The sequence below is a fragment of the Clostridium sp. genome (genome assembly GCF_036639235.1).
In the GTDB taxonomy this organism is placed as follows: Bacteria; Bacillota; Clostridia; order Clostridiales; family Caloramatoraceae; genus Clostridium_AB.
Genome location: NZ_JAVWJB010000007.1, coordinates 1 through 57671, shown reverse-complemented (window position 1 = coordinate 57671; position 57671 = coordinate 1). Strand labels below are relative to the sequence as shown.

Below are 57671 nucleotides of genomic sequence, written 5' to 3'. Positions count from 1 at the left end.
TGATAAGAGAGTAATTAAGGTTGAAAAAAAGGATGAATTAATTATATATTATTCGTTATTTTAAACCCCTTATATAAGGGGTTTTTGACTATATATTAACATTTACGCGGAGGCTAAAGTTTATGTTTTTCAATTTATTCAAGAAAAATTCAGATATAAAAGTTGAAGATTTAGATATGAATAATATACCAAAGCACATAGCTATAATAATGGATGGAAATGGCAGATGGGCTAAAAGAAAAGGCCTTCCGAGAAGTATGGGACATAAAGCTGGTGTTGAAACAATAAGAGAAATTGTTAAAACCTCTTCAAATATAGGAATTAAATACTTAACTTTATATGCATTTTCAACTGAAAACTGGAAGAGACCTCCTGAGGAGGTTAATAGTTTGATGAAGCTTTTAGTAGAATACTTAAAAAAGGAAGTTAAGGAGCTTAATTCAAACAATGTTGTGGTTAATTTTATTGGTGATATAACAGCGCTACCTAAGGTATGTCAAGACGAGCTTGTTAATGCAAAGGCTATTACTGCTAATAACACTGGTCTTACACTTAATTTAGCACTTAATTATGGTTCAAGACATGAAATTCTATCTGCTGTTAATAGTATTATAGATGACTATAAGGATGGTAAGCTTTTATCTGACAAAATTACTGAAGAAGAGTTTTCAAGTAGGTTATACACAAAAAATATGGTAGACCCAGACATAATAATAAGACCAAGTGGGGAATATAGACTTAGTAATTTCCTATTATGGCAATCTGCATATAGTGAATTTTGGTTTTCTAATATATATTGGCCAGATTTTACATCTTCAGACCTATATCATGCTATTTATGACTACCAAAAAAGGGATAGAAGATTTGGCGGAATAAAAAAATAAAAGAGGGATACTATGAATACAAGATTAATTAGTGCGCTGTTAGCACTTCCTATACTGTTCTTTGTAGTAATAAGTGGAGGATATATTTTTGATATATCTATAGCTATTATTACTTGTATTGCAATTTATGAATATACAAGGGTATATAAACCATCTAATATACATGTTATGTGGCCAATTCTTGGAATTGGTTATGTTATAACATTTAGTTTAGTATTTTTAAATCTTATAGAATATAGTTATTTAGTAGTTTATCTAGTTGTGATTGCTTCAATGGCACTTCCTATTTTTCTCGAAAAGTATGATGTTATTTCATCAGCAGTTACAATAACAGGCTTTGTATATATTGTAAATTTCTTCGTTCTACTAATTCCTATAAGAGGCCATGAATATGGTAGTAGCCTTATTTGGCTAGTTCTTTTAATATCATTTTTCTGTGATACATTTGCCTATTATACAGGTAGATCATTTGGAAAACATAAGCTTTGTGAAAGAGTTAGTCCGAAGAAAACTATTGAGGGATCTATAGGTGGAATATTAGGAAGTATTGTAGGGGTTACACTTTGGGGATACTTTAGTCCTAATGTACCTTTTACATGGATAGGAATTATAATACTAGCAATTGTTGCATCTATTATATCTCAAATAGGAGATTTATCAGCATCACTTATAAAAAGATACTCATCTGTAAAGGATTACGGTAGAATTATGCCAGGTCATGGTGGAATTTTAGATAGATTTGATAGCATACTTTTTACTACACCAGTAGTATACTGTTATATAATATTTTTTATAGGATGATTTAGATGATAAGCATAAACAAGACATTTTTTAAGGGTATATTATTAACTATAATTGTAATATTAATACTTAAATTAAGTCTTGTTTTTTTGTGGCCTTTTTTATTTGCATTAATACTTACCCTTTCAATTGAACCAGTAATAGTGTACTTAATGCGGTTTAAGGTTGATAGGAAAACAGCTGTTATTTTAACTTTTGCATTAGGAGGTATATTAGTATTTGTATTTGGAGCATACATATGGCAGTATGTAGCTACAAAAATAGTGCAAGTTACAGATATAATGCCAAGACTTTTAGATACATATAAGGATTACCCCCTAATAAGCTCTTTTAACGATAATTATGAAAAAATTATACTTGAAGCAAAAAATATTATATTACAATATAAGGAGAAAATTTTACATACTGTAATGACAGCACTTGGAGGGTCTATTTATGTATTCATATTAGCCCTAGCGTCATTTTTAATGAGTCTAGACTTACCTTATTTAGCATTTAAGGTAAAAGGCATACTTGGGAATAGTATATATAGTGTTATAAGAAAGTCTGTATATAATATAAATACCCTAATAACTATAGAAATTCGTCTTGTAGCAATAACAATAGCAATTACCTCAATCTCTCTTATGATACTAGGCTTTCAAGACCCTTTATCAATAGGAATAATTTGTGGTATACTTGATTTACTACCTATTGTAGGACCTTTGTTTATTTTCTTACCGATAGTATTGTATACATTTATATCAAAGCAGTACTTTATCTGTTTTGGATTAGTAGTAACAATACTATTACTTATAATTGTAAGGCAAGTTGCAGAAATAAAACTTATGCAAGGAAATTTAGTCCTTAAGCCTATTTTTGTGTTATTTTCACTTTATATAGGAGTAACTTTATTCGGTACAATGGGAGTTTTATTTGGACCTTTAATTCTGGTAATGTTTAAAGAAATTTATAAGGGCATTGAGAAAGGAGACCTAACATACAGATGAAAAATATCGTAATTTTAGGGTCAACAGGTTCAATAGGAACTCAGGCGCTAGATATAATTAGAAATAAAAAAGAGGAATATAACCTTTTAGCTATATCGGCTAACTCAAATCTAGATGCTTTAATGGATCAGTACATGGAGTTTAGGCCGCCTTATATAGTTGTTAATAATAAGGATGCCTATGATGTTCTAAGGAAGAATCTAAAAAGTGAAAGTGTTAAGATTCTATATGGAGTAGAAGGTTTAGTTGAAGTATCAACACTTAAAGAGGCAGATATAGTTTTAACATCTATTATGGGTATGATTGGACTTGTTCCAACTATTGAAGCAATTAAAGCTTCAAAGGATATTGCTCTAGCTAACAAGGAAACACTTGTAGTTGGTGGAGAGATAATTACAGAGCTTATGAAATCATCAAGTTCTAAGATTATACCTGTTGACAGTGAGCACTGTGCTATTTTTCAATGTTTAAATGGTAATAAAGTAGAGGATATAGAGAAAATTATTCTAACAGCTTCAGGAGGTCCTTTTAGAGGACGTGACAAGGAATTTTTAAAGAGTGTAACTCTTAAGGATGCACTAAAACACCCTAACTGGAGTATGGGAAGAAAGATTACTATAGATTCATCAACCCTAATTAATAAGGCTTTAGAAGTTATTGAAGCACATTTTCTTTTTAATGTTTCATATGACAAAATAGATGTTGCAGTTCATCCACAAAGCATTATTCATTCAATGGTTGAATACAGAGATTCTTCAATTATTGCACAGCTTGGTGTTCCAAGTATGAAGCACCCTATACAGTATGCATTTGACTACCCAAATCGGAAACTTGCTTCATCTGAAAAGCTTGATTTATTTAAGTTGTCAGGGTTAACCTTTGAAAAGCCAGACACTAAGGTTTTTAGAGGATTAAAGCTTGGATATGAGGCAGGAATTGAAGGGGGAACCATGACAACTGTATTTAACTCAGCTAACGAAGAGGCTGTTCAACTATTTTTAGATGAGAAGATTTCATTTTTAAAGATAACTGAACTTGTTGAAAGGGCAATGATGAGTCATAAGACTATACATAAGTATACAGTTGAAGATATTCTTCAAATTGAAAAAGAAACTAGGGCATATGTAAATTCAATTAAATAATTTCTTAGGTGGTGGATATATTGACAACAATGATAGCAGCAATATTGGTATTTGGAATACTTATTGCAACCCATGAACTTGGACATTTTTTAACAGCTAAGTTATCAGGTGTTAAAGTTTTAGAATTTGCCATAGGTATGGGACCTAAACTTTTCTCATTTAGAAAAAAGGAAACAGACTATACATTAAGACTCCTTCCTATTGGAGGATATGTTAAAATGCTAGGGGAAGAAGAAGGGTCAGATGACCCAAGAGCATTTTGTAATCAAAATCCATGGAAGAGATTGTTAATTATAGTAGCTGGTGCTGCATTTAATATAGTAACTGCTATTGTATTATTTTCAATAGTATTTTTTAATCAAGGTACGGTTAAGCCGACAATCGAAAAAGTTGAAATATCATCTCCTGCATATGAAGCAGGAGTTAGAGAAAATGATAAGATAATCCAAATTAATGATAGAAAAATAAAAACATGGAATGAAGTTGTAGCTGAAATTAGTGAAAATAAGGGGAATCCTTTAGACCTAGTAGTATTAAGAGATGGAACTGAGAAAAAAATATCAGTTACTCCAAAATACGATGAAAAGGCAAAAAGGCATCTAATAGGTATAGCACCAACACTTGAAAAAGGTAATCTAATAGAGTCTATAAAGGATGGAACAGTTGAAACGTTTGCATCTATTAAGCAGATGATAGGATTCCTAGGAACTTTAGTTCAAGGGAATGCATCTATGGATTCATTTGGAGGGCCGGTTGCTATAGTTGACTTATCAGGTAAAGCAGCCCAGGCTGGAATATGGACTTTCCTTTCATTTATGGCCTTTTTAAGTATAAATCTTGGAGTACTTAATCTAATACCTTTCCCTGCATTAGATGGAGGCTGGGTTATAATATTACTGATTGAGGCACTTACAGGTAAGAAAATAGATCAAAACAAAATTGGTATATTAAATATCATAGGATTTGCACTCCTGATGACATTTATAGTTTTTGTAACCTACAACGATATAGTTAGATTCTTTAAATAGAAGGTGATAAAATTGAGAAGAAACTCACGTAGGATAAGAGTTGGTAATATATACATGGGGGCAGATGAAAGAATAACTGTCCAGTCAATGACTAATACTGATACTCGAGATGTTGAAGCTACAGTTAGTCAGATTTTAGAACTTGAAGATGCAGGTTGTGAAATTATTAGAGTTGCTGTTCCAGATGCTCAGGCAGCAGATGCTATTAAACTTATAAAACCAAGAATTCATATTCCACTTGTTGCTGATATTCATTTTGACTATAGACTTGCACTAAAATCTATAGAAAATGGAATTGACGCACTTAGAATAAACCCAGGTAATATTGGTTCAAAGACAAAAATTCAAGAAGTAGTAAGTAGTGCTAAGCATAGTAATCTACCTATAAGAATTGGAGTTAATGCAGGATCACTTGAGAAAGAAATTCTTGAAAAATATAAAAAACCTACTCCAGAAGGATTAGTTGAAAGCGCACTTAAAAATGCTGCGCTACTTGAAGAGGAAGGCTTTTATGATACGGTTATTTCTGTTAAGTCATCAAATGTAGTTGATAACATTAAAAGCTATGAGTTATTAGCAAGCAAAACTGATTATCCATTACACCTTGGGCTAACGGAGGCTGGAACTATTTTTTCAGGAACAATTAAGTCTTCAGTGGCACTTGGGCATTTGCTTTCACAGGGAATTGGAGATACTATACGTGTGTCTTTAACTGATAACCCGGTAGAAGAAATTAAAGTGGGAATAGAGATACTTAAATCATTAGGACTTAGAAAAAGAGGTCTTGAAATAGTATCTTGCCCAACATGTGGGAGAACCCAAATAGATCTTATAGGAATTGCTAAGGAAGCTGAAAAGTATTTAGCAGGTATAGATAAGGATATTAAGGTTGCAATTATGGGATGCGCAGTTAACGGACCTGGTGAGGCACGTGAAGCTGACATAGGAATTGCAGGAGGAAAGGGAGAGGGTTTATTATTCAAAAAAGGAAAGATAATTAAAAAGGTTCCTGAGAATAAGCTACTTGAAACCCTTATAGAAGAAATTAACCTTTTATAATCTGGAGGAGGATATGGAAAAGTCATTAAGTACTATAATTACTAAGGATTATAATTTTAATGATGCATCCTTAAAGGATATTATAGAAGATATTTTCATTAAAAAGATATATATAAGTAAATCAAACAAAGAGTGGAATGTTGTTCTTTCCACTCTTTGTAATCTTAATGAGGATATTTTACTGACTATTAAGGAAGCACTTAAGTATTCACTATCTATTAATGGTAACATTAACGTTCATATTGAAAGTAATGAAAAACCAAATGTTACACTTGAGGAAATAGTTAGTGATAATAATAGATTTAAACACTTTATACACGAAATATTTAAACAAAATCCAACCATATTATGTTTTCTTCAAGTATCTGAATTTAAGCTTAAGGATAAAAATATTACTATTTATGTAGAAAGTGAATTTGTAACTAAGCTTTTAAAGGATAGGGGAGTAGACAAACAAATTAAAGAGCATATTCAAAAAATATTTGGAGAGCTTACTTATATAGATTTTCAGGTTATTAACTCTGGCTTTAATTATGAAGAATTTAAAGCTATTGAAGATAGTAAAATAGAATCTATTAAGGCTCCAATTGTTAAAGAAGAAAAAACTTCTGATGAAAAGATTCAAAAGCCTAAAACTGTTAGGGTAGCTTCAGCTGCTAAGGTAGCTTCAGATAATATTATTTACGGTAGATCCCCGAAGGAATACTTTAAAACAAGTATTTCAGATGCATTAAATGAAGAGGATGTAGTAACTGTTCGCGGCGAAATTTTTGGAATTGATACTAAGGAACTGAAAAGTGGCAAGGTGCTACTTATGTTTAACGTAACAGATTATACAAGTTCAGTTAACATAAAAGCCTTCTTAAAACCAGAGGTTGCAAGTGATGTTATAAGTAATATTAAGGGAGCACAAATGGTACTTGTACATGGTAGAGTTACATTTGATACATTCTCTAAGGAAACTATTATTATGGCTAATTTTGTATCAAAGGAAGAAAAACCTAAGGTAGATGATGGAAGTGAAGAAAAAAGAGTGGAACTTCACGCTCATACACAAATGAGTTCTATGGATGGGGTATGTTCAGCATCTATGCTTATTAAAAGAGCTAAGGAATATGGTCATAAAGCAATTGCAATAACAGATCATGGCGTTGTTCAAGCATTCCCAGAGGCTATGGATGCATCAAGCTCTGGAGACATAAAGGTTATTTATGGTGTAGAGGCATATTTAGTTGATGATGGTGAACCATTAATATGTGGTCCAAGAGAATATTCTCTTAATGATGAGTATATAGTATTTGATATAGAAACAACTGGGCTTAACAAGGCAACAGAGGAGATTACTGAAATTGGAGCTGTTAAGATTAAAAATAAAGAGATTATAGATACCTTTTCAGCTTTGATTAATCCACTAAAGCCTATACCATTTGAAATAACAAAGCTAACAGGTATTACAAATGAAATGGTTAGGGATAAAGAAAGTATAGATAAGGTTATGCCAAGGTTTCTTGAATTTATAGGAAATAGTCCTGTAGTTGCACACAATGCGAAGTTTGATACAGGTTTTATTATAGAAAAGTGTAACAGACTTAATTTAGAATTTAAAAATACTGTTGTTGATACACTAACAATTTCAAGGTGGCTATTAAAAGACCTTAAAAAGCATAAGCTTAATATATTAGCAGAATACTTTAACATTAGTCTTGAAAATCATCATAGAGCAGTTGATGATGCAGTAGCTACTGCTGGTATTTTCTTTAAGTTTATAGATATGCTTAAAGAGATGAATATAAACACTATTGGTGAAGTAAACAATATATACTTAAGTGAGTTTGATATTAAAAAGGCAGAAACACACCATGCTATAATTCTTGTTAAGAATTATGAAGGACTTTATAACTTATATAAAATGGTTTCTGAAAGTCATCTGAAGTATTTCCATAAAAGACCCCGTATACCTAAAAGTCTTCTTATAGAAAATAGAAATGGCTTAATTATAGGATCAGCATGTGAAGCAGGTCAGGTATATAAGGCTGTTCTTAATAATACGCCTGAGGATATTGTTAAGAAAATTGCAGAGTTTTATGATTACCTTGAAATACAACCAGTTGGAAATAATCAGTTCCTTATTGAAAAAGGTATAGTACCAAATCAAAGGGGTCTGCAGGAATTAAACAAAAAAGTTGTAAGTATAGCAAAAAGTCTTAATAAGTTGGTTGTAGCAACAGGAGATGTACATTTCCTTAATAAACATGATGAGTATTATAGACGAATACTTATGGCAGGTAAGGGATTTAATGATGCAGATTCTCAGCCCCCACTGTACTATAAATCAACAGGGGAAATGCTTGATGAATTTAGTTATTTAGGTCATGAAACCTGTTATGATGTTGTTATAAAAAACCCTAATTTAATAGCAGATATGGTAGAGAGCATAAAGCCAATTCCAGATGGAACGTTTCCTCCTAAAATAGATGGGGCAGATGAAGAGATACGAGATATGACTTTAAATAAGGCATATAGCATTTATGGAAAACCTCTACCTGAAATAGTTCAAAAAAGGCTTGATAAGGAGCTTAACTCTATTATAAGTAATGGATATGCGGTTCTTTATCTTATATCTCATAAAATTGTTAAGAAATCACTTGATGATGGATACCTAGTTGGATCAAGAGGGTCGGTTGGATCATCATTAGTTGCAACAATGACAGATATTACAGAGGTTAACCCATTAGCACCACACTATGTATGTAGTAATTGTAAATGGTCTGAGTTCTATACTGATGGTTCTATAGGTTCAGGTGCTGACCTTAAGGATAGGGACTGTCCTAAATGTGGAACAGCACTTACTAAGGATGGATTTGAAATACCTTTTGAGGTTTTCCTTGGTTTTGAGGGTGATAAGGAACCTGATATAGACCTTAACTTTTCAGGTGAATACCAGCCAAATGCACATAAATACACTGAAGAATTATTTGGTGAAGGATATGTGTTTAGGGCAGGTACTATTGGAACAATAGCTGAAAAAACAGCATTTGGATATGTTAAGAATTACTTAGACGAAAGAGAAATTCCATCTACAGCAGCTGAAATTGAAAGGCTTGTTAAGGGATGTACTGGAGTTAAAAGAACATCCGGTCAGCATCCAGGAGGTGTAATGGTTGTTCCAAGGGATAATGATATATACAATTTCTGCCCAATACAAAGGCCTGCTGATGATGTTAATAGTGATATTATAACTACACATTTTGATTATCATTCTATAAGTGGTAGATTACTGAAGCTAGATATACTAGGACACGACGATCCTACTGTAATTAGAATGCTTCAAGATTTAACAGGACTTGACCCAACAAAGATTCCCCTTGGAGATGAGAAGGTACTTAGCTTATTTACTTCTCCAGAGGCTCTTAATGTTAACAAGGATAATTTTACATGTGAAGTTGGAACCTTAGGCCTACCTGAGTTTGGTACGAAGTTCGTTCGTCAGATGCTTGTTGATACACAGCCACATACCTTTGCAGAATTAGTTAGAATTTCAGGATTATCACATGGTACCGATGTTTGGCTAAATAATGCACAGGATCTTATTCGTGATGGGTATGCAACACTTAAAGAAGTAATTTGTACCAGAGATGATATTATGAACTATTTAATGCTTATGGGTGTTAAGCCTAAAAATGCATTTACCATAATGGAGAGAGTTAGAAAGGGAAAAGGACTTCGTGACGGGGATATAGAGGAAATGAAGGAGAATAATGTGCCTGAGTGGTATATTAATTCATGTAATACAATTAAGTATATGTTCCCTAAGGGACACGCAGTTGCCTACGTTATGATGGCTATAAGAATAGCCTATTTTAAAGTGTATTATCCACAGGCTTATTATGCTACATACTTTAGTGTACGTGGACTTGAAGACTTTGATGCAAGCATAGTATCTAAGGGACAGGATGCAGTACTTCAGGCTATTCGCGAAGTTGAAGCTAAGGGTAATAACCTAACCCAAAAAGAGAAGGGGTATTTAACTGTTATGGAAATTGCAAATGAAATGTTTGCAAGGGGAATTAAAATGCTTAAGGTAGATTTATATAAATCGGATAGTATTAGATTCAAAATAACTGATGAGGGAATACTACCACCATTTAGGGCTCTACAAGGAGTTGGAGAAACTGCTGCAAAGAGTATTGTAGAGGCTCGCGGTAATGGTGAATTTATTTCTAAAGAAGATTTAAGAGTTAGAACTAAGATATCTAAAACAGTTATAGAGATAATGAACGAGCATGGATGTCTTGAGGGACTTCCTGACACAAGCCAGCTATCTTTATTTTAACTTGTAAAAAAAAACACTTAATGTTATAATGTTATAAACAGCATATATACTTAATGAATAAAGAGTGGGGAAACCCACTCTTTCATTTATGTTTTCATGAATATAAGCTATGTGTTTATACAAATAATAAATATAAGATGGGAGGGCCAAAATGAGCAAGAAATCTTTAGAACTAACTATAGAAGAATTTACAGCACCATTAGTTGAATCACTTGGATATGAATTAGTTGATATAGAATATATTAAAGAAGATGGCGAATGGTATTTAAGATTTTATATAGATTCAGAAAACGGTATTCAAATTGAAGATTGTGCAGCTGTAAGTAGAGCAGTAGGCGATAAATTAGATGAAGTAGACCCAATTAAAGAGTCTTACTATCTTGAAGTTTCTTCACCAGGACTTGATAGACCACTTAAAAAAGAAAGCGACTTTATCAAATATAATGGTAAGAAAATTAAAATAAAATTCTACAAACCGTTTATGGATAAGAAGTTTGTTGACGGTATTCTAAATGGATACACTGACAATAATATAATAATTACAATCGATAATAATAACATCGAAATAGATAAAAGTTTAGTAGCTTCTGTACGACTAAATGATTTTTAAAATTTTGGGAGGAATTTAAAAATGATTAACAATGAGTTTATAGACTCACTACTTGAAATAGCAAGCCTTAAAGGAATTGAAAAGGATATAATATTCGAATCACTAGAATCATCACTAATCTCAGCATATAAGAAGAACTACGGAACTTCACAAAATGCTAAGGTTACAATTAACAAAGAAACTGGAGAAACACATGTTTACGCTCAAAAGAAGGTTGTTGAAGATGTTTATGATAACCTGCTTGAGATTAGTTTAGAGGACGCTAAGGCAATTAATCTTACATATGAACTAGATGATGTAGTTGATATAGAAGTTAATCCTAGAGAATTCGGAAGAGTTGCAGCCCAAAACGCTAGACAAAGAGTTATCCAAGAGATTAAAGAAGCTGAAAGAGACGTAATATACAAAGAGTTAGTTGAAAAGGAAAATGATATTATAACTGGTATAGTTCAAAAGAAAGAAAAGCAAAATATACTAGTTGATATAGGAAGACTTGAAACTTTCCTAACTCCAACTGAGCAAATGCCATCAGAGATATATAAACACGGAGATATTCTTAAGTTTTATGTTGTTGAAGTTAAGAAGACTTCAAAGGGACCTAATATAGTTATTTCAAGAACACATCCTGGAATAATTAAGAGACTATTTGAAATTGAAGTTCCAGAGATATTTGATGGAATAGTTGAAATCAAAAGCATAGCAAGAGAAGCTGGATCAAGAACTAAAATTGCAGTTTTCTCAAAGGATGAGAATGTTGATGCTACTGGTGCATGTGTTGGACCAAGTGGAATGAGAGTTCAAAACATAGTTTCAGAGCTTAAGGGTGAAAAAATCGATATTGTTAAGTGGAGCAAAGACCCTGCTGAATTTATTGCAAATGCACTTAGCCCATCAAAGGTTGTAAGTGTTAGTGTTAATGAGGAAGAGAAGAGTGCTAAGGTTATAGTACCTGATTACCAATTATCACTTGCTATAGGTAAAGAAGGACAAAATGCTAGACTATCAGCTAAGCTTACAGGTTGGAAGATTGATATTAAGAGTGAATCACAGGCAGCAGAATGTCAAAACTTTACTAATGATCAGGTTGTTTCTATGACTGAATCTCAAGAAGTTGAAGTTCCAGTTATTGAAGGAGAGGATATATAGTGAAGATAAAAAAGACTCCTACAAGAATGTGTCTTGGCTGTCAAGAAATGAAGGCTAAGAAGGATCTTATTAGAGTTGTTAAGAATAAAGAAAATGAAATTAAAATTGACCTAGTTGGGAAAGCTCCTGGTAGAGGGTCATATATATGTAAATGTACTGAGTGTTTTGATAAGGCTTTTAAAGCAAAAAAATTTGAAAGAGCACTTGGAATTAGTATATCACCTGAGATTTATGAACAATTAATGGGCGAGATTTCTAATGAATAAGATTTATAGCTTTTTAGGTCTTATGCAAAAATCAGGAAATCTTTGTTCAGGTGATGATACTGTAGAAATTGAGATCAAAAAAAATAACGTTGTTTTTCTGATTATTTCAGCGGATGCAAGTAATAACACTAAGAATAGGTTTACAGCACTTGCATCTAGAAAAAACCTTGAATATCTTATTATTGGTGATAAAGATGATCTAGGTTATGCTATAGGAAAGTCTCCAAGAAGTGTACTCGGTATAAAAAATGCTGGTTTTGCAAAAGCGTTTAAAGAGAAAGCTTCTCACATAAAAAATGGGGGTGAATGTATTGTCAAAAATTAGAATATATGAACTGGCAAAGCAAAGTGAAATGAGTAGTAAAGAACTTATCGAGCTTTTAAATAAAGAGTTTGGTATTGAAGTTAAGAATCATATGAGTGTTATCGAAGGCGATGAGGCTTCAATAGTTACTGAGTTCTTAGAGGAACTTCAAAAATCAAAAGATAAGGATTCAACTGACTCACAAGATTCAGCTGAACCAGCTAGTAAATTCGAAGAACATGAAAAATACGAACAGCATGAATTAGAAGAAAAATCATTTTCTAAAAAGAAAAACAAGGGAAAAAATAAGAGGGATGAATATCCCTCAAGTAAGGATGAGGATAAGATGGATATAGGAATAATTACCATTCCAGAAAGCATAAGAGTTAAGGATTTTTGTGAAAGAATCAACAAGCCAACAGCTGAAGTTATTAAGAAGCTTATGTTTATGGGCGTAATGGCAAATGTAAATAATGAAATTAGTTTTGAAGTTGCTGAAAAAATAGCAGAAGAATATGATTTATTATTAGAAATAGAAGAAGTCAAAGAAAAAGAAGAAATTCTTGTAAATGACTTTGAAGACGATGAGAAGGATCTTGTAAAAAGACCACCAGTAGTTACAGTAATGGGACACGTTGACCACGGTAAAACATCTCTACTTGACTATATTAGAAGTGCTAAGGTTACTTCAACAGAAGCAGGTGGAATCACTCAGCACATTGGTGCATATACAGTAGACGTTAATGGGGAAAAGGTAACATTCCTTGATACTCCAGGACACGCTGCGTTTACATCAATGAGAGCTAGAGGAGCTCAGGCTACTGACATCGCAATACTAGTTGTTGCTGCAGATGATGGTGTAATGCCACAAACTGCTGAGGCTATTAACCATGCTAAGGCGGCAGGAGTACCTATAATTGTTGCTATTAACAAAATGGATAAACCAGCTGCTAACCCAGAGAGAGTTAAACAAGAACTTACAGAGCATGAGCTTGTTTCAGAAGATTGGGGTGGAGATACTGTTTGTGTACCTGTTTCAGCTAAAACAGGAGATGGTATTGATAACCTACTTGAAATGATAGTTCTAATGTCAGAAATGCAGGACCTTAAGGCAAATCCTAACAGACTTGCTAAGGGTATTGTTGTTGAGGCTCAACTAGATAAGGGAAGAGGACCTGTTGCTACTATTCTTGTACAAAATGGAACTCTTAAGGTTGGAGACTCAATTGTTGTTGACTCAGCTTACGGTAAAGTTAGAGCTATGATTAACGACAAGGGTAAGAATGTTAAATCAGCAGGACCTTCAATGCCAGTTGAGGTACTAGGACTTTCACATGCTCCAAGCGGTGGAGATATTATTTATGCAGTTCAAGACGAAAAGACTGCTAGACAAGTAGCTACAATTGTTGAAAACAAGAACAAGGAAAAGTTCTATGCAAGCACTGCTAAGCTTTCACTTGAAGAGCTATTTAGCCAAATACAAGAGGGTAAAGTTAAGGATCTTAACATTATTATTAAGGCAGACGTTCAAGGTTCTGTTGAGGCAGTAAGACAATCACTTGTTAAGCTATCAAATGATGAGGTTAGAGTTAGAGTTATCCACGGTGGAGTGGGAGCTATTTCTGAAACAGACGTTACACTAGCTTCAGCATCAAATGCTATTATTATAGGATTTAATGTAAGACCTGATTCACTTGCTAGAGTACTCGCTGAAAAAGAAAAGGTTGAAATCAAAACGTATAGAGTTATCTACCATGCTATTGACGATGTAACTGCTGCTATGAAGGGGATGCTAGACCCTATATATAAGGAAGTTATTACAGCAAAACTTAACGTTAGAACTACATTTAAGGTATCAAGTGTTGGAACAATTGCTGGATGCTATGTAGAAGATGGTAAGATAAATAGAAATAACAGCGTTAGAGTTATTAGAGATGGTATTGTTATATTTGAAGGTAAGCTTTCATCACTTAAGAGATTTAAGGATGATGCGAAGGAAGTTGCTACTGGATTCGAATGTGGTATAACAATAGAAAAGTTTAATGACCTTAAGGAAGACGATGTTATTGAAGGATATACTATGGAAGAAATTGAAAGAAAATAAGAGGTGAAGTAGTATATGGCATTTAATAGAACAGTTAGACTTTCTGAGGAAATCAGAAAGATTCTAAGTGATATTATACAAAACAATATTAAGGATCCTAGAGTACCAATGCTTACAACAGTAACTAGGGTTGATGTAACAAAAGACTTACGATATGCTAAGGCATATATTAGTGTATTTGGTGATAAGGAAGCTAAGGTTAAGTGTATACAAGGCTTAAGAAGTGCTGCTGGATTCATTAGACGTGAAGTTGCAAGCAAGATTAAGGTTAGATATACACCTGAAATTCTGTTTGAAATAGACGAGTCTTTAGAACATGGTTTACACATTAATAAAATTCTTTCTGATATAAAGAAGAATGACTAGTGTAAAAACCATTATAGACCTTATTAAATTAAATAATAACTTTGCAATAGTATCCCATACGTCTCCAGATGGAGATTGTATGGGTTCTATGTTAGGTCTATATAACTGTCTTAAACTTCTTAACAAAAACGTTAATGTGTATTTAAATGATGTGGTTCCAAAAAGACTTAGCTTTTTAGAGGGTGCAAGTAATATTATTACAGAGGCTCCGAGTGTTAAGTATGATGTAGTTTTTGCACTTGATTGTGGAGACACTAAAAGACTTAGTTTTTCAGATATTTTACTTAAAGAAACAACTGTAATTAATATAGACCATCATAAGTCAAATGACTATTATGGAACACATAATTATGTGTGTCCTGAAATATCAAGTGTTGGTGAAATGCTTTTTAGTATTATGAAAGAGGGGGAACTTCCAATAGACAGAAACGTTGCAATATGTCTTTATACATCAATTGTTTCTGATACAGGGGGTTTTAAATATTCCAATACCTCTCCATCAACTTTAATTTCAGCAGCTAATCTTATGGAATTTAATATAGATCATTCAAAGATATATAATAGGCTTTTAGATGAGAAAACAAAGCAGCAGCTTAAGCTTACGGCACTAGCTACTAATGAGCTTAAGTTTTACTTTGATGATAAGCTAGCAATTATCTATTTATCTGATGAAATTATTAAAGAGTCAGGTGTGGATGAAAATGAAACTGGAGATATTGTTAATATAGGTAGAGATATTGATACTGTTGAAGTATCAGTCTTAATTAAGAAAAAGTCTGATAATCTATATAAAATAAGTATACGTTCAAAAAACTATGCTGATGTTAGATTTGTTGCGGAAAGCTTTAGTGGTGGTGGTCATATAAGAGCTGCCGGCTGTGCTATAAGTGGAGATATTGATTTTGTAATAGATAGTTTACTTTCTAAGATAAAGGAGATCATTTAAAGGATGAATGGAATACTTAACATATTAAAGCCACCTGGAATGACCTCACATGATGTTGTTTCATATGTCAGAAGAACTCTTAAAATGAAAAAGGTTGGACATACTGGTACACTTGATCCTGGAGCAGCTGGGGTTTTACCAATTTGTCTTGGTCAAGGAACTAAAATTGCCCAGTACCTAACAGACCAAAGTAAAGAGTATATTTGTGAACTTACACTTGGCAATGAAACAGATACCTATGATAAGTATGGTGAGTTTTTACATGAAGATTTTAGTGATTATTCACATGTAACATATGATATGTTTATGGATAAGCTTAATAACTTTAAAGGGGAAATTACTCAGATTCCCCCTAAGTATTCAGCTATTAAAATTAATGGTAAAAGAGCCTATGACTTAGCAAGAGAGGGTGAAGAGTTTGTTGTTCCAACTAGAAAGGTAATAATTCACTCTATTGAAGTTTTAGATTTTTCACTTCCTCGTATATCTCTTAAAATAAAATGCTCTAAGGGAACTTATATTAGAAGTATATGTAAGGATCTTGGTGATATGCTTGGATGCTACGGGTATATGAGTTTTTTACTTAGAAGTCAAACAGGACCTTTTACCATTGAAAGTGCAGTGAATCTTAAGGACATTTCTCTAGAGAATATAGAAAATATTTTATATCCTATAGAATATGGACTTGAAATGGACTCGGTTTTTATTGATAATAAACATAGGGATAAAGTTTTAAATGGAAATCCTGTTAAGATTACTTTAGATTCACCTATAAAAGAAGGTGAGAAGGTTAAAGGATTTTTAATGCCAAATACTTTTTTAGGTATTGGACATGTTAAAGGGAGTACATTTAAAATTGATAAACTAATGTTTTAGATCTGGGTAGGGTAATAAGATGAAGATAATTAACGGAGATTTTCAAAAATTAAGTTCTAGTGAACCAATATGTGTTGCACTTGGAACCTTTGATGGAGTACATAGAGGCCATCAAGCCATAATACGTGAAGCTGTTGATATAGCTAAGAAAAAAGGTATAAAAAGTGCAGTACTAACATTTAACAAACACCCAAGAAGTATACTGTTTGAGACAGGTGGACCTAAGATTATTACTGATAACAATTCGAAGGCATCTATAATTGAAACCTTAGGAGTAGATTATTTGTACTTTGTTAATTTTAATAGTGAATTTAGGGACCTTGAAGATAAGGACTTTTTAAAGGGGCTTGTTAATAATCTTAAGGCTAAGGTTATTGTTTGTGGTTATAACTATACTTTTGGAAAAGAAGGACGTGGTAATTCTCTACTTCTTCATCAATCAAAAGATGTGCTTGATTACGACCTTAATGTTGTTGAAAGGGTTTCATTTGTATCCCAAAAGATATCAAGTACAATTATTCGTGAAAAAATCAGTACTGGAAACATTAAAGAGGCTAATAGACTACTTGGGTATAATCTTTTCCAATCTGGAAAGGTTGTATGTGGAAAGGGTCTAGCACATACTATTGGTTTTCCTACTGCTAATGTTATAATAGATGATAAATTATCATTTAAAAATGGCGTTTACATAACCCTTGCACATGTAGATAATAGTATATATCCATCTATTACCAATATAGGTTATACACCTACTGTTGAAAGTAAGTTTAGGGTTATGGAAACAAATATATTTGATTTTAACAAAGATATTTATGGTAAAGAGATTAAAGTGGAGTTTTTAGAGTATCTACGTGATGAGACTAAATTCGCTTCTGTTGGAGACCTTATAGATAGAGTTACAATAGATATTGAAACTGCTAAGGAGTACTTTAAAAATAATATTTACAATAACTAATGTCTTTGGTATAATATTTTAGAACCTATGCTAAGTTATTCGACTCTCCAAACGAATTTCATGGCATAAGGGGATACTTTAAATTAATGGAGGTTACAACAATGGAAAAAGCAATTAAGCAAGAAATTATTCTTAAGCACCAAAGACACGAAGGAGACACTGGTTCACCAGAAGTTCAAATCGCTATTCTTACAAGAAGAATCAACGATTTAACTGGTCACCTTAAGGGTCATATGAAGGACCACCACTCAAGAAGAGGTCTTTTAAAGATGGTTGGAGCTAGAAGAGGTCTTCTTAACTACCTTAAGAAGATTGATATTGAAAGATATCGTGCTATCATAGCTGAACTAGGAATAAGAAAGTAATTAATAGGGCGGTTAATCCGCTCTATTATTTTATCTTTTTTTATTTCAGCAAAATATTTAGTCATTAGACAAAGATGATATGATATAATATTTTTATACATAGTGTTAAAATCTATAAAAAGTATTCATAATAATAATGATACTTTAATTCGTTAATGAAAGGAGGCTGCTTAATGCACCAAATATTCGAAACTAATTTTGTGAATAGAAAGCTTAAGGCTGAAGTTGGTAAGTATGCCCTGTTATCAAATGGTTCTGTACTTATAAGCTATGGTGAAACATATTTACTTGTAAATGCTAATTCTTCTGCAAAGCCAAAGGATGGAATAGACTTCTTTCCTTTAAGTGTTGACTACGAGGAAAGACTATACGCTGTTGGTAAGATCCCAGGAGGTTTTATAAAGCGTGAAGGTAGACCTTCAGAAAAGGCTATTCTATCAGCAAGAGCAATAGATAGACCTATTAGACCACTTTTCCCTAAGGGATATTTTAACGATGTACAGGTAGTTTGTACTGTTCTTTCAGTAGATTCAGACAACTCACCTGAAATTCTAGCTATTAATGGAGCATCACTTGCTCTATCAATATCAGACATTCCTTTTGAGGGACCACTTGGTGCCGTACTTGTAGGAAGAGTTGATGGGGAAATAGTTGTTAACCCAACACTTGAGCAAAGAGAAAAAAGTGACCTTCACTTAACTGTTTGTGCTACTAAAGAAAGAGTAATGATGATTGAAGCTAGCGGAGACGAAATCCCAGAGGATGTTATGTATGAAGCTATTATGATTGGATTTGAAGGATGTAAAGAATCAATTGCATTCCAAGAAGAAGTTATAGCTGCTGTTGGTAAGGAAAAGAACATACCAAATCTATACAAGGTTCCAGAGGAAATTGAAGAAGCTGTAATGAACTTTGCATATGATGAATTATTTGATGCAATGAGATGTTCAAATAAGGAAGAAAGACAAGAAAAGGTTGATGCTATTAAAGATAAGATCTTCACTAAGTTTGAAGAAATTTATCCAGATAACCTTAAAGATATAGATAACGTAATTTATAACATGCAGAAGAAGCAGGTTAGAACTATGGTTATTAAGGAAAAGACTAGACCAGATGGAAGAGAATTTGATCAAATAAGAGAACTTATAAGTGATGTTAGCATACTTCCAAGAACTCATGGGTCAGGTGTATTCCAAAGAGGTCAAACTCAAGTTATGACTGTTGCTACTCTTGGAGCATTAGGTGATGTACAGGTTATTGATGGACTTAGTGAAGAAGAATCAAAGAGATACATGCATCATTACAACTTCCCACCATATAGTGTTGGTGAAGTAAGATTTATGAGAGGACCTGGTAGACGTGAAATTGGTCACGGAGCACTTGCTGAAAAAGCGCTTGAGCCAGTTATCCCAAATGAATCAGAATTCCCATATACTATAAGACTTGTATCAGAGGTAATAAGCTCAAACGGTTCAACTTCACAGGCAAGTGTTTGTGCAAGTACTCTAGCACTTATGGATGCTGGTGTTCCTATTAAGAGACCAGTTGCTGGTATAGCAATGGGGCTTGTAACTAATGATGATGCTAGTGAATATGAAGTATTAACTGATATTCAAGGTATTGAAGATTTCTTTGGAGATATGGACTTTAAGGTAGCAGGAACTACTAAGGGTATTACTGCAATCCAAGTTGATACAAAGATTAAGGGAATTCCAGAAGATATTATTAAGGAAACTGTAGAGAAGGCAAGAATTGCTAGACTTACAATTCTTGATAACATGCTTGAGGCTATTCCGGTTCATAAGAGTGATCTTTCACCATACGCACCTAGAATTATCTCAATGAACATCCACCCAGATAAGATTAGAGATATTATAGGGCCAGGTGGTAAGACTATTAATAAGATAATAGCTGAAACAGGCGTTAAAATCGATATTGAAGATGACGGAAGATTATTTATCTGTGCTCCTAATACTGAAGCTGGAAACAGTGCTAAAGCAATTGTTGAAGGAATAGTTAAGGAAGTAGAAGCAGGTGAAATATACCTTGGAAAGGTAAACAGAATAACTGCATTTGGTGCTTTTGTTGAAGTTCTACCTGGTAAGGAAGGACTTGTTCATATATCTAAGCTTGCTCATGAAAGAGTAAATAAGGTTGAAGATGTTGTTAGCATTGGCGACGAAATACTTGTTAAGGTTACTGAAATTGATGGTCAAGGAAGAATTAACCTTTCAAGAAAAGATGCTATTAAGAAAGAAACAACAGAAGAAAAGGAAACTACGGAATAATCCTAAAAGGGCTTTTAAAAGCCTTTTTTTTATGTTCTTTTATAGGTAAGTTATTAATAAAATAACATGTATAGCATTTTAAATAAGGGTGTAAAATGATAAAAAAATGGATATTACAAAAGACTATGTTCCTAGCTTTAGGTATGGCTCTTATGCTATTTTTAGGGATTATATACGGAGATAGTAAAAGTGTTTTCAAAAGCACAATAACACCTATAGATAAGGTGGATACTGATAAGAAGGTTGTAGCCATTGCATGTAACGTATATGAGGGGGAAGACTTACTTCCATCAATGCTTGAAACTCTAAAAGAAAATAACATTAAGATAAGTTTTTTTATTGGTGGAGTATGGGCTAAGAAAAACATACCTGTAGTTAAAGAAATACTTGATAATGGACATGATATACAAAATCATGGTTATTATCACAAAAGGCCTACACAGCTTAGTCTAGAGGATAATATTAAGGAAATAAAACTAACTGAAGACCTTTTAAATAGGGAACTTGGTATTAAAACTACACTTTTTGAACCACCATTTGGTGATTTTGATGAAAATACTCAAAAGGTAATTCAAAAAGCGGACCATAAACTAGTAACATTTAATATTGATACTATTGACTGGAGGAAAGATGCATCAACAGACCTTATACTAAAAAGAGTTTCAAAAAAGCTTACTGAAGGCGGTATAATATTAATGCATCCAAAGGATATAACAGAAAAGTCTTTAGATTCTATTGTGAAATACATAAAATCACAGGGTTATGAGATAATAACAGTAACTGAATTGCTTAATATTAAGTAATAATAATTGTTGATTTAAGTAGGTACTTATTTTATAATCGATTTATGCAATATAACGCTTAGGAGGTACGTATGTACAAAAGACATATATTAAGCAACGGAATTAAGGTAATATTTGAACATATACCATATGTTAATTCAATTAGTATCGGAGTATGGATTAAAAGTGGTTCAAGATATGAAAATAAGGTTAATAACGGAATATCACATTTTATAGAACATATGCTTTTTAAAGGAAGTAAAAATAGATCCTCAAAACAAATATCTGAAGAAATAGAATTTTTAGGTGGACAGCTTAACGCTTTTACAGCTAAAGAGTCTACATGCTACTATGTTAAGTTATTAGATAATCACTTTAAAAATGGAATAGATGTTTTATCGGATATAGTTATAAATCCTTTATTTACAGAGGAAGATATTGAGAAAGAAAAATCTGTAGTTATTGAAGAAATAAGTATGTATGAAGATCTTGCAGAGGATGTTGTTTCAGATCTTCAGTCAAAGGGTATATGGGGAGAAAATCCACTTGCATATCCTATACTTGGTACATATGAAACAGTTTCAGGATTTACTCGTGAAAGTATACTTGATTATTATAATGAAAGATATACTACAGATAATACAATTATTTCAGTAGCTGGTAACTTTAAAGAAGATGAATTAATTAGTGAACTTGAAGAGAAATTTAATAATTTCAGAAAATCTAACAATGCATTACAATGTGATGATACACCTAGCTACTCAAATCACATTCTAGTTAAGAATAAGCCTATAGAGCAGGTACATGTTACATTAACACTTAAAGGGCTTAAATCAGGAGATGAGGGACTATATAGCCTACTTGCTGTTAATAGCTTCTTTGGAAGTGGAACTAGTTCTAAGTTATTCCAAATTATAAGAGAAGAAAAGGGATATGTGTATACTATTTATTCATACCCATCATCTTACAAAAACTGTGGAATATTTAGTATATACTTTGCATGTAATCCAGCTTATCTCGAAGATGCTATGAAACTTATTAGAGAAGAGATTAAGTCTTTACACAAAAACAAAATGAGTGAAGAAGAAATAAGCAAGATTAAAGAACAACTTAAGGGAAGTTATATATTAGGCCTTGAAGGAGTTTCAAATCTTATGTTTGGCATGGGTAAAGCAGAGCTTACACTTGGCAAAACAAAAACTCCTGCTGAAACTCTTGAGAAAATAGACAATATTACTAAGGAAGATGTAGATAAGGTTATTGACTATGTATTTGAAGATGGCATAATATCTGCTGCGGTAGTTGGGAAAGATATTACTACAGATGAATTTGAATCTTACATATTAAATTAACAAAGGAGGTAGCTATCTAATAGCTATATTACTATGAAGCTTTATATTAAGAAAATATCAAAGGATTTACCTACTCCAAAGTACATGACTGAAGGTGCTGCAGGAATGGACTTATATGCAGCAGTAGAAGGTGACACTATTATTAAAAAGGGTGAAATTAAACTAATTCCAACTGGAATAGCAATATCTATTGAAAGTGGATATGAAGCACAGGTAAGACCTAGAAGTGGTCTTGCAATTAAAAATGGACTTGGACTTGTTAATTCTCCTGGAACTATAGATAGTGATTATAGAGGTGAAATTAACCTTATAATGATTAACTTTGGAACAGAAGACTTTACCATTAAAAGAGGGGACAGAGTTGCCCAAATGGTTATTAATAAAATAAAGACTCCAGATATCATTGAAGTTGAAGAACTAGATGATACTGAAAGAGCAGCAGGTGGTTTTGGATCAACAGGTCTATAACCACCTGTTTTTTAATATACATAACTATATTTGTTTTTAGGAGGTATATTATGAGTAAAAGACTTTCAGAAATAACTAATCTTGAAATAATAAACATATATAACGGAGAAAAATATGGTTTTATAGGTGAATGCGATATGATATTCTCAAGAGATAATGGAGAATTAATTGGACTTGAAGCATATGAAAGTAAATCATCTTTTTTCTCATTTAAAGATTCGGGGAATATTTTCCTTCCATGGACAGCAAAAATGAAGGTTTGTGATAGAACATTAATTTTTGACCATAAAATATAAAATTTATTTTCACAATTTTACAATAAGAGGGTATAATATATTAGTATGTAGAAATATATGTAGCAATAAGGGGGATAAAAATGAATATATTAGTACAGAAATTCGGAGGTACGTCAGTAGCAACGGCTGAAACTAGAGAACTTGTTGCTTCTAAAATAGAAAAGGCTTCAAATGATGGATTTTTACCTGTGGTTGTAGTATCTGCAATTGGAAGGAAGGGAGATCCTTATGCAACTGACACTCTTTTATCTTTAGTAGATGTTAAAGAATCTACATCTGCTCAGGAAAAAGACCTTTTAATGTGCTGTGGTGAAATAATTTCTGCAGTTGTTCTATCAGATACTCTTAATAAAAAGGGTCTTAGAACACGCGTTCTAACTGGAGGGCAAGCAGGAATAATAACAGATAATAACTATGGTAACGCTGAAATCATTAAGGTAGACCCTGTAAAAGTATATGACTTATTACTTGCTGGAATCATACCTATTATAACTGGGTTCCAAGGGGCTACAATGAATAATGAACTTACTACTATTGGTCGTGGTGGAAGTGATACCTCTGCAACTGTTATAGGAGAGGCTTTAAAGGCTAAAGCAATAGAAATATATACAGATGTAGATGGAATCATGACAGCAGACCCTAGAATAGTTAATGATGCTAAAATAATTGATAGTATTAGCTACAGCGAAGTATTCCAGTTAGCAGATCATGGTGCTAAGGTTATTCACCCAAGGGCAGTTTCATATGCTATGAGGGGCAATATACCTGTTTACATTAAAAACACTATGTCCGATGCTAAGGGAACAATAATATCTTCGAAGGAAGAAATTAACTCAAGTCACATAATTACTGGTGTTACTCATATGCCTTGTAGAACACAGGTAAGTATAAGATTTGACAATGGAGCTGATAACTCAAACGAACTATTCTTTACCCTTGCAGAAATGGGAATAAGTATTGATCTTATTAATGTATTTCCAAACTATAAAGCATTTACTATAGATGATAATGATACGGAAAAAGTAAATAACCTTCTTAAAGAGAGAGGACTTAACTACAATATAATTAGAAACTGTAGTAAGGTATCAGTTATAGGCAGTGGTATGAAGGGAATTCCAGGTGTTATGTCTAGAATTCTTATGGCACTTAATAAAGGCGGAATTGAAGTTCTTCAAACAGCTGACTCACATATGACAATATGGTGTCTAGTTAAAGGTGAAGATACTCACCGTGCTATAAATAGTCTTCACAATGAATTTAATCTAGAAAAATAAAAATCAGGATAGGAAAATATTTTCCTATCCTTTTTAGCATATTATTTTATAAATTAAAGAAACTAATACTAAAAATAAAATGAGGTGTTTTACTTGGTATTAGATTCAAACAAAAATAATTATGAACAGGAAAAAAATCCTGTAGACAAACAGGCAGAAAACAACGAAAAGCTTGAAAATTTGAAGCAATTAGGAAATGCAGCTATACCAGATGGCTGTGATGATATATTTACAATTAATATTATTGGTCAAGTAGAAGGTCATAATGTTCTTCCACCACAAACTAAGGCTACAAGATATGAGCACGTTATACCTCAACTTATAGCTGCTGAACAAAACCCTAAGGTTAAAGGGGTATTAGTTGTTCTTAATACTGTAGGTGGTGATGTAGAGGCTGGGCTTGCTATATCTGAGATGATAAACTCATTAACAAAGCCAACAGTATCACTTGTTGTTGGAGGTAGTCATAGTATAGGGGTACCTCTTGCAGTATGTACAGATTATTCATATATTACGCCTACTGCCACAATGATTATACATCCAATAAGAATGAATGGGCTTGTAATAGGTGCCCCTCAAACATTTGAGTACTTTAATAAGATGCAGGATAGAATTATTAGCTTTATTACACGTAATTCAAATATATCTAAAGATAAGCTATATAACCTTATGATGCAAACAGATGAGCTTTTAAATGATGTTGGTACTATTATTATTGGAGAGAAGGCCACAGAACTTGGTATAATTAAAGAAGTTGGAGGAATAGGCAAGGCACTTAATAAGCTTCGTGAATTAATAGAGGAAAAAAAAGAGGTATAAACTTTACAAAAACTTTGTTAATATATAATATGTTAACAAAGTTTTTTATTTATGTTATTTATAAAATATTTAGCTATAAAAGGAGTTTTCAAGTTGACTAAAGAATTAAGCTAAGGGTGGTGTTGTTTTGCCAAGAAATAATAAACATAAAAAACAAAAGGATTCTATTACGGAAAGATATAAAACAGAAATATATGGACTTTTTCTGTTTGCATTTTCAATATTAGTAGGATTTAGTATATATATAAAGCCATCAGGGCTTATTGGTGTATGGATGAGAGATTTAATATTCAGCTTATTTGGTATAACTTCCTATTTAATACCTATTGTAATGCTAGGTACATCAATTTTATTTATACTAAAAAAAGGATATATGTTAATTGAAAAGAAATTTATATGTATAAGTTTGTTTGTAATAACAATTATTACAATGATACATGTTGGTTATTCCCTAGGGGAAAGTCAGGTAGGATTTATAGAAAAATTAACATATTCAGCTCAGCTTGGAATGGAAAAAATGGGGGGAGGTATAATATCTGAATTAATAGCTCTTCCACTAATTTTAATGTTTGGTAGTGTTGGAACATATATAATACTTATATGTATAGGAATTATTTTAACAATTATAATTACAGAGGTATCATTAGTAGATATTTTATACATAATCATAGATAAGATTAGAAACACATTTAATTATGGTGCAGAAGCAGCTAAAAAGGTTAAGGAAAAAGTTCCTAATAAAACTGAAGATAAGCCATCTAGTATTATAATTGATGAAGATGAAAAATCAGCCTCGATTGATGAGGATATTAAAATATTTGATTCATTTGAAAAGGATAAAAAGGAAGAGGATATAAGTAAGCCTTTCTATACTGTTATGGATTCAAATGTTTCAGCTAAGAAAGAAGTTAAAACTTCTAAAGTAGAAAAGGAATCAGCAGTAACAATAATAGATTCTATTGAGTCAATTAATACGGAAATAATAGAAAAGGAATATATTTTTCCTGATATTAAATTACTTGGTGAGATAAATTCAACTAATAATCAGGATGATAAGAAAAGTCTTCTTGAAAATGCTAAATTACTTGAGGATACTCTTCAAAGTTTTAATGTTGATGCAAAAGTTATGCAAGTTAGGCGTGGACCATCGGTTACAAGATATGAACTTCAACCAAGTCCTGGTGTTAAGGTTAGTAAAATAGTTAATCTTTCTGATGACTTAGCATTGTCACTTGCAACTTCATCAGTTAGAATTGAAGCCCCAATACCAGGTAAGGCAGCAGTTGGAATTGAGGTTCCAAACAAAAATGTATCACCGGTATCCCTTAGAGAAGTAATTGAATCACACGAATTTATTGAATTTGGTTCAAATCTTAGTTTTGCACTAGGAAAAGATATTACAGGTAAGTGTATGGTAACTGATATAGGAAAGATGCCTCATTTACTTATTGCAGGTGCTACAGGATCAGGTAAGAGTGTTTGTATAAATACTCTTATAACAAGTCTTATTTATAAATCATCTCCTGAGGATGTAAAAATGATAATGATTGATCCTAAGGTTGTTGAACTTTCTATTTATAATGGAATTCCACACCTACTAATTCCTGTTGTAACTGATCCTAAAAAAGCTGCATCAGCTTTATACTGGGCAGTAAATGAAATGAATGATAGATACAAAATATTTGCTGAAAATAGTGTTAGAAACATTGATGGATATAATAATTTAGTTAAAACAAAGGGCATAGGTAAGAAAATGCCTAAAATAGTTATAATAATTGATGAGCTTGCTGATCTTATGATGGCATCTCCATCAGATGTTGAAGACTCAATTTGTAGACTTTCACAGATGGCTAGAGCAGCAGGTCTGCATCTAATTATAGCTACGCAAAGACCATCTGTGGATGTTATTACAGGGGTTATTAAAGCTAATATACCAAGTAGAATATCATTTGCAGTATCAAGCCAGACAGATTCTAGAACAATCCTTGATATGGGCGGTGCAGAAAAACTTCTTGGACGAGGGGATATGCTATTTCTTCCGATAGGTGAAAATAAGCCAATTAGAGTACAGGGTGCATTTATATCTGAAGAGGATGTTGAGAATATAGTTAACTTCCTTAAAGAATCCTCAGATGAAGAATACTCAGAAGAAGCTATTGAAGAAATCGATAAGATTAAGCCTGAATCTAAGCATATAGATGAAGATGATGACGTGCTACTTAATGAAGCAATTCAAGTAGCTGTTGACTATGGTCAAGCATCAGCATCTATGCTGCAAAGAAGGCTCAGAATAGGATTTAACAGAGCATCTAGACTTATAGAGTCAATGGAGCAACGAGGAATAGTAGGTCCCCAGGAAGGAAGTAAGCCAAGACAGGTGCTTATTTCAAAGGATGACCTATCAAATTATGATGAATAGACTTCTAATAGTTGTAGTTAAATCGCAAATTTGATATTATTTATTAAGATGTACTGTCGCATAATATCATATACTGTTAGTATTTAAAATATTAAGCAAAAAGAAGAAAGAGCTTGTTATCTTATGGAAAAACAGAATATTTCCAAGGAAATAAGCATTAGGAGGATTTGACATGGGCTATAATATAGGTATGGTTTCATTAGGCTGTGATAAGAATAGAGTAGATGCAGAAATAATGCTTTCCATATTAGCAAAAGAAGGACACAAGTTAGTAACTGACCCTAAAACAGCAGATGTAATAATTGTTAATACTTGTGGGTTTATAGATTCTGCTAAGGAGGAATCTATAAATACTATACTTGAAATGTCTGAAAATAAGGATTCAGGACGTTGTAAATCTGTAATAGTTACAGGATGTATGGCGGAAAGATATAAAGATGATCTTATGTGTGAAATTCCTGAAATTGACGCTATTGTGGGAACAGGTACTTATCGTCAAATTGCTGAAATAGTTACCAAGACTCTAAATGGGGAAAGTGGAATTGTTTCAACAGGAAGCATTAATTATGATCTTGACTACGAGAAAAGAATTTTATCTACTCCTTCACACTATGGATATGTAAAGATAGCTGAGGGATGTAATAATAAGTGTAGTTACTGCATAATACCTAGACTACGTGGAAGATTTAGAAGTAGACAAATGGATGGTATTATTCAGGAAGTTCGTGATTTAACAGAGCAGGGCGTAAAAGAAATCATATTAGTTGCTCAAGATACAACAAAGTATGGTAAGGATATTTATGGAGAAAGAAAGTTACCAGAGCTTCTAAAAGAGCTTGAAAAAATAGAAGATCTTAAATGGGTACGTATACTATATAGTTATCCTGAAGATGTTACTGATGAGCTTATAGATACAATAGCAAACAGTTCAAAGGTTTGTAGATATTTTGATATTCCAATACAGCACATTAGTGATAATGTTCTAAAGGGAATGAGAAGAACTACCTCTAAGAACGAGATATTAACTCTTCTTAACAAAATAAAAACCAAGATGCCAGATGCTGTGGTTAGAACATCATTAATAGTTGGGTTCCCTGGGGAAACTCAAGAAGATTTTGAAGAGCTTAAGGAGCTTATTAAGATGAATCTTTTAGATAGAGTAGGTATATTTACTTATTCACCTGAAGATGGAACACATGCAGCTACACTTGATAATCAACTTGATGAAGAAACTAAAGAAAAGCGTAAAAATACACTTATGCAACTTCAATCAGTTAACTCTCTTGAAAACAACAAGAAGCTTGTTGGAACTGTTATGAAGGTATTAATTGAAGGAAAAAGTGATAATAATCAATATTATGGTAGAACATATCAGGATGCACCTTCAATAGATCAAAATGTTTATGTAAATTCATCTATTGAAATTAATCCTGGAGATATTGTAAGTGTAAAAATAGAAAAAGCATATACTTATGATTTAATAGGAGATGTTGATAATGAATCTAGCAAATAAAATTACAACTTTTAGAATAATATTAATACCATTATTCTTAGTTTTAATTTACTGTAACTTTAAATACCATACTTTAGTTGCTACATCTATATTTATATTCGCAGCGTTTACGGATTGGCTCGATGGATATATAGCAAGAAGTAGAAATCAGGTTACTAAGTTCGGAAAGTTTTTAGACCCACTAGCAGACAAGTTAATGGTTATAGCAGCCCTAATATCACTAGTAGAGCTTAATAGGGTTGATGGTTGGATTGTTATGGTTATTATAGCAAGAGAACTTATTATAACAGGGCTTCGTGCTGTTGCTGCAAGTGACGGTATAGTTATTGCAGCTAGCAAATGGGGAAAATTTAAAACAGTTACCCAAATGGTAGCGGTGGTAGCTTCACTAGTTAATATGCCTTATTACAATGTATTAGTTGTAATAGCATTAATAACTACCGTTATTTCTGGTGTAGACTATATCATTAAAAATAAGCAAGTACTAAATACTAAAAGTTAACCGTTACCCCCTATTTTATATAAAAATAGGGGGTAATGTATAAATAAATTTAATATGGCTATGATTTTAAATAGATTGGTAAAATTTTAAAAATAGTCTTTGACAGTTCTAGTAATACATATTATAATATAAAAAAAGAACTAGTGTTCGGTTGATAGGAAGGATTGATTAGATGAACGTAGAAAAACAAAAAGCACTTGAACTTGCCCTTGGACAGATAGAGAAACAATTCGGTAAAGGTTCTATTATGAAACTTGGACAGGATTCAAAACTAAATCTTGAATCTATTTCTACAGGATCTTTAGACCTTGATATTGCTCTTGGAATAGGGGGAGTACCTAAGGGAAGAATCGTTGAGATATACGGACCTGAAAGTTCAGGTAAGACAACTGTGGCCCTACATATTATAGCTGAGTCACAGAAGAACGGTGGAACAGCAGCCTTTGTTGACGCAGAACACGCTCTAGACCCACAATATGCAAGAAACCTTGGAGTTAATACTGAGGATCTTATAGTCTCACAGCCAGATACTGGAGAGCAAGCTCTAGAGATTGCTGAAGCACTTGTTAGAAGTGGAGCAGTTGATGTTATTGTTGTTGACTCAGTTGCAGCACTTGTTCCTAAAGCTGAAATTGAAGGAGAGATGGGTGACTCACACATTGGTCTTCAAGCTAGACTTATGTCACAAGCTCTTAGAAAGCTTGCTGGTGCTATTAATAAGTCAAACTGTGTTGCTATATTTATTAATCAGCTTCGTGAGAAGGTTGGAGTTATGTTTGGTAACCCTGAAACTACTACTGGAGGACGTGCGCTTAAGTTCTACTCATCAGTAAGACTTGATGTTAGAAGAATTGATTCTATTAAGCAAAGTGACGAAATTGTTGGTAATAGAACAAGAGTTAAGATAGTTAAAAACAAGGTAGCACCTCCATTTAAAATAGCAGAATTTGATATTATGTATGGTGAAGGTATTTCAAGAGTAGGTGGAATTCTTGATGCTGGTGTAGCTAATGAAATAATTCAAAAAAGCGGTGCATGGTTCTCATATAATGACCAGAAGATTGGTCAAGGTAGAGAAAATGCTAAGGTATTCCTTAAGGAAAATCCAGCTATTGCAATTGAAATAGATACTAAGATTAGACAAAAGCATAACCTACCAGTTTCAGATCAACAGGTAGCAGCTACAATAGATGTTAAATCAGAAACTAAGTAATATTTTTAATTAAGCATTCATTTTGAATGCTTAATTTTGTTTTAAGGAGTAATTATGATTATATTATCTATTAATAAGGATAAGTGGACCGACAAATATATACTTGAAATGGAAGATGGAAATAAATTAAAGGTTTCAATTGATATAATTGTAAAGAATAAGCTTAAAGCAGAGATGGATATTAATCCATCTGAGCTATTTAGTATAATTACGGAAGAATCTAAGATTGAAGCCTACAATAAGGCACTTGATATAGTTAGCTATCGAGATGTTACTTCTAAAGAAGTAAAAAATAAGCTTTCTAAAAAAGGGTATAGTGATGATGTTATTGAATATGTTATTGAAAAACTTCATAACTATAACTTTATTAATGACGAAAAATATGCAAAAAATCAAACTACATATCTTGAAAAATATAAAAAACAAGGGAAGAATAAGATTATATATTCACTTAAACAAAAAGGTATTTCAAAAAACATTATTGATAACTTAGACTTTGATGAAGAGATAGAATATAATTCAGCTAAGTCTCTATTAGAAAAAAAACTTAAGACCCTAGAAAATGATCCGAAGAAAAAGGAAAAAATATATAGATATTTGTGTTCAAGGGGATTTTCAAGTTCTATTATTCTAAATCTAATTAAAAACATTTAGAAATGTAAAAATTAGTTTAATACTGAATAAAGTTTCACTATTAACTACATACATATTCTTTATTTTAAAATAGAAAATAACAATAAAAAGAAAATTCTTACAAATTTTAAATCAATTGATATATCTAGGCTTTTAAAGATTTTGAATTAGTTAATAGAATATTTGTAAACTTGACATAAGATTAAAACTATAATAAAATAAATACAAATAATGGTTTAATTATGATTAAATTCATTATTTTATGCTTCTAAAGAATAAGAGACGAGTTTCTAGAGCCCAGGTATTTTCTGCTCAATTAAGGGAGGTGTTTTTTATTCCTAATGCAGCAACTTGGTTAATGATATCTGGTGGAGTTATTATAGGCCTTATTATTGGATACATAATCAGAAAGAATATCGCTGAAGGTAAGCTTAACAATGCAGAAGCAACTGCAAAGAGAATGGTTACTGATGCTGAGAAAGAAGCTGATTCTAAAAAGAAGGAAGCTATAATTGAAGCCAAGGAAGAAGTTCATAAACTTAGAGTCGAATACGAAAAAGAAGTTCGTGAAAGAAGAAACGAACTTCAAAGAATGGAACGAAGATTAATTCAACGTGAGGAAACTCTTGATAAGAAAGTTGAATCACTAGAACAAAGAGAAGAAAATTTATCAAAGAAACAGTTAGATGTACAGAAGCTTCAAGAAGAAGTTAATGGTGTATACAAAAAGCAAGTAGAAGAACTAGAGAAACTTGCTGGATTAACTGTTGATGAGGCAAAACAAATACTTTTAAGTAACGTTGAGAAAGAAGTAAGACACGAAGTAGCTATTATGATTAAAGATATTGAATCAAAGGCCCGTGAGGAAGCAGATAAGAAGGCACGTGAAGTTATTACTTGTGCTATTCAAAGATGTGCTGCTGATCACGTAGCTGAAACTACAGTATCTGTAGTAGCACTTCCAAACGACGAGATGAAGGGAAGAATCATTGGTCGTGAAGGAAGAAATATTCGTACACTTGAGACTTTAACAGGAATAGATCTTATTATAGATGATACTCCTGAAGCAGTAATTCTATCAGGATTCGATCCTATTAGAAGAGAAGTGGCTAGAATTGCTCTAGAAAAGCTTATCACTGATGGAAGAATACATCCTGCTAGAATTGAAGAAATGGTTGAAAAGGCAAGAAAAGAAGTAGAAAACGAAATCAGAGAACAAGGTGAACAAGCAACCTTTGAAACTGGTGTTCACGGACTTCATTCAGAACTTATAAGACTACTTGGAAGACTTAAGTATAGAACAAGTTACGGACAAAATGTTCTTAAGCACTCAATCGAAGTATCTAATTTAGCAGGTCTTATGGCAGCTGAAATTGGAGCTGACGTTACTCTAGCTAAAAGAGCTGGATTATTACATGATATTGGTAAAGCTGTTGATCATGAGGTGGAAGGACCACACGCACTTATTGGAAGTGATCTTGCTAAGAAGTTTGGTGAGTCATCTACAATAGTTCATGCAATTGCTGCACATCATGCTGATGTTGAACCTCAAACAATCGAAGCTGTTCTAGTTCAAGCAGCTGACGCTATTTCCGCAGCTAGACCTGGTGCGAGAAGAGAAACTCTTGAAGCATATATAAAGAGATTACAAAAGCTTGAAGAAATTGCCGATTCATTTGACGGTGTTGAAAAGTCTTATGCTATACAAGCAGGACGTGAAGTTAGAATAATGGTTAAGCCAGAACAGATAACTGATCTTGAAACTATGCAAATGGCAAGAGATATTGTAAAGAGAATCGAAAGTGAACTTGAATATCCAGGACAAATCAAGGTTAACCTAATTAGAGAAGTTAGGGCAATTGAATACGCAAAATAGATAACAAACGGGACTTATGTCCCGTTTTTATATTTGCCATTTTTTATAATAAAAAGAAGGAAAAAGTTATATTATGTCGAATATCTTCTAGGTGGCAGTATTTTTATAAACTAGGAGGTAATATACATGGAAATTTTAAAGGTATCATCAAAGTCAAATCCAAACTCAGTCGCAGGAGCATTAGCAGCCTCAATACGTGAACAAGGCAGCGCTGAAGTACAGGCAATAGGAGCTGCTGCTATTAATCAAGCAGTTAAGGCTATTGCAATTGCTAGGGGGTTTTTAGCACCTACGGGAAGTAACTTAGTATGTATTCCTGCATTTACTGAAATAATAATTGATAATGAACAAAAAACTGGTATCAAGTTTATTGTTGCAGAGAGATAGTTTTAAAAAGAGAAGGTTTATCCTTCTCTTTTTTAATAAAAAATAAAAGTTCATATTGACATACTAGGATTCATGGATGAAAATAGAATATAGTGGGAATGTTAGCACTTAAAATTAGTATATGATTATACTATGTGTTTTAAATATATAAAGAGGGTGATAATATGCCAAATTATGATTTACACATTCACTCTACTTATTCAGACGGTGTTTTAAGTGTTGGTGAAATAATTAATATAGCAAAACTTAATAATCTTACAGGAATTGCAATAACTGATCATGACACAGTTGCAGCTTTTAAAGATCCTGCTTTCTCAAAGGAAAATGAACTGAATATTATTCCAGGAATTGAGTTAAGTACTATTTATAATAAAGCCGAGATTCATATTTTAGGGTATTTTCTAGACTATGATAATATAGAACTTAACAAAACATTAGATGAAATTAAGCTATTTCGTCTAACCAGAGGAGAGAAAATGGTTCACCGCCTTAATGAAATGAACTATAATATATCTATTGAAGATGTTATGGAAGAGGTTAAAGAAAATGCTTCATTTGGAAGACCACATATTGCAAGATGTTTAGTTAAAAAGGGTTACTTTAAAGATACATATGCTGTATTTGAAAAGTTACTTGGTAATGGTAAACCAGCTTGTATTGATAGATTCAAACTTCATCCAAAGGATGGTATTGAGCTTATTAAAAAATCAGGTGGAATTCCAATACTTGCACACCCTTATGTATGTAAAACAGGATTATCTAATGAATCAGTTACTACAATGATCAAAGATATGATTTCATGGGGAATTGAAGGCATCGAGGTTTATCATACTCTTCACAGTAAAGTTCAAGAGGGCATACTACTTAACATAGCAATTAAGAATAATTTAGTAGTAACAGGTGGAAGTGACTGTCACGAATCAACAGACGATAAGGGACAGTTTATTATAGGTACTAAAGGAATTTCCTTAGTAGACTTTAAAAAACTTAATTTAAGGAGATAATTATGACAGGTAGAGATAGAAATAGGCCTCTTCCTAATAAGGTTAATACAACAACCTTAGTTAAGCTTTTTACATTGCACTTTTTATCTAAAAAATCATGCTACGGTAATGAACTTATAGATAATATAGAAGAAAGTTTGAACTATCAATGGAAACCGAGTCCTGGTATGATGTACCCCCTTCTTAGAAATATGGAAGAAGATATTTTAATAGAGGGTTGGTGGCTAGAACCAGATAAGAAGACTAAGAGGCTTTATAAGATTACAGAAAATGGACAAAAGCATTACGAAAAGCTTAAGTTAATATATAAGCCACAGCTTGAAGAGTCTCTTACAATAATACAGAACACATTAAATATAATATATAAATAATTTTATGGAGGTTTGGCTTTATTATGGAACTATCAAGAAGAGCAAAAGATATATCTGCATCTGTAACTCTAGCAATAACAGCAAAGGCTAAGAAGTTAAAATCTGAAGGTGTTGATATTGTAAGTTTTGGTGCGGGGGAACCTGACTTTAATACACCACCTAATATAATAGATGCGGCTCAAAAGGCACTTGATTCAGGATTAACAAGATATACACCTGCATCAGGTATAGGGGAGCTTAAAGCAGCAATTTGCCAAAAGCTAAAAGAGGACAACAACTTATCATACAAAGAGGATGAAATAGTTGTTTCAAATGGAGCTAAACACTCACTGTATAATGCATTATTTGCAATATGTAATGAAGGTGATGAAGTAATTATCCCTGTTCCTTACTGGGTAAGCTATCCTGAGCTTGTAAAGCTTGTTGGTGCAGTACCAGTATATATTGAAACACCAGAAGAAAATGAATTTAAGTACAAAATAGAAGACTTAAAGAAGTCTATTACATCTAAAACTAAGGCTATTATACTTAATAGTCCAAACAACCCTACAGGTTCAGTATATTCACTTGAAGAGCTTCAAGAAATTGCTGCACTTGCTATTGAAAATGATATAATTGTAATATCAGATGAAATATACGAAAAGCTAGTATATGAAGATGTAGTACATGTAAGCATTGCATCATTATCAGATGAAATTAAGGATAGAACTATTGTTGTAAATGGGGTATCAAAATCCTATGCTATGACTGGTTGGAGAATTGGCTATACTGCTTGTAATAGTACCATAGCAAAGATAATGTCTAACTTCCAATCACATGCAACATCAAACCCTAATTCAATTGCACAGTATGCTAGTGTTGAGGCTATTTCAGGTAGCCAAGATGAAGTTAATAGAATGAAGGGTGAATTCGAAAAGAGAAGAGACTTTATGGTAGATAAGGTTAATTCAATTGAAGGATTATCATGTAGAAAGCCAAAGGGTGCATTCTACGTTATGATTAATATTACTGGAATTAAGGGAAGAGTAATTAATGGCGTTGAAATCAAAACATCTGTTGATTTCTGTGATGCATTACTTGACGGTGCTAAGGTAGCAGCCATTCCAGGAGCTGGATTTGGTAGTGATGATTATATTAGACTTTCATATGCAACATCAATGGATAACATAAAAGAAGGCCTTAATAGAATAGAAAACTTTATAAAATAGAATACTAAAGGTAGTGAACTTTCACTGCCTTTTTTTATTTCTATTTGAAGGGAGATTTTTATGTACAATAGATATGAAAGCCCATTAATATCAAGGTATTCAAGCCCTGAAATGTCTTACATATTTTCAGAAGAATATAAAATTATTAACTGGAGAAAGCTGTGGACTGCACTTGCTAAGGCAGAAGCAAGGCTAGGTCTTAATATTACTCCAGAACAAATTAAAGAACTAGAAGATAATATAAGTAATATTAATTTTGAAGCTGCAAAGCAAAGAGAAAAAGAAACAAGACATGATGTTATGTCCCATGTATATGCATATTCTCTTGAATGCCCTAGTGCAGCAGGAATTATCCATCTTGGAGCTACAAGCTGCTATGTAGGTGATAATGCAGAAGTTATAGCTATGAAGGAAGCTTTAATAATCATTAAGAACAAGCTAGTTCAAGTAATGAAGAACCTTTCCCACTTTGCACTTAAATATAAATCACTGCCTACACTTGGCTTTACACACTTTCAAGCTGCCCAGCTAACCACAGTAGGTAAAAGGGCAACACTTTGGCTTCAGGACCTTCTAATTGATTATGAAACTTTATGCTTTACTATAGATAATCTAAAGATGCTTGGAGTAAAAGGAACAACAGGAACCCAGGCAAGTTTTCTTACACTTTTTGATGGAGATATTAACAAGGTTATGGAACTTGACAGTATTATATGCGAAGAAATGGGCTTTAAAGATAAGTACTTTAGAGTTACAGGTCAAACATACCCTAGAAAACAGGATTACAACGTATTGTCTGCATTAAGTAGTATTGCTCAAAGTGCATATAAGTTTAGCAATGACATTAGACTTCTTCAAAGCCTTAAGGAAGTAGAAGAGCCATTTGAGAAAAATCAAATAGGATCATCTGCTATGGCATATAAGAGAAATCCAATGAGATGTGAGAGAATAGGTGCACTTTCAAGACTTGTTATAGTTAATACCCTTAATCCTGCTATAACTGCTTCTACCCAGTGGTTTGAGAGAACTCTTGATGATTCTGCTAACAAGAGAATTTCAACCTCTGAAAGCTTTTTAACACTTGATGGAATACTAAATCTATATATAAATGTATCCTCATCACTAGTTGTTTACGAAAAAGTTATTTTAGATCATATAATGAAAGAAATTCCCTTTATGGCTACCGAGGACATATTAATGCATGCAGTTAAAAAAGGGGGTGATAGACAGTATCTTCACGAAAAAATAAGAATCCATTCTATGGAAGCTGCTAAGGTAGTTAAAGTTGATGGTCTTGAGAATGATTTAATCGATAGGATATGTATGGATAAGGAATTTAATTTAACTAAGAGTGAGTTGCTTGAAGTTCTAAAGCCTGAAAGTTATATAGGACTTTCGCCTTATCAGGTAGAAAGATTTATTGAAGAATGCATTAACCCTATTATAAATTCTAACGATGTTGAAATAAATGTAAATATAGAGGTTTAAATACTAGGTGTAGAAGGGAAATCTTATAATATTCTCTGCTACACCTTTTTTCTATGTTTCACACACTTTTTGAAAAAATTAATATGACTTATTAATTTGATTTTACAAAATATTTATAATTTTAATATTATTCTACAAAATTAAACTATAATATATAAATTATTATTCTTATTTTATGATTATCATTATCATATGAAAGTAGAAAAATGTTTGGAGTATTATCCCAATTTTTAAGGTTAATTGTATATTATACCTATAAAAGGTCAATTAATACTATGTAAATTTCATTTAATATACTATAATTAATATAAATAGACTTTAGGAGGTTTTACTATGATAGGCTTTATTGGGGCGGGAAATATGGGTTTTTCCATGATTCAAGGTATGATAAACAATAATATTTCCCAAGAATCTATACATATTTTTGATAAAAATCCATCTACAAAAGATAGATTTAATGGTACAAATATTATAATTAAGGACTCGGCAATAGAGGTTGCAAAGAGCTGTAAATACATAATTATTGGAGTTAAACCTAATGTGTACGATATAGTACTTGAAGAGATTAAAAATTATATAACACCAGACACAGTAATTATCACAATTGCAGCAGGATATAGGGTTGAAAATGTAGAAAATATACTAGGTAAATGTAAAATTGTTAGAACTATGCCTAACACTCCAGCCCTTTGTACAGAAGGATTTACCGCTGTTTACTTCAATGAATGTATAAGCTCAGAAGAAAAGGAGTTTACCCTAAGTATTCTTAATAGCTTTGGTAGATGTAGTGTAGTGGAAAAAGAGGATACTATTAATGCTTATTCCGCTATTTCAGGAAGTGGCCCAGCCTTTGTTTCTATGATGATAGAATCACTTGCAGATGCAGCTGTACTACTAGGAATCCCTAGGTCTGAAGCATATTTAATAGCTTCTCAAACAGTACTTGGTAGTGGTAAGCTTTGTAGAGATACTTCTATGCACCCAGGAACCCTAAAGGATATGGTGTGTTCACCTGGTGGGACTACTATTGAAGGGGTAAGAACCTTAGAGGAAAAAGGATTCAGATCCGCTGTAATAGAAGGTGTTATTAATACATACAAGAAAAATCTTGATATTTCTAACATAAGATAAGGACGGTAATTTATATGATTGTAAGGTTTATTTTCTTTTTAATATTTATAGTATTATTTCTTTTGGGATTATTATTACTTGTTAAAAACATAGGTAAAGACAACGTGCGTAATAATAAGAAAAAGTAATTGATTTTGGGAAATAATCATAACAGAATTTTCTAAAATATTTCCCAGAATCTATTGAAGCATTGGTTATTATTTTTTAATTAACCTTATAATATTAACCTTTAAAAACATATAAACCTTAATATTATTTAAGTTGATATAATGTATTGAGTAATTACACCTTAATGTAAGTAAAAAGCTTATATTTAAGGTGTATTCTATATTTACCTATTATACATACAAATACATTAAAACATAAATATATTCGTTAAAAAGCCTATAAAACATTTCGCTAAATTGATATTTAGCGAAATGTTTGGTAAAATTACTATGAAGGAGGGATAATTTTCATGGAAAACAATGATCCAAATGAAATTCCATATATACTTAATGAGTATTTAGGATATTTGTCTACTATTAAAGGTAAGTCTCCAAATACTGTTGAAGGTTATAAAACCGATTTAAGACTTTTTATTAAGTATGTATATAAATTTAGAAATTCTCTAGAAACTCCACTTGAAAATGTGTGTGTAAAAAATGTTGATGATAACTTTATAAAAAGCATTACATTATCAGACATATACTCCTTTATAGGGTATGTTAATAATACCCGTCATAATTCTGCTGCTGCAAGAGCTAGAAAAACAGCTTCTATTAGGGGGTTCTTTAATTATTTAGAAAACAAAAGAAGGCTTATAGTAGACAATCCTGCTAAGGATTTAGAGTCTCCCAAAAGTGTGAAAAGACATCCAATTTATCTTACTTTAGATGAAAGTAAGGACCTACTTGAATCTGTTTTTGGTACTGTTGTAGGTAGAAATAAGGAACGTGACTTTTGCATTTTAGCCCTATTTCTAAACTGCGGTTTAAGACTTTCAGAGCTTGTAGGTATTAATATTAGCAGCATAAAAGGTGATATACTTACGGTAATTGGAAAGGGTAATAAGGAACGTACAGTATACCTATCCCCTATATGTCTAAACTCGATTTCAGCATATCTATCTATACGTTTAAAGCCACTTCCAGGCTTTGAGGATGCTCTTTTTTTAAGTGAGCAAAGAAAGAGAATTAACAAAAGAACAGTGGAACTATTAGTTAAAAAATATGCTGAGTACGCAGGACTTGATTCAAATAAATATACGCCACATAAGCTTCGCCATACTGCTGCAACTCTTATGTATAAACATGGAGGGGTTGATATACGGGCGCTTCAACAGATACTTGGTCACGAAAGTGTTGCTACAACCCAAATATATACCCATATTGACGATGATCAATTACGTACAGCAGTTAAATCTAATCCACTAGCTAATCTTAATATAAATATAGAAAAAAAGTAGTTTACTTAATATATATTATGTAAACTACATAGCATAAAAATAACCAGGTATGCCAAATTAAGCATCCTGGTTATTTGAATTTTCTTCATTTTCCTCGTAAAGTATATCGCGAATTTCCTCAATATCCTCTATAAATTCATATTCATTTGTTGCATCAGTATCTTCTTCTTCCACTTCTTCAAGGTTAAAAATATTATACTCATCAAACTCGTTAAGGCTTGCTGTATCTTCATCTACAACCCCATCAATTCTAATTTCTCTATAGTCTTTAGTGTCTATTCCAAGACATTTTTCGCAGCTATCACAGATTTTAGATGGATCTAAGTCGCAAATATCTAACTCATTATTAAATTCCATAGTACACACTCCCCTTAAATAATCAATACATCTATTTTAATAAAGGTTAAGTATATTGTCTACTAGTTTTATTTTTCCAAATAATATTTATTTTATTAATTTACATAATATTTATTATGTAAATATTATTCACAATATTAAAATTATTAGAAATATATTAATAATATTTGAATATTATTAATATTCTAATAAAACATACTGATTGGTCATTGCTATACTTTGAAAATGTGTGTGTAAATACTTTTTCTAAACTATTTATACTACACTAAAAAAGAACGTAAGTTTTGATTTAGAATTATATCTATGATATAATTACTTAAATAATTGAATGTACATAGTTTAAAATAAAGAAAGGAGATCTTCTATGTCTAATGTAGGTCTAAGCGAAAAGGAACAAATAGTTCTAGATTATATAAGAGATTCAATACAGGATAGGGGTTACCCACCTTCAGTTAGAGAGATCTGTGCTGCCTGCGGATTTAAGAGTACATCTTCTGCTCATGGAGTTATACATTCCCTTGAGAAAAAGGGTGTTGTTCGTAAAGACCCTGTAAAGACTCGTGCACTTGAAATTGTTGAAGATGCAAGGCTTCGTAAAGAAATGGTACATGTTCCTATAGTTGGCGAAGTTGCTGCTGGTGAACCTATTCTTGCTGTTGAGAATATAGTAGATACATTCCCATTACCTATGGAGTATATTAAGAGCAATAAGCAAACCTTCATGCTTCAAGTTAAAGGCTCTAGTATGATAGAAGCTGGTATTAATGATGGGGACCTTTTAATTGTTGAGTCCACTTCTACTGCTAATAACGGAGAAATTGTTGTTGCTTTAATTGAAGATAGTGCAACAGTTAAGCGCTTCTACAAAGAAAAGGATCATATTGTATTAAAGCCTGAGAACTCAGCTATGGATAACATTATAGTTAAAGACTGTGCTATTTTAGGTAAGGCAATTGGACTTTTTAGAACCATGAATTAATAAGATCTACAATATATAAGTTTTCCTACAAAAAACAACCAGCATAAGCTGGTTGTTATTTTTTATTTGCAAAAGGTAACATACATACAATATTAATTAAAAAGTCCCTTATAGCTTGAAGTGACTCTATATGCATTCTCATTTGAATAAATATTGGTTCATATTGTAATTTAAGCTCTGTATGAACTGGAAGTGTAAACTTTTTAATGCTTTTATGCCCTGCGCGGAGCTTATTAACCGTGTACTCTATACTATCATCTAATATCTTGTATTCAAGATTAACATGATTTAAAAGGTTTATATATAGTTCATCTACTTCATCAAAATACTTACATACCTTATTATAGGCATATATTTGCTTATATATATCAAGAAATTTATAACTATTGTCTAAAACTATCTTTTCAAGTTCTAAAAAGATGTTGTAGTATCTAAGTCTTATTGTTTCAAGATATTGTTCTTTTAAGTACCCCCATCCTTCATTTAAGGTCATGTATACACTGTCCTTAATACATTTTCCAACTGAAGGTGCAAATTCATTATTTTCTAGATAGTATGCATTACAGTACGGTTCTATATATTCTCTTGAACTCGCCTGCTCCATTTTCTCCATTTCCTGTTGGAATTCCTTAATTAATATTTCATAGTCTTTATAATAGTTTTTTATGCTATTATAGTACTCTTCAATAGTATCTAAAAACTCTTGATTCTTTGAAGTGATCTGTTTTATAGCTCTTATTTGCTCATCATTCATTTTTCCCACAACCTTATCTAAATATTATCATACTATCTAATATTGGTTATCGTACATAAATATGAATAATATATAGAAAAAGTCCCAGTTTGCACTGGAACTATTGGAAAAATTTATTTAATTTCATTTTTAAGGTTCTTTTTCTTCTCTTGAGCTGAAACAACTACACATGCAACAAGATCTCCTGTAACATTAACTGGTGTTGTTATCATATCTAAAATTCTATCTACACCTGCAATTAATGCTATAGCTTCTAGTGGAAGACCTACAGCTGATAGAACCATTGTCATCATAACAATAACAGTACCAGGTATTGCTGCTGCACCAATTGATGCAAGACCTGCTGTAATCATAACTATTATAAGCTGTGGAAAGCTTAACTCTACACCATAAATTTGTGATATAAAAATAGCACAAGTTGCTTGATATATTGCTCCTCCGTTCATATTAACTGTTGAACCTAAATTAAGTACAAAGTTAGAAACTGTCTTACTTATACCAATTCCCTCTTGAATACACTTCATTGAAATTGGAAGTGTTGCTGCACTACTTGCAGTTGAGAAAGAAAAAATCTGTGCTGGAAGTATCTCTTTAAAGAACTTAACAGGACTCATCTTTCCAACGGTTCTAATTGCTATTGAGAATACTACTATTACCTGAATTAAACATCCAAGTAGTATTACCATTACAAGTTTAAATAGTGTAAAAATGATAGCAGACCCATTAGTTGCTACTACTTCTGTAATTAATGCAAAAACAGCAATAGGTGCAACCCTCATTATAATACCAACTATTCTATACATGATTTCTGCAAATGAAACAAATAGCTGCTTTACGTTATCTACCTTAGTACCTATTATATTAATAGCTATTCCTATGAAAGCACCAAAAACAATAATTTGAAGTGTATTACCTTCAGCTAGTGCCTTAATAGGGTTAGATGGGACTATGTCTACTATAAGTTTAGCAATAGATGATGCCTCAGTAACTTGCCCCTGTGGTATAGGCATATTAATACCAACACCTGGCTTAATAAGCATAGCAAGTGTAATAGCTATAGAAGCTGCTATTAACGTTGACCCTATATAGTATGTAAGAGCCTTTCGTCCAAGGAATCCAAGTCTATTCATATCCCCTACACCTGTAATACTATTAATTAGTGTAGCAAGAATCAGTGGAACTATAACCATCTTCATTAAGTTAAGGAATATGGCTCCTATTGGTGATATAACACTTCTTAAAAATCCATCGAAGTGGAATGTATTAATTACTAACCCTAGAACAACACCAAGAATAAGTCCTGTGAAAATTCTAGCTGAAAAACTCATTTTCTTCATTTGTGTACCTCCTAAACCTAATCTAGTTATTTAAATGTGTATTTGAACATACACATATATTTTAGAACCCATGTATACAATTATTATTGGCCACTCGAACATTTTACTACATAATTCGACAATGTTCAAACCATATTATTACTTTTAAGAAATATATAATTACTTAACTATATATAGGTTATCCAAAATTCTAAAAAAAATAAACGATAGTAAAAAATTACTATCGTTTATTTTTATTTTATAAAGCCTAGGGCTTTAAGTACCTTTTCTGCGATTTTTCTCTCTACTCCCTTATATGGGAATGAATGAATATGAATAGCAGGATTAAAATTAAGCTCAATAATTGCATAATTTGAGTTTTCGTCTTTAAAATCCTCTATCATAAGATCTACTCCACATATAGTAGCATCAACTGCCTTAGATGCTTTAACTGCTATATCTTTAAACCTTTGAGGCATTTCATCTGTATAGTCAATACTATCTCCACCTGTACTTATATTAGAGTTTTCTCGTAAATAAACAACCTCATCCATAGCTGGTACATAGTTCGGTGTTTTGCCAAACTGGGCTAAAAATAATTCAACATGCTTATCTATTTCAATTTTCTCAAGTGGAGTTTTATATCCCTTTGAGCGAAGATAACTCTTATTCTTCTCCTCTACAAGGGTAGTAATACTATCTACTCCATTTCCTATTACATTAGCAGGAACCCTATTAAGTACCCCTATTGCCTCATCTTCAACAACTAGGAATCTAAATTCTTTCCCTTTAATGAACTCCTCTACAAGAACAGTATTATCCTTACTAAAAGCAATTTCAAAAGCCTTTTTAATGTCATCTTTATTAGCACCATCTGGGAAAATACTTATTCCTATTCCAAAATTAGTTCCCTTTGGCTTTATAACTATAGGCTTTCTAGTAAACTTATAAATAGACCCTAATGCATCATCAATTGATGTATATTCAAATCCATCTGGAACCCTAATATTATGCTTACGAAGAACCTTTTTAGTTACAACCTTATTCTCCATCATAAGAATTGTTGCAAAGCTATCAAGTGATGTTTCTGTAGCCTGCTTTACATATTCTATTTTATTCTTATCTGAAAGTGTAATAAAATTCTCAGTTCTATCTATAATATCAACCTTAATTCCCCTTTTTATAGCTTCCTTCATAAGAATTTGAGTTGAAAGTTCTAAGTCCTCATATCCAACCATTTTAAAACGGTTCTTATAACTACTTTCTTTATAGTCCTTAGCAAGTGATATATTAGAATGTAAATACCCTTTATTTATACTTTCTTCAATAACCTTAACAGAAGGCAATGTAGATGGATTAATAATTTTGTTCTTAGCCTCATCTATAACAAGGTCCTCTTTAAGTTCAAGATATTGATTCATCTCTTCAATTTCACTTATTACCTCAAGTAGATAATCCTTAGCTAAGATTTTTTCTCCGTCCTTTTTAAGGAATACATCACTACATCCATGTCTTGCTATTAACCTTTGGTTGTATAGAGCCTCTTCCTGCCACATCTTGTAGCTTTTTTCTTCTTTGACTGTAGTATATAGAATAAATAAATGTATAAGTCTTAAGTCATTATAGCTTATACCTGTTTTTTCAAATGGGTTAATATCGATGCTTCTAACCTCAAGATAATCTATTCCATCCTCAAGAAGAGATTCAAATAACCTAGTATTATCCTTTGCCTTAAGTCTTATCTGACTATAAAGCTCCTTGCTATTATCTATATAATCCTTCTCAATAAAGCTAATAACGCTTTTAATGTGTGATTCTACACTTTTATAGCTTGGATAAAGATCTACTTTATTTTCGTAGCCACATTCAGTATTCCTAAAAGAAATTGCTCCCTTTGTTGAATAATCTTCACTGTTAATTAGCTTTAAGTCATTACTACATACGCTTTTATAGCTTTCATGTATAACAGGAGCTGCACCAAGTAGATAAATTAAAAACCATCTATATCTTAAATAATTTCTTGTTATCTTAAGATAAAAATTATTCTTAAATACTTTAAAGCTCTCTCCTGTATTTAAATGGTTATAAATCTTTCTTATAAACTCATCTTTAAATGAGAAATTATAATGTATACCAGAAATAAGCTGCTTTTTGCCGCCGTATCTTTTTAGTAGTGATGCCCTATAGTTATATCTTTCAGTCCCATCAATACTATCTCCAAAATCAGCAATTGGAATTGCTCCCTCATCTTTAATATAACATGGCATTGACTGTGGCCATAAATACTCACCTTCAAGCGAATTAGCTACTATATCATATAGTACTTCAAGAAAATCGTGGGTATCCTTTAATGATGAAAATATAGGAGTTACCATCTCTACTTGACTCTCGGAAAAATCAGTTGTAATATAAGGATTTTCTATTTTCTCCCCAAAATCCTTTGGATGCTTAGTTAGTGCTAAGTATCCATTACCATCAACCCTAAGTGCTTCCCTTTCTATTCCAAAGTTTCCCTCTAATAATTCTTCCTTGTTAAATAGACTTTTATATATATTTAACATCCGTCACCTTCCACACTTTAAATTTCTAGTTTACTTAATATTAGTTATGATTTCATATCTAATATTCAATACTAATTATTCTAATACATATTTGGTAAATTTACCATAGTTACATAGAAAAAAGCCTAAATAGAATTATTCCACTTAGGCTTTAGATTTACTTATTATTAAGTACGTTACTAAGACCTATCATAACACCTGTTTTACCATGGTCAAATGTAAGTCCACCCTGCATATATGCTATATAAGGCTCTCTTATAGGTCCATCTGCACTAAGTTCTATTGAAGAACCTTGATTAAAGGCACCTGCTGCCATTATAACCTCACTTGTATAACCTGGCATCTCCCATGGTTCACATTCAACAAATGAATCTACTGGGGAACCTTTTTGGATTCCCTTACAGAAGTTAATTAAATCCTTTGGATTACCAAACTTTATAGCCTGGATAATGTCACTTCTCTTGTCAAACGCACCAGGACATACTTCATAGCCACATATCTCCATAACTCTTCCACAGAATATTGCTGTTTTAAGAGCCTCTGCTGTTACATGTGGAGCATGGAATAATCCCTGAATCATATATCTTATAGCACCAAGAGTTGCCCCTGCTTCCTTCCCAATTCCTGGAGAAGTTAGTCTATAAGAAGCCTGCTCTACATACTTACTCTTACCTACAATATATCCACCTGTTGGTGCAATTCCGCCACCTATGTTTTTTATAAGTGAACCTGCAATCATGTCTACCCCAACATCAGTTGGCTCTAGAACATCTAGGAATTCTCCATAGCAGTTGTCAACAAACACTATAACATCTTCACGAACAGCCTTTATAGCCTCAGTTGCTTGTTTAATTTCTTCAATAGTAAATGAAGGTCTATATCCATAGCCTGTTGATCTTTGCATACCTACAATTTTAATTGAAGGGTCATTTTTAAGCATTTCAACGCTTTTTTCAATATCTATCTTATTATTAACAAGTGCAACCTCTTCATATCCAATACCGAATTCCTTAAGTGAACCACAATTCTCACCTTCAACTCCAATTACTTGAAGTAGTGTGTCATATGGAGTACCTGTTATGTACATAAGTTTATCATTAGGTCTTAAATTACCTGTTAGAGCAAGTGTTATAGCATGTGTTCCTGATATAACATTTGGTCTAACTAATGCATCCTCTGCATTAAAAACCTTAGCATAAATAGCCTCAAGTGCTTCACGTCCTATATCACCATATCCATATCCTGTTGAATGGGTAAAGTGGTTATCACTTAGACGTACACTTTGCATTGCCTTTAACACCTTATTTTGGTTGTATTCTCTTATTTCATCTATATCCTTAAATACAGGCTCTATATCATTAAGAGCTTTCTCTGAAATATTTAGTACTTCATCGCTTATATTAAAATTAGTCTTTAAAAAGTCCTTAGTTACTGATAACATTTTATCCTCCTAGTAATACGCTTTATCTAAATAATTTTAGCATAAAAGCTAAAACCCTTCTACACTCAATAAATGTAGAAGGGAATATTTATTAATACTAAAGTTTATAACTCTCTATTAATATCTATTGGTTATTGTAAAGAACAGGCTTAGCCGGTGTAATAGTTGAAATAGCATGCTTATAAACCATAGTTTGCTTTTCATCTACTTCAAGAATAACTGTAAAGTTATCAAACCCCTTTACATAACCTTTTAGTTGAAATCCATTTACAATATGTACCGTTACCTGAATTTTGTTTTTTCTAGCTTGGTTTAAGAATACATCTTGTAAGTTATTTGAAGTTTTGTTCATGGGTATCATCCTCCAGAATATAGTACTTTTATACATTATTCTATATTTGTTTGAAATCTCCTTCAATACAAGACAGAATATTTTTAATTAGGTCATTTTTTTCTATTTGTTCATCTGTATTAATCCATTTAATACGTTTGTCTTTTCTAAACCATGTTAACTGCCTTTTTGCATATCTTCTACTGCTTTGCTTAATATAATCTATAACCTCATTTAGCGACATCTTCCCATTAAGGTAATCTATAACTTCCTTATAGCCTATTGCCTGCATAGAAATCATATCCTCTGTATAACCCATGTTAAGAAGTTTTTGAACCTCCTCAACAAGTCCCTTATTAAACATTATGTCCACTCTTTGGTTAATTCTATCATAAAGCTTTTCACGGTCCATATTAAGTGCAAAGTATGATAAATTATAATCAATATCCCTCTCCTTAGATTCTTTTTGGATTTCAGATATTGTTTTTCCTTTAATTTTATATACCTCAAGTGCTCTTATAACCCTCTTAATATCATTTGGGTATAATCTTTTATAAGACTCTTCATCAACATCCTTTAGCATACTGTGAAGATATTCATTTCCCTTTTCTTCAGCTATAGCTTCAAGCTGCTTTCTGTACTCTGCATCCTCTTCTCGTCCTGAAAAGTCTAGTGCATATGTTAAAGAATTAATATAAAGGCCTGTTCCCCCAACAACAATTGGGGTTTTACCTCTTGATATAATATCATCTATATAATTTCCTGCTCTTTCACGGAACAATGCAACACTAAATTCAACATCAGGAGTAACCTCATCTATCATATAGTGTTTAATTCCATCCATTTCTTCCTCTGAAATCTTAGCAGTACCTATATCCATATACTTATAAACCTGCATAGAGTCAGCAGATATTATCTCCCCATTAATTCTTTTAGCAATTTCTATAGATAAGGAAGTTTTCCCCGAAGCAGTTGGTCCTGCTATAATTACTAAATTCTTTTTCATATATCTCACCTATTGAATTCTTTTAAATTTTTTCTCAAGTTCTGTTAATCCCATTTTAATAATAGTAGGTCTTCCATGTGGACATGTATATGGGCTATTACATTTAGATAGATTATTAAGTAATACTTCTATCTCCACTTCCTTAAGAGAATCTCCTGCCTTAACAGCTGACCTACATGCCATTGAATATATTATCTTATCTATACAGGAGCTTTTTTTGTCACTAAGCATAGAAACATCATCTAATATCTCATTAAATAATTCCTTAGAACTAGGATTACCATATAGAAGAGGAACTTCCCTGATTGAAATAGCATTTCCTCCAAAGTCCTCAATAGTAAATCCTATTCTTGAAAACATTTCGATATTAGCCATAACTATCTGCTTCTCACTAATTGAAAGGGTTTCAACAAGTGGAACAAGTAAGGGCTGTGACTTAATTGAGAACTTTTCAAATTCACTTTGATACTTCTCATAGAAGATCCTCTCATGTGCAGCATGTTGATCTATTATATACATTCCATCATTTCCCTCAGCAATAATAAAGGTAAGCCCTATTTGACCAACTATTCTAAGCTTTGGAAGTCTATTATTTTCTTCAGGACTTGGAACCTGTTCATATACATATATAGGCTCATTAGTAGAGGTTTTAGCTTGTTCGAACATTTGTTCTGACTCCTTAAAAACCCCACTTAAGCCTTTGTTTTCAGTGTTATTATTTATAACCTCAGTTTTTTGAAGAGGCTTTTCCTCATATTCTAAGGTTTTAACATATATATTATTAGATATATTCTCTACACTGCTAATAGGCTTTATATATTCTTCTTCTATTTTCCTATATTCAGCCCTATTTATATAATCATTAGTAGATATTGAGGATCTTTTAGCTTCCTCTACTGTAGCAATTGGCTCCGCATCTGGCACAGCCTCTATTACAGCATTGTAGTTAATACTTCCTTGAACATAATTAACATTATCCTTATAGGTTTCTGTTTTATATACGTCCTCTATATCTATTTCATCCTGAAGAACAACCTTAATAACCTTAAATAGCTTCTTATAAAGTAGCTGTTCATCCTCAAACTTAATCTCAGCCTTAGTTGGGTGAACATTAACATCAATAAATCTAGGGTCTACACTAATATTAAGTACGAAAAACGGAAACTTATTAATAGGTAGCATAGACTTATATGCCCTCTCTACTGCAGAGGATATAAGGTGACTTTTTATTATTCTTCCATTAACAAATATAATTTCATTTGTTCTATTACCCTTAGTAATAGCAGAATTACCTATATAACCTTCAACCTTAACATCCTCATCAAAGTAATTAACCTCCATAAGGTTTTCGTAGGTTTTCTTTCCAAATAATGTTCTTATTGTTCCCTTAAGATCTCCTCTTCCAGTTGTAATGAAAATTATTTTGTCATCTATTTTGTATCTTATAGATACCATTTTATTAGATAATGCTATTTTTTCAGCTAAATCTGTTATAGCTGAAAGTTCCCTAGATGTAGACTTTAAAAACTTAAGTCTTGCAGGTGTATTATAGAATATATCCCTAACAGTTATACTTGTGCCATTAATGCTCCCAGCACTATGGGATTCTATTACCTTGCCACCTTCTATATATATTCTAGTACCTACTTGAGAATCTTTTTGTTTAGTAATCATCTCAACCTTACTTATAGCAGCTATACTAGATAATGCCTCTCCTCTGAAACCAAGGCTATTAATACACTCTATATCACTAATAGAAGTAATCTTACTTGTAGCATGTCTTAAAAAGGCTACCTTAGTATCCTCTTCACTAAGACCACATCCATTATCAGTTATTCTAATAAATGAAAGTGGGTCCTTTTTAACCTCTATAGTAATTTCAGTAGCACCTGAGTCTATAGAATTCTCTACAAGTTCTTTAACTATTGAAAGAGGACGCTCTACAACCTCACCTGCTGCTATTTTATTTATTGTTTTTTCATCTAGGACATTAATAATTTTCATAACATCACCTATCTATTTTTTAAGTTTTTCCTTTAGTTTATAAATATAATTCATAGCATCTAGTGGAGTCATATTTATAATATCAAGATTCTCGATTTCCTTAAGTACTTGCTTTTCTTTTTTAGTTATAACATCATCAACATCTATAGCAGTTTCTATGTCTGTTTCACTATCCATTTCAAATAATGATATTTGTCTTTTATCCTTTGGCTTATCCTCTTCCCTAGCTGATGGTCTACATCCAATATGATTCTCCTCAAGCTTTATAAGAAGCGCCTTAGAAAGTTCTATAACTTCTTCTGGAAGTCCTGCAAGCTTTGCAACCTGAACTCCATAACTCTTATCTGCACCACCTTCAACGATTTTGCGAAGGAAGATAATATCTTCTCCATGTTCCTTAACAGATATAGAGTAGTTCTTAACTCCTGAGATAATATTCTCAAGTTCTGTAAGTTCATGATAATGGGTTGCAAACAATGTTTTAGCCCCTATTTTACGGGATATATAGTCTACAACTGCCCAGGCAATGCTAAGACCGTCATAGGTACTAGTTCCACGTCCTACCTCATCTAATATAACAAGGCTCTTCTTAGTTGCATTACCTAATATATTAGATACCTCAGACATTTCAACCATAAAGGTACTTTGACCTAGTGATAAATCATCTGATGCACCTATTCTTGTAAATATTCTATCTACAATACCTATAATAGCACTTTCTGCTGGAACAAAGCATCCTATCTGTGCCATAAGGGTAATTAATGCTACTTGCCTCATATAGGTAGACTTACCTGCCATATTAGGTCCTGTAATTATAGATATATTGTCTGACTGATTATTAAGTAGAGTTGAATTAGGTACAAATAAAGAATCTATAACCCTTTCAACTACTGGGTGACGCCCTTCCTTAATATCTATAACATCTTCTTCATTAACAATAGGTTTAATATACCCATTTTCAAATGAAACATCCGAAAATGATAATAATGCATCTATTGTTGCTATAGTCTTAGCTGTTTTAAGAATTCTCTCTATATGACCTGATAAGGTTTCCCTAATCTCAGTATATATATCGTATTCAATTACCTTTATCTTCTCTTCAGCACCTAGAACCTTCTCTTCGATTGTTTTAAGTTCCTCAGTAATATATCTTTCACAGTTTGCTAGGGTTTGCTTTCTTATATATCTATTTTCAGGTACAAGTGATAAATTCGACTTTGTAACCTCAATATAATAACCAAAGACCTTATTAAAGCTAACCTTAAGTGATTTGATTCCTGTTTCTTCCTTCTCACGGGACTCTATATCCATAATCCACTGCTTACCCATATCCATTGCCTCTCTTAAAGAGTCAACTTCTTCTGAGTAACCTGTTTTAATTATATTTCCATCCTTTATTTGAATAGATGGACTATCCATAATAGAATCATCTATAATCCTATGAATATCACTTAAATCATCAAATGAATCATGCATTTCAAGTAGAGCCATTGATTTACACTTAGATAGGGACTCCTTAATAAGTGGAAGCATTTCAAGTGAGCCCTTAAGTGACACAAGATCCTTTGGCATAACTGAGCCTGAGGATATTTTACTTGTAATTCTCTCAATATCATAAACTCCACCTAAAAACTCTTTAAAGTCTCCTGCTGCATTAAGATTATCAATAAACTCCTCAACAACCTCAAGTCTTAGGTTAATCTCATCTATTTTTATTAATGGTTCCTCTATCCACTTTCGAAGTAGTCTTCCACCCATTGGAGTTTTAGTTCTATCAAGAACCCCAATTAATGAACCTTTTTTAGAGCCTCCTCTAATAGTTTCAGTAAGCTCTAAATTTCTTCTTGAAGAGGAATCTAGCATCATATAGTTTTCAATAGAGTATCTATTAACTAATAAAATGTGGTTTAAGCTACTCTTTTGAGTTCTTTGAATATAACTATATAAATATGAAGAGGCTACTGTCTCATCCTCATTTAAAGAATTGAATAAAGTATTATCCGCATTCTCTAAACTACCCTCTTCAATATTATTAACAAGTGTCTTAAATCTATTTTTAATTGTTTTCTCAAGTAAAACCTTATTAGAATACTTAGTATTTATAAGAATAAGCTCTGATGGTGTAAACTTAGACATTTCATCAAGTGCCTTAAAATATGTTCCGAATCCACTAGTAGATAAAAACTCACCTGTTGAAATATCACAAAATGCAAGTGAAAATCTATCCTCTAGTACATAAATTGAGGCTATATAATTATTCTTTCTATCCTCTAGTAAATTACTATCTATTAAAGTTCCTGGAGTTACAATTTTTATAACATCTCTTTTAACTATTCCCTTAGCCTTAGACGGGTCCTCAACCTGTTCACATATAGCAACCTTGTAGCCCTTTTCAACTAACCTTGCAATATACCCTTCAGCTGAATGAAATGGAATACCACACATAGGAGCTCTTTTTTCAAGACCACAGTCCCTACCTGTTAAAACAAGTTCTAATTCCCTTGAAGCAGTTTCAGCATCTTCAAAGAACATTTCATAAAAATCCCCTAATCTAAAAAACAATATACAATCTGTATAGTTTTCTTTTATGTCAAAGTATTGCTGCATCATAGGGGTTAGTGCCATAGTTATCACTCCTTTTAGAAAAATCAAGTGCCTTTGAGTATTTTTCAAAGGCACTTATACTTTTTATCTTACTACTTCTATAAATTCTCCAACTAAACTCCACTTTTGAGGCTTAGTTACTTTAACTAGTACAAGCTTTCCAACCATAGACTTGTCCCCATTGTCAAAGTTAACAAGCTTTCCACCTCTAGTTCTTCCAGAAAGCTTAGTAGGATCATTCTTACTTTCACCTTCAACAAGAACCTCTACAATCTTATCCTTATAAGTATTGTTTATTTTAACCGTTGTTCTATTCATTGACTCTACTAATCTATTAAATCTCTCGTGTTTAACCGCATCTTCTACCTGATTATCATACTTAGCTGCAGGAGTACCTTCTCTAATTGAATAGATATAAGTAAATGCTGAATCAAACTCAACTGTTTCAACAAGATCTATTGTTTCGTTAAAGTCCTCTTCAGTTTCCCCAGGGAACCCTACAATAATATCAGTTGTAAAGCTAACACCAGGAATAATCTCTCTTATTTTATTAGCAAGTGATATAAAGTCTTCCTTAGTATATCTTCTATTCATTTGCTTTAATATCTTACTACTTCCTGACTGTACTGGCAGGTGAACCTGTTCACATAGCTTGTCACAGTCCTTAATAGCCTCAATAACATCCAGTGTTAAATCCTTTGGATGTGAAGTCATAAACCTAACTCTTTCAAGACCTTCAACCTCATTAACTCTTCTTAAAAGCTTTGAGAATGTCATATCCTCAAGGTCTTTACCATATGAGTTAACATTTTGGCCAAGTAGAGTAATCTCCTTATAACCTTCACTAACAAGCCCTTCAATCTCACCAATAATAGCCTCTACAGACCTACTTCTCTCACGGCCTCTAGTATATGGAACTATACAATAAGTACAGAAATTGTTACATCCATGCATAATAGTAACAAAAGCCTTCAGTTCACTTTCCCTCTTTATAGGAATATCTTCCCTAATCTCTCCAGCCTCATCCCAAACTTCAATAATACTATGTCCTTGAATAGCATTAGTTAAAAGCTCTGGGAACCTATGAAGATTATGAGTTCCAAATATAATATCAACAAATCGGTATTTTCTCTTAATCTCTTCAGGAACACCCTTTTGCTGCATCATACAACCTGCTATAGCAATAATAATATCCGGTCTTTTACTTTTTAAATGCTTAAGCTCACCTAAGTTACCATAAACCTTAAGCTCTGCATTCTCTCTAACGCAGCAAGTATTAAATATAATAACATCAGCCTCGTCACGGGTATCAGTCTTAGAATAACCCATCCCCTCAAGCATACCAGCCATCTTCTCTGAGTCTTCCTCATTCATCTGGCATCCCCAAGTCTCTATAAAATAAAGCTTACTACATGAATTACATAGCTTATCACTGCTATGTGACTTTCTTTTATCTATTTGAATCAAGTTAATCCACCTTTCTTAAATCTAAATACACCTATATTTCACTCATTATATTATATACTTAACAGCTAAAGAAAAAAAGAGGAGAATTAATCTTGATATTAGCGAAATCTAATAGGGAAGTATATCTTTTTATTACAAGTATTTACTTTTATACATAATATAGTACAATTAATATTGTAGATAAATTAAACTTAAGTAAAACTTATCACAAAATACAAACTATTAAGTTTTTATGTTTGTTTTATTTAATAAAGGACTATATTTAGGAGGATTAATATGTTATTTGACTTTATAACTATTGATTTTGAAATTGCTAATAACAATTATGATAGTGCATGTTCAGTAGGGATAGTTGGCGTTCGTGACTTGAAAATAGTAGATGAATTCTACTCTCTTATAAAACCACCTACTATGGAATTTTCAAAAGAGAATATGGAAATAAATCACATTACTCCTGCTGATATCATAGATTCCCCATCTTTTCCAGAAGTGTGGGAGAATATAAAGCAGTATTTTAGCGGTAATATTATTATCGCTCATAATGCTTCATTTGATATGAGTGTATTAAAAAATTGTCTTAAAAGATACAACATATCAATACCTAATTTTACTTATATCTGTAGCATACCTATTTCTACTAAAGCATGTCGTGGACAAAATATTGGTCGATCTCTTGAATCAAGATGTAAACATTTTGATATTGATATTATTAATCACCATAATGCACTAGATGATTCAAAGTCTTGTGCTAGCTTAGTACTCGCTTCTATATCTAAAACTAACAGAAAGTCGTTTGAATCATTTTGCAGAACATATGCTAGTTTACCTTTTAAGAACTTTATTGACCTTGAAGAAAGAACCACCTTTCCTAATAAAACTAAGGGAAAAAGTAAATTTAATAACGTTAATATATCGGAGGTAGTTGCTACAGTAGAAAATATAGACTCTTCCCATGAATTTTATAATAAAAACATTGTTTTTACTGGGAACTTAAAAGCTATATCAAGAAAAGATGCAATGAGTGCTGTTGTTAATCTTGGAGGTATTTTAAAAAGTACTGTAAGTAAAAAGACTGATTATCTAATTGTGGGTAAACAAGATGAATCTATAGTTGGATACAAAGGTCGTAGTACTAAAGAGATAAAAGCATCTCAATTAATTAAAGAAGGGTGTAATATTAATATCCTTAAAGAAAATCATTTCTTGGAAGCTTTAAAAAAATAAGACTTTAATTTTTTATAAAAAACAAATATTAAACGAATATGTAAAGGAGTAAATTATGAGAGATTATGATTCTTTAGAATTCAAAAAATTCACTACTAAAGCTGAACTACATAAAGCACTAAACTCTCTTGAAGGAATTATTAATGGAATACTTTTCGATAAAATTAACTCTACCGAAATTGCTGCCCTTAAGCTATGGGTAAATGATTACTCCAATATATTATCTAAAAAACCATATAATGAGCTTTTAGAAATAATTACATCTGCTCTTGATGATAGTATTCTTACTCCAGATGAAGCTGAGGATATTCTATGGGTAGTTAATAATATTAAAAATAGCAAACCATACTTTGACCTTATAACTTCTGATATTCAAATCCTTCAGGGTATTATGCATGGTATTATTTCTGATGGGAAAATATCAGATGATGAGGTGATTTCTCTGAAAGATTGGCTTAATGAAAATGATCATCTAACTGGTATATATCCTTATGATGAATTGTATTCTATAATTCTATCAATAGTTGATGATGGTATTATAACAGATGCCGAAAAAAATCTTCTAAAGGTGTTTTTTAGTGAATTTGTAGATATAGATTCACTTGTAGCTGTTGATCAAGACGAGTTAGCTATGATTAGGGATGAGTTTAATATTGGAGGAATATGTGCAGTATGTCCAGAAGTGAATTTTGAAGGGAAAAACTTTTGCTTTACTGGGAAATCTTCTAAAACTGATAGAAAAAGTTTAGGCGAAATTATATCTGTTCTTAATGGCGCTATGCATAATAATATTTTAAAGAATACTGACTATCTAATTGTAGGCAATGAAGGTAACCCCTGCTGGGTCTTTTCTTGCTATGGAAGAAAAGTTGAAAAAGCTATAAGCTTAAGAAAAGCTGGCGGTAATATTACTATAGTCCATGAAAATGACTTTTGGGATGCAATAAGTGACTTAGCAAATTAGAGCTTCAATATATCATTA

General features: G+C 32.2%; 51 protein-coding genes (1 of these 51 running past the window's edge). 41 read left to right on the top strand and 10 right to left on the bottom strand.

What is annotated here, in order from left to right:
* From RR539_RS03495 to RR539_RS03310, 38 genes are all read left to right on the top strand, one after another.
* Nucleotides 1–64 carry the end of a hypothetical protein gene (locus tag RR539_RS03495; RefSeq protein WP_332474349.1) on the top strand. It extends 119 nt beyond the left edge of the window, so the window shows 64 of its 183 coding nt (coding positions 120–183); its start codon lies off the left edge, out of view; it ends in the stop codon at nucleotides 62–64.
* Nucleotides 65–122: 58 nt separating this feature from the next.
* On the top strand, nucleotides 123–884 hold the full coding sequence (locus tag RR539_RS03490; protein WP_332474348.1) for an isoprenyl transferase: 762 nt from the start codon (nucleotides 123–125) through the stop codon (nucleotides 882–884).
* Between the two features lie 12 nt (nucleotides 885–896).
* Nucleotides 897–1685 (top strand): phosphatidate cytidylyltransferase, encoded by a 789-nt coding sequence (locus RR539_RS03485; protein WP_332474347.1) that lies wholly within the window; start codon nucleotides 897–899, stop codon nucleotides 1683–1685.
* A gap of 5 nt (nucleotides 1686–1690) precedes the next feature.
* Nucleotides 1691–2674 (top strand): AI-2E family transporter, encoded by a 984-nt coding sequence (locus RR539_RS03480; protein WP_332474346.1) that lies wholly within the window; start codon nucleotides 1691–1693, stop codon nucleotides 2672–2674.
* A complete protein-coding gene (locus RR539_RS03475; protein WP_332483434.1) occupies nucleotides 2671–3816 on the top strand; it encodes a 1-deoxy-D-xylulose-5-phosphate reductoisomerase in 1146 nt (381 codons plus the stop codon). The genes RR539_RS03480 and RR539_RS03475 overlap by 4 nt, the downstream gene beginning before the upstream one ends.
* Nucleotides 3817–3845: 29 nt before the next feature.
* Complete coding sequence (gene rseP / locus RR539_RS03470) at nucleotides 3846–4844, top strand: RIP metalloprotease RseP (RefSeq protein ID WP_332474352.1); 999 nt, start codon at nucleotides 3846–3848, stop codon at nucleotides 4842–4844.
* A gap of 12 nt (nucleotides 4845–4856) precedes the next feature.
* Nucleotides 4857–5903 carry a flavodoxin-dependent (E)-4-hydroxy-3-methylbut-2-enyl-diphosphate synthase gene (gene ispG / locus RR539_RS03465; protein WP_332474344.1) on the top strand — a complete coding sequence of 349 codons (1047 nt, stop codon included), beginning with the start codon at nucleotides 4857–4859 and terminating at the stop codon, nucleotides 5901–5903.
* 13 nt (nucleotides 5904–5916) lie between these two features.
* Nucleotides 5917–10236, top strand: a complete 4320-nt coding sequence (locus RR539_RS03460; protein WP_332483433.1) for a PolC-type DNA polymerase III — start codon at nucleotides 5917–5919, stop codon at nucleotides 10234–10236.
* Between the two features lie 151 nt (nucleotides 10237–10387).
* Nucleotides 10388–10846, top strand: coding sequence for a ribosome maturation factor RimP (rimP, locus tag RR539_RS03455; protein WP_332483432.1), 459 nt, complete (start codon nucleotides 10388–10390; stop codon nucleotides 10844–10846).
* 24 nt (nucleotides 10847–10870) lie between these two features.
* Complete coding sequence (gene nusA / locus RR539_RS03450; RefSeq protein ID WP_332473950.1) at nucleotides 10871–11992, top strand: transcription termination factor NusA; 1122 nt, start codon at nucleotides 10871–10873, stop codon at nucleotides 11990–11992.
* Complete coding sequence (rnpM, locus tag RR539_RS03445; protein WP_332473949.1) at nucleotides 11992–12258, top strand: RNase P modulator RnpM; 267 nt, start codon at nucleotides 11992–11994, stop codon at nucleotides 12256–12258. Before nusA ends, rnpM begins: the two co-directional genes overlap by 1 nt.
* Entirely contained in the window at nucleotides 12251–12583 is a 333-nt protein-coding gene (locus RR539_RS03440) for a L7Ae/L30e/S12e/Gadd45 family ribosomal protein (protein WP_332473948.1), read from the top strand. The genes rnpM and RR539_RS03440 overlap by 8 nt, the downstream gene beginning before the upstream one ends.
* Nucleotides 12570–14666, top strand: a complete 2097-nt coding sequence (gene infB / locus RR539_RS03435) for a translation initiation factor IF-2 (protein WP_332473947.1) — start codon at nucleotides 12570–12572, stop codon at nucleotides 14664–14666. The genes RR539_RS03440 and infB overlap by 14 nt, the downstream gene beginning before the upstream one ends.
* A 15-nt stretch (nucleotides 14667–14681) precedes the next feature.
* Nucleotides 14682–15032 (top strand): 30S ribosome-binding factor RbfA, encoded by a 351-nt coding sequence (rbfA, locus tag RR539_RS03430; RefSeq protein WP_332483431.1) that lies wholly within the window; start codon nucleotides 14682–14684, stop codon nucleotides 15030–15032.
* Nucleotides 15025–15978 carry a DHH family phosphoesterase gene (locus tag RR539_RS03425; protein WP_332473945.1) on the top strand — a complete coding sequence of 318 codons (954 nt, stop codon included), beginning with the start codon at nucleotides 15025–15027 and terminating at the stop codon, nucleotides 15976–15978. The genes rbfA and RR539_RS03425 overlap by 8 nt, the downstream gene beginning before the upstream one ends.
* Nucleotides 15979–15981: 3 nt before the next feature.
* A complete protein-coding gene (gene truB, locus RR539_RS03420; protein WP_332483430.1) occupies nucleotides 15982–16854 on the top strand; it encodes a tRNA pseudouridine(55) synthase TruB in 873 nt (290 codons plus the stop codon).
* A 19-nt stretch (nucleotides 16855–16873) separates the two neighbouring features.
* Nucleotides 16874–17809, top strand: a complete 936-nt coding sequence (locus tag RR539_RS03415) for a bifunctional riboflavin kinase/FAD synthetase (RefSeq protein WP_332473943.1) — start codon at nucleotides 16874–16876, stop codon at nucleotides 17807–17809.
* Between the two features lie 101 nt (nucleotides 17810–17910).
* Nucleotides 17911–18174 (top strand): 30S ribosomal protein S15, encoded by a 264-nt coding sequence (gene rpsO / locus RR539_RS03410; protein WP_332473942.1) that lies wholly within the window; start codon nucleotides 17911–17913, stop codon nucleotides 18172–18174.
* Between the two features lie 173 nt (nucleotides 18175–18347).
* Nucleotides 18348–20462, top strand: coding sequence for a polyribonucleotide nucleotidyltransferase (locus RR539_RS03405; protein WP_332473941.1), 2115 nt, complete (start codon nucleotides 18348–18350; stop codon nucleotides 20460–20462).
* A 125-nt stretch (nucleotides 20463–20587) separates the two neighbouring features.
* Nucleotides 20588–21265, top strand: a complete 678-nt coding sequence (locus tag RR539_RS03400; protein ID WP_332483429.1) for a polysaccharide deacetylase family protein — start codon at nucleotides 20588–20590, stop codon at nucleotides 21263–21265.
* 71 nt (nucleotides 21266–21336) lie between these two features.
* Entirely contained in the window at nucleotides 21337–22596 is a 1260-nt protein-coding gene (locus RR539_RS03395) for a M16 family metallopeptidase (RefSeq protein WP_332473939.1), read from the top strand.
* Nucleotides 22597–22629: 33 nt separating this feature from the next.
* A complete protein-coding gene (gene dut, locus RR539_RS03390; RefSeq protein ID WP_332473938.1) occupies nucleotides 22630–23064 on the top strand; it encodes a dUTP diphosphatase in 435 nt (144 codons plus the stop codon).
* Nucleotides 23065–23114: 50 nt separating this feature from the next.
* The gene (locus tag RR539_RS03385) at nucleotides 23115–23360 is read left to right on the top strand and encodes a YlmC/YmxH family sporulation protein (protein WP_332473937.1); all 246 of its coding nucleotides are present in this window, start codon (nucleotides 23115–23117) and stop codon (nucleotides 23358–23360) included.
* Nucleotides 23361–23440: 80 nt separating this feature from the next.
* Complete coding sequence (gene dapG / locus RR539_RS03380; RefSeq protein WP_332473936.1) at nucleotides 23441–24634, top strand: aspartate kinase; 1194 nt, start codon at nucleotides 23441–23443, stop codon at nucleotides 24632–24634.
* A 93-nt stretch (nucleotides 24635–24727) separates the two neighbouring features.
* On the top strand, nucleotides 24728–25453 hold the full coding sequence (locus RR539_RS03375) for a ClpP family protease (RefSeq protein WP_332473935.1): 726 nt from the start codon (nucleotides 24728–24730) through the stop codon (nucleotides 25451–25453).
* Nucleotides 25454–25580: 127 nt separating this feature from the next.
* Nucleotides 25581–27872: an FtsK/SpoIIIE family DNA translocase gene (locus RR539_RS03370; protein WP_332473934.1), complete on the top strand. Its 2292-nt coding sequence runs from the start codon at nucleotides 25581–25583 to the stop codon at nucleotides 27870–27872.
* A gap of 172 nt (nucleotides 27873–28044) precedes the next feature.
* Nucleotides 28045–29385, top strand: coding sequence for a 30S ribosomal protein S12 methylthiotransferase RimO (gene rimO, locus RR539_RS03365; protein ID WP_332473933.1), 1341 nt, complete (start codon nucleotides 28045–28047; stop codon nucleotides 29383–29385).
* Nucleotides 29369–29887 carry a CDP-diacylglycerol--glycerol-3-phosphate 3-phosphatidyltransferase gene (gene pgsA / locus RR539_RS03360; protein ID WP_332473932.1) on the top strand — a complete coding sequence of 173 codons (519 nt, stop codon included), beginning with the start codon at nucleotides 29369–29371 and terminating at the stop codon, nucleotides 29885–29887. Before rimO ends, pgsA begins: the two co-directional genes overlap by 17 nt.
* 172 nt (nucleotides 29888–30059) lie before the next feature.
* Nucleotides 30060–31100 (top strand): recombinase RecA, encoded by a 1041-nt coding sequence (recA, locus tag RR539_RS03355; protein WP_332473931.1) that lies wholly within the window; start codon nucleotides 30060–30062, stop codon nucleotides 31098–31100.
* Between the two features lie 54 nt (nucleotides 31101–31154).
* Nucleotides 31155–31754 (top strand): regulatory protein RecX, encoded by a 600-nt coding sequence (locus tag RR539_RS03350; RefSeq protein ID WP_332483428.1) that lies wholly within the window; start codon nucleotides 31155–31157, stop codon nucleotides 31752–31754.
* Nucleotides 31755–32091: 337 nt separating this feature from the next.
* Nucleotides 32092–33609 (top strand): ribonuclease Y, encoded by a 1518-nt coding sequence (gene rny / locus RR539_RS03345; RefSeq protein ID WP_332483438.1) that lies wholly within the window; start codon nucleotides 32092–32094, stop codon nucleotides 33607–33609.
* 126 nt (nucleotides 33610–33735) lie between these two features.
* Nucleotides 33736–33996 (top strand): stage V sporulation protein S, encoded by a 261-nt coding sequence (locus RR539_RS03340; protein ID WP_332483427.1) that lies wholly within the window; start codon nucleotides 33736–33738, stop codon nucleotides 33994–33996.
* Nucleotides 33997–34160: 164 nt separating this feature from the next.
* A complete protein-coding gene (locus RR539_RS03335) occupies nucleotides 34161–35000 on the top strand; it encodes a PHP domain-containing protein (RefSeq protein ID WP_332483426.1) in 840 nt (279 codons plus the stop codon).
* Between the two features lie 2 nt (nucleotides 35001–35002).
* Nucleotides 35003–35371: a PadR family transcriptional regulator gene (locus RR539_RS03330; protein ID WP_332483425.1), complete on the top strand. Its 369-nt coding sequence runs from the start codon at nucleotides 35003–35005 to the stop codon at nucleotides 35369–35371.
* A gap of 23 nt (nucleotides 35372–35394) precedes the next feature.
* Nucleotides 35395–36579, top strand: a complete 1185-nt coding sequence (locus RR539_RS03325) for a pyridoxal phosphate-dependent aminotransferase (RefSeq protein ID WP_332483424.1) — start codon at nucleotides 35395–35397, stop codon at nucleotides 36577–36579.
* A 60-nt stretch (nucleotides 36580–36639) separates the two neighbouring features.
* Nucleotides 36640–38067, top strand: coding sequence for an adenylosuccinate lyase (gene purB / locus RR539_RS03320; RefSeq protein WP_332483423.1), 1428 nt, complete (start codon nucleotides 36640–36642; stop codon nucleotides 38065–38067).
* Between the two features lie 333 nt (nucleotides 38068–38400).
* A complete protein-coding gene (gene proC / locus RR539_RS03315; RefSeq protein ID WP_332483422.1) occupies nucleotides 38401–39198 on the top strand; it encodes a pyrroline-5-carboxylate reductase in 798 nt (265 codons plus the stop codon).
* Nucleotides 39199–39655: 457 nt separating this feature from the next.
* Nucleotides 39656–40645, top strand: a complete 990-nt coding sequence (locus RR539_RS03310; RefSeq protein WP_332483421.1) for a tyrosine recombinase XerC — start codon at nucleotides 39656–39658, stop codon at nucleotides 40643–40645.
* Nucleotides 40646–40702: 57 nt separating this feature from the next.
* Here the strand turns inward: RR539_RS03310 and RR539_RS03305 are convergent, their stop codons facing one another.
* On the bottom strand, nucleotides 40703–41002 hold the full coding sequence (locus RR539_RS03305) for a hypothetical protein (RefSeq protein WP_332483420.1): 300 nt from the start codon (nucleotides 41000–41002) through the stop codon (nucleotides 40703–40705).
* A 364-nt stretch (nucleotides 41003–41366) separates the two neighbouring features.
* Between RR539_RS03305 and lexA the strand changes: the two genes are divergently transcribed.
* A complete protein-coding gene (lexA, locus tag RR539_RS03300) occupies nucleotides 41367–41981 on the top strand; it encodes a transcriptional repressor LexA (protein ID WP_332483419.1) in 615 nt (204 codons plus the stop codon).
* Nucleotides 41982–42036: 55 nt separating this feature from the next.
* On the opposite strand, the gene RR539_RS03295 is transcribed toward lexA, so the two are convergent.
* From RR539_RS03295 to miaB, 9 genes are all read right to left on the bottom strand, one after another.
* Nucleotides 42037–42735, bottom strand: coding sequence for a hypothetical protein (locus RR539_RS03295; RefSeq protein WP_332500218.1), 699 nt, complete (start codon nucleotides 42733–42735; stop codon nucleotides 42037–42039).
* A 113-nt stretch (nucleotides 42736–42848) separates the two neighbouring features.
* The gene (locus RR539_RS03290; protein WP_332483417.1) at nucleotides 42849–44072 is read right to left on the bottom strand and encodes a dicarboxylate/amino acid:cation symporter; all 1224 of its coding nucleotides are present in this window, start codon (nucleotides 44070–44072) and stop codon (nucleotides 42849–42851) included.
* A gap of 233 nt (nucleotides 44073–44305) precedes the next feature.
* Nucleotides 44306–46612 (bottom strand): bifunctional glutamate--cysteine ligase GshA/glutathione synthetase GshB, encoded by a 2307-nt coding sequence (gene gshAB, locus RR539_RS03285; protein ID WP_332500217.1) that lies wholly within the window; start codon nucleotides 46610–46612, stop codon nucleotides 44306–44308.
* Nucleotides 46613–46769: 157 nt separating this feature from the next.
* Nucleotides 46770–48053: a methionine gamma-lyase family protein gene (locus RR539_RS03280; protein WP_332483415.1), complete on the bottom strand. Its 1284-nt coding sequence runs from the start codon at nucleotides 48051–48053 to the stop codon at nucleotides 46770–46772.
* Nucleotides 48054–48177: 124 nt separating this feature from the next.
* A complete protein-coding gene (gene hfq / locus RR539_RS03275) occupies nucleotides 48178–48405 on the bottom strand; it encodes an RNA chaperone Hfq (RefSeq protein ID WP_332483414.1) in 228 nt (75 codons plus the stop codon).
* 40 nt (nucleotides 48406–48445) lie between these two features.
* The gene (gene miaA / locus RR539_RS03270) at nucleotides 48446–49390 is read right to left on the bottom strand and encodes a tRNA (adenosine(37)-N6)-dimethylallyltransferase MiaA (protein WP_332483413.1); all 945 of its coding nucleotides are present in this window, start codon (nucleotides 49388–49390) and stop codon (nucleotides 48446–48448) included.
* A gap of 9 nt (nucleotides 49391–49399) precedes the next feature.
* Nucleotides 49400–51394 (bottom strand): DNA mismatch repair endonuclease MutL, encoded by a 1995-nt coding sequence (gene mutL, locus RR539_RS03265; RefSeq protein WP_332483412.1) that lies wholly within the window; start codon nucleotides 51392–51394, stop codon nucleotides 49400–49402.
* Nucleotides 51395–51406: 12 nt separating this feature from the next.
* Nucleotides 51407–54019, bottom strand: a complete 2613-nt coding sequence (mutS, locus tag RR539_RS03260) for a DNA mismatch repair protein MutS (RefSeq protein WP_332483411.1) — start codon at nucleotides 54017–54019, stop codon at nucleotides 51407–51409.
* A gap of 63 nt (nucleotides 54020–54082) precedes the next feature.
* Nucleotides 54083–55456, bottom strand: a complete 1374-nt coding sequence (miaB, locus tag RR539_RS03255) for a tRNA (N6-isopentenyl adenosine(37)-C2)-methylthiotransferase MiaB (RefSeq protein ID WP_332500219.1) — start codon at nucleotides 55454–55456, stop codon at nucleotides 54083–54085.
* A 285-nt stretch (nucleotides 55457–55741) separates the two neighbouring features.
* On the opposite strand from miaB, the gene RR539_RS03250 reads away from it, so the two are divergent.
* Together RR539_RS03250 and RR539_RS03245 are read left to right on the top strand one after the other, a co-directional pair.
* Entirely contained in the window at nucleotides 55742–56689 is a 948-nt protein-coding gene (locus RR539_RS03250) for an exonuclease domain-containing protein (protein WP_332500215.1), read from the top strand.
* 55 nt (nucleotides 56690–56744) lie between these two features.
* The gene (locus RR539_RS03245; protein ID WP_332500214.1) at nucleotides 56745–57653 is read left to right on the top strand and encodes a BRCT domain-containing protein; all 909 of its coding nucleotides are present in this window, start codon (nucleotides 56745–56747) and stop codon (nucleotides 57651–57653) included.
* The last annotated feature ends 18 nt before the right edge of the window (nucleotides 57654–57671 follow it).

What these genes read in the sequence shown, in the direction of transcription:
- RR539_RS03490 (WP_332474348.1), top strand. Translation starts at nt 123, where the DNA reads ATGTTTTTCAATTTATTCAAGAAAAATTCAGATATAAAAGTTGAAGAT.
- RR539_RS03485 (WP_332474347.1), top strand. Translation starts at nt 897, where the DNA reads ATGAATACAAGATTAATTAGTGCGCTGTTAGCACTTCCTATACTGTTC.
- RR539_RS03480 (WP_332474346.1), top strand. Translation starts at nt 1,691, where the DNA reads ATGATAAGCATAAACAAGACATTTTTTAAGGGTATATTATTAACTATA.
- RR539_RS03475 (WP_332483434.1), top strand. Translation starts at nt 2,671, where the DNA reads ATGAAAAATATCGTAATTTTAGGGTCAACAGGTTCAATAGGAACTCAG.
- rseP (WP_332474352.1), top strand. Translation starts at nt 3,846, where the DNA reads ATGATAGCAGCAATATTGGTATTTGGAATACTTATTGCAACCCATGAA.
- RR539_RS03460 (WP_332483433.1), top strand. Translation starts at nt 5,917, where the DNA reads ATGGAAAAGTCATTAAGTACTATAATTACTAAGGATTATAATTTTAAT.
- rimP (WP_332483432.1), top strand. Translation starts at nt 10,388, where the DNA reads ATGAGCAAGAAATCTTTAGAACTAACTATAGAAGAATTTACAGCACCA.
- RR539_RS03440 (WP_332473948.1), top strand. Translation starts at nt 12,251, where the DNA reads ATGAATAAGATTTATAGCTTTTTAGGTCTTATGCAAAAATCAGGAAAT.
- rbfA (WP_332483431.1), top strand. Translation starts at nt 14,682, where the DNA reads ATGGCATTTAATAGAACAGTTAGACTTTCTGAGGAAATCAGAAAGATT.
- RR539_RS03425 (WP_332473945.1), top strand. Translation starts at nt 15,025, where the DNA reads ATGACTAGTGTAAAAACCATTATAGACCTTATTAAATTAAATAATAAC.
- truB (WP_332483430.1), top strand. Translation starts at nt 15,982, where the DNA reads ATGAATGGAATACTTAACATATTAAAGCCACCTGGAATGACCTCACAT.
- RR539_RS03415 (WP_332473943.1), top strand. Translation starts at nt 16,874, where the DNA reads ATGAAGATAATTAACGGAGATTTTCAAAAATTAAGTTCTAGTGAACCA.
- rpsO (WP_332473942.1), top strand. Translation starts at nt 17,911, where the DNA reads ATGGAAAAAGCAATTAAGCAAGAAATTATTCTTAAGCACCAAAGACAC.
- RR539_RS03405 (WP_332473941.1), top strand. Translation starts at nt 18,348, where the DNA reads ATGCACCAAATATTCGAAACTAATTTTGTGAATAGAAAGCTTAAGGCT.
- RR539_RS03400 (WP_332483429.1), top strand. Translation starts at nt 20,588, where the DNA reads ATGTTCCTAGCTTTAGGTATGGCTCTTATGCTATTTTTAGGGATTATA.
- RR539_RS03395 (WP_332473939.1), top strand. Translation starts at nt 21,337, where the DNA reads ATGTACAAAAGACATATATTAAGCAACGGAATTAAGGTAATATTTGAA.
- dut (WP_332473938.1), top strand. Translation starts at nt 22,630, where the DNA reads ATGAAGCTTTATATTAAGAAAATATCAAAGGATTTACCTACTCCAAAG.
- RR539_RS03385 (WP_332473937.1), top strand. Translation starts at nt 23,115, where the DNA reads ATGAGTAAAAGACTTTCAGAAATAACTAATCTTGAAATAATAAACATA.
- dapG (WP_332473936.1), top strand. Translation starts at nt 23,441, where the DNA reads ATGAATATATTAGTACAGAAATTCGGAGGTACGTCAGTAGCAACGGCT.
- rimO (WP_332473933.1), top strand. Translation starts at nt 28,045, where the DNA reads ATGGGCTATAATATAGGTATGGTTTCATTAGGCTGTGATAAGAATAGA.
- pgsA (WP_332473932.1), top strand. Translation starts at nt 29,369, where the DNA reads ATGAATCTAGCAAATAAAATTACAACTTTTAGAATAATATTAATACCA.
- recA (WP_332473931.1), top strand. Translation starts at nt 30,060, where the DNA reads ATGAACGTAGAAAAACAAAAAGCACTTGAACTTGCCCTTGGACAGATA.
- RR539_RS03350 (WP_332483428.1), top strand. Translation starts at nt 31,155, where the DNA reads ATGATTATATTATCTATTAATAAGGATAAGTGGACCGACAAATATATA.
- rny (WP_332483438.1), top strand. Translation starts at nt 32,092, where the DNA reads ATGATATCTGGTGGAGTTATTATAGGCCTTATTATTGGATACATAATC.
- RR539_RS03340 (WP_332483427.1), top strand. Translation starts at nt 33,736, where the DNA reads ATGGAAATTTTAAAGGTATCATCAAAGTCAAATCCAAACTCAGTCGCA.
- RR539_RS03335 (WP_332483426.1), top strand. Translation starts at nt 34,161, where the DNA reads ATGCCAAATTATGATTTACACATTCACTCTACTTATTCAGACGGTGTT.
- RR539_RS03330 (WP_332483425.1), top strand. Translation starts at nt 35,003, where the DNA reads ATGACAGGTAGAGATAGAAATAGGCCTCTTCCTAATAAGGTTAATACA.
- RR539_RS03325 (WP_332483424.1), top strand. Translation starts at nt 35,395, where the DNA reads ATGGAACTATCAAGAAGAGCAAAAGATATATCTGCATCTGTAACTCTA.
- purB (WP_332483423.1), top strand. Translation starts at nt 36,640, where the DNA reads ATGTACAATAGATATGAAAGCCCATTAATATCAAGGTATTCAAGCCCT.
- proC (WP_332483422.1), top strand. Translation starts at nt 38,401, where the DNA reads ATGATAGGCTTTATTGGGGCGGGAAATATGGGTTTTTCCATGATTCAA.
- RR539_RS03310 (WP_332483421.1), top strand. Translation starts at nt 39,656, where the DNA reads ATGGAAAACAATGATCCAAATGAAATTCCATATATACTTAATGAGTAT.
- RR539_RS03305 (WP_332483420.1), bottom strand. Translation starts at nt 41,002, where the DNA reads ATGGAATTTAATAATGAGTTAGATATTTGCGACTTAGATCCATCTAAA.
- lexA (WP_332483419.1), top strand. Translation starts at nt 41,367, where the DNA reads ATGTCTAATGTAGGTCTAAGCGAAAAGGAACAAATAGTTCTAGATTAT.
- RR539_RS03295 (WP_332500218.1), bottom strand. Translation starts at nt 42,735, where the DNA reads ATGAATGATGAGCAAATAAGAGCTATAAAACAGATCACTTCAAAGAAT.
- RR539_RS03290 (WP_332483417.1), bottom strand. Translation starts at nt 44,072, where the DNA reads ATGAAGAAAATGAGTTTTTCAGCTAGAATTTTCACAGGACTTATTCTT.
- gshAB (WP_332500217.1), bottom strand. Translation starts at nt 46,612, where the DNA reads ATGTTAAATATATATAAAAGTCTATTTAACAAGGAAGAATTATTAGAG.
- RR539_RS03280 (WP_332483415.1), bottom strand. Translation starts at nt 48,053, where the DNA reads ATGTTATCAGTAACTAAGGACTTTTTAAAGACTAATTTTAATATAAGC.
- hfq (WP_332483414.1), bottom strand. Translation starts at nt 48,405, where the DNA reads ATGAACAAAACTTCAAATAACTTACAAGATGTATTCTTAAACCAAGCT.
- miaA (WP_332483413.1), bottom strand. Translation starts at nt 49,390, where the DNA reads ATGAAAAAGAATTTAGTAATTATAGCAGGACCAACTGCTTCGGGGAAA.
- mutL (WP_332483412.1), bottom strand. Translation starts at nt 51,394, where the DNA reads ATGAAAATTATTAATGTCCTAGATGAAAAAACAATAAATAAAATAGCA.
- mutS (WP_332483411.1), bottom strand. Translation starts at nt 54,019, where the DNA reads ATGGCACTAACCCCTATGATGCAGCAATACTTTGACATAAAAGAAAAC.
- RR539_RS03250 (WP_332500215.1), top strand. Translation starts at nt 55,742, where the DNA reads ATGTTATTTGACTTTATAACTATTGATTTTGAAATTGCTAATAACAAT.
- RR539_RS03245 (WP_332500214.1), top strand. Translation starts at nt 56,745, where the DNA reads ATGAGAGATTATGATTCTTTAGAATTCAAAAAATTCACTACTAAAGCT.